This window comes from Pseudomonas sp. HMSC076A11, from assembly GCF_001810205.1.
Classification (GTDB): domain Bacteria; phylum Pseudomonadota; class Gammaproteobacteria; order Pseudomonadales; family Pseudomonadaceae; genus Pseudomonas; species Pseudomonas aeruginosa.
The window spans coordinates 1-44,787 of sequence record NZ_KV800302.1 but is presented as its reverse complement, the minus strand read 5'-3'; the positions used below and the strand labels follow the sequence as shown (position 1 = coordinate 44,787).

Below are 44,787 nucleotides of genomic sequence, written 5' to 3'. Positions count from 1 at the left end.
AGTGCGGCTCGGTCAGGCACATGGTGCCGGTCCAGGTGCCGGCGGTCATCCGCGCCAGGTAGAGGTCCTTCTGCGCCTGGCTGCCGTGGGCGTGGATCGCCGACATGGCGCCGCGGGTCAGGCCCGGGTACATGCCCCAGGAGACATTGCTGGCGCCGATCATCTCGCTGAGCAGCAGACCCAGCGAGTGCGGCAGGCCCTGGCCGCCGTACGCGGGATCGCTGGCGACACCGTTCCAGCCACCCTCGACGTACTGTGCATAGGCTTCCTTGAAACCCTTGGGCGTGGTCACCACGCCGTTGTCGAAGTGGCAGCCCTCTTCGTCGCCGGAGCGGTTCAGCGGCGCCAGAACCTGTTCGCAGAATTTCGACCCTTCATCGAGGATCGCCGCCACCATGTCCGGGGTCGCGTCGCTGGCGCCGAGCGCCTGGTAGCGCCCATGGAAGTCGAATACCTCATCGATCAGGAAGCGCATGTCGCGCAGCGGAGCCTTGTATTCCGGCATCTCTGTTCTCCTCGGCAGGGGCGCCCCACAGGCGCGAATCCCTCGAAGCTACTGCGCCGGGCGGGCGCCTACAATCACGCTGCGGACGCTGAATGCAACGCCATAACCCCGAGGTCGGAAGGCCAGGATGCAGCGGATCACAGGCATGAAAAAGCCCGCCGAAGGGCGGGCTCTTTCTCACCTGGGGAACGGGCCGCCAGCGGCCCGTGCCATCAGTAACCGAGGGCGAAATCTTCCTCGGCCATCTCCATCAGGTTGTTGGCGCCGGACAGCATGGCGGCGACGTGGGCGCGGGTACGCGGCAGGATGCGCTGGAAGTAGAAGCGCGCGGTCTGCAGCTTGGCCTTGTAGAAGGCTTCCTCGCCGGTGCCGGCGGCCAGCTTCTCGGCGGCCAGGCGCGCCATGTCGGCCCAGAAGTAGGCCAGGCAGGCGTAGCCGGAGTACATCAGGTAGTCCACCGAAGCGGCGCCGACTTCCTCGCGATCCTTCATGGCGGCCATGCCGACCTTCATGGTCAGGTCGCCCCACTCCTTGTTCAGCTGTGCCAGCGGAGCGACGAATTCCTTGACGGCTTCGTTGGCTTCGTTGGCCTGGCAGAACTTGTGCACGATCTTGGTGAAGCCCTTCAGCGCCTCGCCCTGGGTCATCAGCACCTTGCGACCCAGCAGGTCGAGGGCCTGAACGCCGGTAGTGCCTTCGTACAGCATCGAGATGCGGCTGTCGCGGACGTTCTGCTCCATGCCGTGCTCGGCGATGAAACCGTGGCCGCCGAAGATCTGCACGCCGTGGTTGGCGGACTCGAAGCCGACTTCGGTCATGAACGCCTTGGCGATCGGCGTGAGGAAGGCCAGCATCGAGTCGGCGGCTTTCTTCTGCTCTTCGTCCTGGCTGCGCTGGACGATGTCGACCTGCTTGGCGGCGAAATACAGCATCGCGCGGTTGCCTTCGGCGAAGGCCTTCATGGTCAACAGCATGCGGCGCACGTCAGGATGCACGATGATCGGGTCGGCGGGCTTCTCGGGCGCCTTCGGACCGGTCAGCGAGCGCATCTGCAGACGCTCGCGAGCATAGGCGATGCCGCCCTGGAAACCGACTTCGGCATGGGCCAGGCCTTGCAGCGCGGTACCCAGGCGAGCGGTGTTCATGAAGGTGAACATGCAGTTCAGGCCCTTGTTCGGCGGGCCGATCAGGAAGCCGGTGGCGGCGTCGAAGTTCATCACGCAGGTGGCGTTGCCGTGGATGCCCATCTTGTGCTCGATGGAACCGCAGGAAACCGCGTTGCGCTCGCCGGCGTTGCCTTCGGCGTTGGGCAGGAACTTCGGCACGATGAACAGCGAGATGCCCTTGGTGCCCTGCGGGGCGTCGGGCAGGCGGGCCAGGACGATATGGACGATGTTGTCGGCCATGTCGTGCTCGCCGGCGGAGATGAAGATCTTGGTGCCGGTGACCTTGTAGCTACCGTCGGCCTGCGGCTCGGCCTTGGTGCGCAGCATGCCCAGGTCGGTGCCGCAGTGCGGCTCGGTCAGGCACATGGTGCCGGTCCACTCGCCGGAGACCAGCTTGGTCAGGTAGGTTGCCTGCTGCTCGGCGGTGCCGTGGGCATGCAGGGTGTTCATGGCGCCGTGGGACAGGCCCGGGTACATGCCCCAGGACCAGTTGGCCTGGCCGACCATCTCGCTGATGGCCAGGCCGAGGGATTCCGGCAGACCCTGGCCGCCGTGCTCGACGTCATGGGCCAGGCTCGGCCAGCCGCCTTCGACGAACTGCTGGTAGGCCTCCTTGAAGCCGGTCGGGGTCTTCACGCCGTCGGCGCTCCAGGTGCAGCCTTCCAGGTCGCCGACGCGGTTCAGCGGAGCGATCACCTGTTCGCAGAACTTCGCACCTTCCTCGAGGATGGCGTTGACCATGTCGGGAGTCGCGTCTTCGGCGCCCGGCAGGCTCTGGTAGTGCGCTTCGTAGCCCAGCAGCTCGTCGCGAACGAAACGGATATCACGCAAGGGGGCCTTGTAATCAGGCATAGCAGTCAACCTCTACGAAGGGTTCTGGTTAATCGGCGACCGGACGGATGTCCAGAGTCTGCGGTCGCAGTGCGGGATCGCTCCCGGTCGCCTTGCCGGACGCACTCATGCGTCCCGACTCTCAAACAGGCGTTTGAAACATACGTTTACGCCAATCCCTTGTCAAGCATCCGAACCGACCGCTCGGTCATGCCCGAAATCACTGGCAGCCACGTCCTTCCAAAGCACTTTCGTCTCTCTCAGTAAAGCCCATGGCGAAGCGCCCGGCAGGCTTCAGGGGCCGCCGGGTGACAGTCGGAAAAGGAAGGGTCGGGGCGGCCGCTGCCGGCCGCCAGGAAGTCAGGCGTGGGTATCGATCAGGGTACCGAGGGTCTCGTCGGCTACCTCGATGACCCGGGCGCCGCTCTGCGCCTCGAGCTTGCCGCGGGTCAGTTCGACCATCTGCTCGGCCTGGGGCGAACGGGCCTCCACGGTATTGCGGGCGATCTCGCTGCCGGCCTGGGCGACGCGGGCGCTGCCCGACTGCACCGCGTTGAGGCCACTGACGAAAGCGTTGCCGGAAATTTCCACCCTCTACTCCTGGGGACGCGCACGCGCCACTGCGATAGCAAGTGGCTTCTATTCAAGCAGACTTGGCCGGCGCTGGGTACCGCCCGTTGGTTATGGACGGCCCGCTGTTTATAGCCCGATACCCAGGGGCCGCAGGTCGAGGTGCGCGGCCACGGCCGCGGGAGTGGCTTCCTCCAGGCGCGGTACCCGACCCAGGCAGGGCGCCGGCAGGCGTTCGGCGAGGGTCGCCAGGTTCTCTTCCAGGCGCGAGGTAGCCGGGTCGACGACGTTGGCCACCCAGCCGACCAGCGCCAGGCCGTCGCCCAGGATCGCCTCGGCGCTGAGCAGCGCATGGTTGATACAGCCCAGGCGCACGCCGACCACCAGCACCACCGGCAGCGCCAGCAGGCGCGCCAGGTCGGACAGGTTCTCGCGGCCCAGCAACGGCACGCGCCATCCGCCGGCGCCCTCCACCAGGGTGAAGTCGGCCTGTAGCGCCAGCACCTCGCGCACCGCCTCGTGCAAGCGTGCGGCGCTCAGTTCGACGCCAGCCTCGCGCGCCGCCAGGTGCGGGGCGATGGCCGGTGCGAAGGCCAGCGGGTTGACCTGCTCGTAGGCCAGCGCCAGCGAGCACTGGCCGAGCAACACCAACGCGTCGCCATTGCGCAGGCCTTGCGCCGTAGGCTCGCAGCCGGAGGCCACCGGCTTCGCCGCGGCGGTGCTCAGGCCGGCACTCCGGGCCGCGTGGAGCAGGCCGGCGGCGATGGTGGTCTTGCCGATCTCGGTGTCGGTACCGGTGACGAAGAACGCCGGCATGGTTCAGGAATCCTTGCGCAGCACGCCGAAGACGACGCGGTAGGTAGCGGGCAGCCCCTCGGGCTGGCGGAAACGCTCGTAGGCGGCGACCAGCGCGCGGATGCGCTGGCGCCCGGTCAGGCCGTCGGGCCGCCCGGGGTTGAGGTTGTGCGCGCCCAGCGCCTTGAGTTCGTGGGTCAGGCTGCGCAGGTCGGGGAAATGCAGGAGCCGGTCCTCGTGGCGCAGGGTCAGCGGCAGCAGGCCGCTGCCGGCCGCGTGTTGCAGGTAGTCGGCGAAGGCGCGGAAGCGATTGACGTGGACGAAGCCGTCCACCACCCGCCAACTGTCGCGCAACTCGCCCAGGGTACCGACGCACAGGCTGCTGAACGCCAGCACGCCGCCCGGCCGCAGGACCCGCCGCGCCTCGGCCAGGACCGCCGGGAGGTCGGCGCACCACTGGATGGCCAGGCTGGAGAACAGCAGGTCGCAACTGCCGTCGCGCAACGGCAGCCTCTCGGCGTCGCCGCCGATGAAATGGCTGGCGCCGCCGCGCGCGCGGGCATGCCGCAGCATGCCTTCGGCGATATCCACGGCCAGGCCCTCGGCCGCACCGAAGCGTCGTTCCAGGGCCCGGCTGAAATAACCGGTGCCGCAGCCGAGATCGACCCAGCGGCGCGGCGAGAAGCCTTCCGGCAATGCCGACAGCAGGCTCTCACCGACGCCGCGCTGGAGTTCGGCCACCGCGTCGTAGCTGGCCGCCGCGCGGGAAAACGACGCGGCGACCTGGCGCTTGTCGGGCAGCGCGGCAACGCCATGGGGCGCCAGCAGCGGCGAGGAATCGTCAGGCATCGTCACCCTCGCGAAGGAATCTCAGGATTGCGCCGGCCACCTCGTCCGGGCATTCCAGCGGCAGGCCGTGACTGGCCGCCAGGGTCGAGACCTCGACGTCCGGCAGCCACTCGAGCAGGGCCTCGGCGGCGGCCAGCGGCACCAGCGCATCGGCTTCGGCGAACAGGTGCAATTGCGGCCCGCGGAAGTTTTCCAGGGCGGCCCGGGTATCCAGTTGGCCGAGCAACTGCAGGCCGGCGACCAGCGCCTCGCGCTCCAGCTGCGGCAGCGCCACCTGCAGTTGCCGCGCCAGGGTCCGAGGGTCGCGCGCACCCTGGCTGACCAGCAGGGTGAAACGCTTGCGGGTCAGGTGCGGTTCGAGCAGGAAAGCCTCGAAGAAGTCCTCGAAGGTTTCCGCCGGCATCGCGTTCGGCCAGTCCTCGCGCACGCGGAAGCACGGATTGCTGGCCAGGGTCAGCAGTCCCCGGCAATCGTCGCCGCGGCGCGCCGCCAGTTCGCCGGCGAGCATGCCTCCCAGCGACCAGCCGGCCAGCCAGCTATCGCGCGGCAGGTTATCGTCGAGTTCGTCGAGCCAGTCGGCGGCGTCGTCCAGCGACGGCAGCGGCTCGATCAACACGTTCAGGTGCGGCTCGCGCTCGTGCAGCGCGTCGCGCAGCGGTTCCAGCGGTGCGCTACCCAGGCCCCAGCCCGGCAACAGGATCAAGTGGTCACGCATCGTCTCCCTCCTCGGCTTCGATCTCTGCCAGAAGGCTAGACGACAGCTGTCGCCAGCTTTCGCCGAGGGCTTCGAGCAAGCGGTCGACCTGCGCTTCGCTGTGCGCGGCGGACAGCGTGACGCGCAGCCGCGCGCTGTTGGCCGGCACGGTTGGCGGGCGGATCGCGCCGACCATGATGCCACGGGCTCGAAGCATGCCGGCCAGGGCCACGGCCTGGCGGCTGCCGCCGACCAGGATCGGCTGGATCGGCGTGAAGCTGTCCATCAGGGTCAGGCCAAGCGCCTCGGCGCCATGGCGGAAACGGGCGATCAGCGCCGCCAGGTGTTGCCGCCGCCAGCTTTCGCGGCGCAGCAGCTCCAGGCTCTTCAGGGTGGCGCAGGCCACCGCTGGCGGCTGGCTGGTGGTGTAGATGTAGGGGCGGGCGTACTGGATCAGGGTCTCGATCAGTTCCTCGCTGCCCGCTACGAAGGCGCCGGCGGTACCGAAACCCTTGCCGAGGGTGCCGATCAGCACCGGCACCTGCTCCTGGCCGAGGCCGAAGTGTTCGACGATCCCGCCGCCGCTGGCGCCCAGCGGGCCGAAGCCATGCGCGTCGTCGACCATCAGCCAGGCGCCGCGGGCCTGCGCGACGGCGGCCAGGGCCGGCAGGTCGGCGAGATTGCCGTCCATGCTGAAGACCCCGTCGGTGACCACCAGGGTATTGCCCTCGCCCTTGTCCAGGCGCGCGGCGAGGCTTGCCGGGTCGTTGTGCAGGTAGCGCGAGAAACGCGCGCCGGAGAGCAATCCGGCATCCAGCAGCGAAGCGTGGTTGAGGCGGTCCTCCAGCACCGTGTCGCCCTTGCCGACCAGCGCGGTCACCGCGCCGAGATTGGCCATGTAGCCGGTGGAGAACAGCAGCGCGCGGGGCCGCCCGGTGAATTCGGCGAGGGCCAGCTCCAGTTCGTGGTGCGGGCCGCTGTGGCCGACCACCAGGTGCGAGGCGCCACCGCCCACGCCCCAGCGCTCGGCGCCGGCGCGCAGCGCGGCGATCACCTCGGGATGGTTGGCCAGGCCGAGGTAGTCGTTGGAACAGAAGGCCAGCAGCGGCTGGCCGTCGACCACGACGTCCGGGCCCTGGGCCGACTCCAGCAGCGGCCGCTGGCGGTAGAGGTCTTCCGCGCGCCGGCTGGCGAGGCGGGAAGCGAGATCGAAGGACATGGCAGGTCGCTCGTGTTGCTGGACGGACGCAGGCGCACCCGTCCACGCAGGGCCGACATCAGCGGCTGCAACGAAGGGACGGCGGCACCCTCCCTTCCAGTATGGTCAGGCGGAAGCGGCGTTATAGAACAGCTTCGATTCGCGTTGTTCCACCAACGCCTGCTCGATGGCGGCCTGGTGCACTTCGTCGGCGTGCTCTTCGCGCTCTTCCGGCTTGATGCCGAGACGGGCGAACAACTGCATGTCCTTTTCGGCCTGCGGGTTCTTCGTGGTCAGCAGCTTTTCGCCGTAGAAGATCGAGTTGGCCCCGGCCATGAAGGCCAGCGCCTGCATCTGCTCGTTCATCTGCTCGCGGCCGGCGGACAGGCGCACGTGGGACTTCGGCATCATGATCCGGGCCACCGCCAGGGTGCGGATGAAGTCGAAGGGATCGACGTCCTTCTCTTCCGCCAGGGGCGTGCCCTTGACCTTCACCAGCATGTTGATCGGCACCGACTCCGGGTGCTCCGGCAGGTTCGCCAGTTGGATCAGCAGGCCGGCGCGGTCGTCCACCGACTCGCCCATGCCGAGGATGCCGCCGGAGCAGATCTTCATCCCCGCCTCGCGCACGTAGGCCAGGGTCTGCAGGCGCTCGCTGTAGGTGCGGGTGGTGATGATGTTGCCGTAGAACTCCGGCGAGGTATCCAGGTTGTGGTTGTAGTAGTCGAGGCCGGCGTCCGCCAGCGCCTGGGTCTGTTCCTGGGTCAGGCGGCCGAGGGTCATGCAGGTCTCCAGGCCGAGCTTCTTCACGCCCTTGACCATCTCCAGGACGTAGGGCATGTCCTTGGCCGACGGGTGCTTCCAGGCAGCGCCCATGCAGAAGCGGGTCGAACCGATGGCCTTGGCCTCGGCCGCCGCCTCGAGGACCTTCTGCACCTCCATCAGCTTCTCCTTGTCCAGTCCGGTGTTGTAGTGGCCGGACTGCGGGCAGTACTTGCAGTCCTCGGGACAGGCGCCGGTCTTGATCGACAGCAGCGTCGAGACCTGCACGCGGTTCGGGTCGAAGTGCGCGCGATGCACCGTCTGCGCCTGGAACAGCAGGTCGTTGAACGGCTGCTCGAACAGGGCACGGACGTCGGCGAGGGACCAGTCGTGACGGGTGACGACGGAAGCGGTTGCACTCATGGGGAAGATTCCTTCGACGCTTGTATGGCGCCTTTTGTCGGGGAGCCCCGGCACGCCGGGGGTCAGGCTCAAGGGCATCATAAGTGGCTGTATGACGCTGTCAACCCAACCCAGGACACAGGTCTACATCTGATCAATATTTGATCACCCATATAGAAGCCAGCAGTCATCGACTGCTCCAATCGGCCTCGTCCTCTATGTGGCATTCGGCTCCCTGGAAGAAACGGCGCAACTACCTCGGAAAACTACAAGTAATGCTTAGGATATTTCCTACAAGAAATAGGAAATATCTTATTTATATATTCCCTGGCAGGTTTCTAACATGGAGAAACATTGAATCTCTTGCCACCCTAGCGGTGCGCAACGAAAACAAGTTATCCAGACTTGAACCATGAACGCAACCAACCACCCTAAATATAGCCATTCAAAGCGCAGCGGAAGTATAACGAAAAATATATTCGATCCTTCCGACCAACCACTTTCCAAAACACGATACGGGTTTCATTCGGGCACATTCAGGAATATGAATGGAAAGCGCCTCTTCCAGGTCCGAAGTTGGCTTCGGATGGTTCTTGCATCGATATTCGCCTGGCTGTGCATGTCCGCCCATGCCGATCTCTCGTTCGACGGCCAGAACCGTTTCGTGATGAAAGGCAAGCGCCTGCCGATCACGCTGGTCAACGAGGGCAAGGAGCCGGCCCTGGCGGAAATCTCCCTGGATTGGGGTACCGACGGCAAGGGGCAGGCGCTGCCCTTCGCCGTGTCCAGGCCGCTGCTCCGCCTGGGCGCCGGCCAGCGGGCCAAGGTGGAGGTGCTCTACCAGGGCCAGGGCCTGCCCACCGACCGCGAGACCTACCTGCTGTTGAGCGTGCTGGACGTGCCGCACGCGACTGGCAAAGGCGATGCTCTGCAAATCGCTCTGCGCCATCGTTTCAAACTGTTCTACCGACCGTCCTTGAAAGCTACCGTCGAGCAAGCCATGGCTGGCTTAACCTGGTCCTACGATCCTGAGGGTAGTCCCAGGACGCGGAATCCCTCTCCCTATTACGTGACCCTCAGCCAGGTGGAGTTTCTCGATGCGCCCGGGCGGCTCTGCGCCCCACCCATCGATCACCTGATGCTGGCTCCTTATACCGAACACTCATTCGACAGCATCGATTGCCAGGCCATCAAGGCTCGATATGAGGTAGTCAGCGACGCCGGCAACCTACGACCCTTTCAGGTCATATTGCCAACGAATGGGAAAGCTACCGCCAATCCACTCTGACCTAGAAGAGACTCCCTATGAAGTTAACCATCCAACTCCTGTTCCTGGGACTGCTCCTGGCTCTATCCCCAAAAAGTCTCGCTTTGACTTGTCTGAAAAACGCGACGGACGTATCTGATCAAATCTCGATGGATACGACCGTCGCGGTACCCATTGTGCTTCCCAAGGACACCATTCTCTGGCGTTCCCCCAACTACAGCGTCAATATAAGTTGCTGGGCGAACCAGTTCTGGAACGCCGAAGAGGAGATCTATTTCTACCTCAGCCCCAAGGATCCTGGCTTGAGCATGATCGGACCCGACCTGGAGGTCGGACTGAACCTCGACGGGAAGGACATACGGTGTACGCAGGTCGATCGCTGCCGAATCAAGCTTCCCTATAAGACCCTGCCCTGCCGGAGCAATGCGCCTGGCGGCTGCCCACATCTGAAAACAAACTTCACGCTGCACTACAACTTCTTCATTTCCAAGCGAAGCCTTCCCGGCACCAGCAAGGAAGGGCCGATCGCTGGCCACGATAGCTACGTGATTTTCCAACTGGATGGTGTTGGAGGTCCTATCGCCAACAACTTCCGCATGGTGCTCAATGGCCTGAACCAACTACGCTATGTCGCATGCTCGTCTACCCTGAGCATTTCACCCAAGACACTCGACTTCGGCCTCCTTCAAGCGCTTCAAGCCGCCACCAACCAGACCATCAAGGAAAAGCCCTTCCAGATCACTGCAAGCAAGAACTGCAATAGCGCCTATGGCCTGGGAGCACTTCTGAGACCCGTGAATTCTTCCAGCACCGTAGGCGACACGTTGGTGCCGGGAGACAACAAGTCCGTAGGCATCACCGTGCTCAGGCAAGAAGACCGTAGCATCGTCCCCTTCAACAAAGAATTCCAATTGGTGGAACACAGCAAAGACCAGGTCGTGGTGAAGAACTTCCTGGCCCAACTGAAATGGATGACCAACGCACCTACGTTGGGTCGATTCAATGCCACCGCTGCGATAGATATCTACTACAAGTGAGCGGGAGGCCGCTTCGCAGACGGAAGCGGCCGGTATCGACGACTCAGCGCAGGAAGAAGTGCTGGAGTCGTTGCACTTGCCAGTTGTAACGGCGACGCGCCTCGAGACCTTCCTCCAGGCTGACGGCGACGAAACGCGCCTTCTGGTTCGGTTGCATCTGCGCCAGCCGGTTCAGGTCGGGGCTGATCACCGTGCCCAGCGTGGCATATCCCCCACCGGACACCGCATCACGATGCAGGACGATGGGTTCGAGCCCGCCCGGTACCTGGATCGAGCCGATGGGATAGCAGGCGTCGACGATGTTGGACGGGTCCGAGCCTGCGCCGAATGGCTGTTCGCGCGGCTCGAACCGGAGCGCCGTGCCGCCCTTGAAGCGGTAGCCGGTGCGGTCCGCCTCCGAGCCGACGGACCAGGTCTCGGCGAAGAAACGCTCGACCGCGTCGGGGGTCAGGCGATGGACGTAGAGTCCGGGAACCACCCGCAAGCTCACCTCGCCGCCGACCTCCACCTGCAACGAACGCGGCAGCGCCAAGCCCTCCACGGCAGAGGGCGAGGCAGGCCCCAGGGGCAGCAGGTCGCCCTCTGCCAGCCGTCGTCCCTGCAAGCCACCGATCGTCCCCAGACCGTAGGTCGAACGGCTGCCCAGCACCTCGGGTACCGCGATGCCGCCGTCGATGGCGAGATAGCCACGGGCGCCGGCACGGATGAAATCGAACCCCAGGACCTGGCCGGCGCGAACCCGGAAGGAAGTATCCAGCGGCATCTCCGCGCCCTCCAGGCGAGGCGTCATGCGCGCCCCGCACACGGCCACCAGGGCGTCGCGCTGGAACTCCAGCTGCGGACCCAGCAGCGCGCACTCCAGCACGGCGGCGGTCGGTGCGTTGCCCACCAGCAGGTTGGCAGCGCGCAGGGCATACTGGTCGAGCGCGCCGGACGGCGGGATGCCCAGGTGATAGTGGCCTTCGCGGCCGGCGTCCTGCACCGAGGTAGCGAGGCCGGGCTTGAGCACCTTAATCGACATACAGCACCTCCTGCAGATGTTGCGTGCAACCTCGCGGATCGGCGAGGAACGCGTCGAGATCGAAACTCACCGGGCGGATGCGCAGGTCGAATGTGCCCGCTTCGACTTCGGCCGCCATGCGCTCGTATTCGGTCCGCTCGATGGGGCGGAACTGGACGATGTCGCCAGCGCGGAAGAACACCATAGATTCCTCGAGATAGGGCAGGCCCTGGCGGGGATCGAAGATCGGCGCCGGAGTCACGCCGAACATCTGATAGCCGCCGGCACCGCGCACCGAATAGATGCAGCCGAAGCAACCGCCGTGGCCGAGGGTCAGCTTCGGCGTGTCGATGCGCGGACGCAGGTACTTGGGCACCTGCAACTGCCGCTCGCGCTCGACCATCTGGTACATGAACGGCAGGCCGGCGACGAAACCGACCATCGAGACGAACCACGGCGTGCCGCTGTGCGCCTGGATGAACGCCTGCACGTCGGCGTAGCCGTTGATCCGCGCAGCGTACTCGAGGTCGGTGGAGTCCGGGTCCTGGTGACGGTCGCGGAAGCGCATCAGGGTCTCGTGGGTCCAGGGATCGTTGTACAACACCGGCACTTCGACGATACGCGTCTCGATGCTGCGCGCGGCGACCGCCTCGACCTCCAGGCCGCGTACGGTCTCCAGCAGCGCCTGCGGGGCCAGCCGGTCGGGGTCGAAGCGGACCTGGAACGAGGCGTTGGCCAGGCATACGTCGAGCACCCCGGGCAATTGCAGGGTCTCGATGGCGCGGGTGATCGCCATGCCGCGGAAGAAGGCTTCCAGCGACATGGACTCGGCGACCTCGGCGAACAGGTGCTCGTCGCCGCCGAAGCTGTAGCGGATGTTGGCATGCATCTCAAACCTCCTGCGCGGCGGCGGTCCGCTCGGCGAGCCAGGTTTCCAGGGTAGCGGTATCGAACTGCGCGGCCTGTACCCGCGCATCGGCGAGCAGCCAGCGGTGCAGCGGCAGGGTAGTGGCCATGCCGGCCAGCACGGTGCGCTCCAGCGCCTGGCGCGCGCGGGCGAACGCTTCGTCGCGGTCGCGACCATGGACGATCAGCTTGGCCAGCAACGAATCGTAGTACGGCGGCACCCGGTAGCCGGGATACAGGTGGCTGTCCACTCGCACGCCCTCGCCCTGCGGCCATTCCAGGCGCTCCACGGTGCCGGGGCTGGGGAAGAAATTGCGCGTCGGGTCTTCGGCGTTGATCCGCATCTCCAGCGCCGCGCCGTTCAGGCGAATGTCCTCCTGGCGCCAGGGCAGCGCCTCGCCGGCGGCGATGCGCAGCATGGCCTGGACCAGGTCGATGCCGGTGACCATCTCGCTGACCGGATGCTCGACCTGGATACGGGTGTTCATCTCGATGAAGAAGAACTCGCCGCTGTGCGCGTCGAACAGGTATTCCAGGGTGCCCGCGCCACGATAGCCGAGACTCTGCGCCAGGCGCACCGCGCTCTCGCAGAGGGCCTGGCGCTGCGCGCCGTCCAGCGCCGCCGAAGGTGCCTCCTCGAAGACCTTCTGGCGCCGCCGCTGCAGCGAGCATTCGCGTTCGAACAGATGCACCGCGCGCTCGCCATCGCCGAGGATCTGCACTTCGATGTGCCGCGCCTGGCGGATGAAGCGCTCCAGGTACACCGCCGGCGAACCGAAGGCGGCCTGCGCCTCGCGCTGGGCGATGGGGAATTCCCGACGCAGTTCGTCGGCGTCGTGGGCGATACGGATGCCACGCCCGCCGCCGCCGGCGGAGGCCTTGACCAGCAGCGGATAGCCGACCTCTTCGGCGCAAGCCAGCGCCGCGTCGAGGTCGCCCAGTTCGCCGGGCGAGCCCGGCACCACCGGCACCCCGGCGGCCATCGCGGTACGCCGCGCCTCGGCCTTGTCGCCCATGCGGCGGATGGTCTGCGCCTCCGGACCGACGAAGACCAGGCCGGCCGCCTGCACCGCTTCGGCGAAGGCGGGGTTCTCGGAGAGGAAACCGTAGCCGGGATGGATCGAGTCGGCACCGGTTTCCCGCGCCGCCATGAGAATCGCCTCGATATCCAGGTAGCTCCGCTCGGCCCGCGCAGGGCCGATCAGGCGTACCTCATCGGCCAGCCGCGCGGCCAGCGAATCGCGATCCGCCTCGCTGCACACCGCTACCGTGGGAATGCCCAGTGCCTGCGCGGCGCGGATGATGCGCACGGCGATCTCGCCGCGATTGGCCACCAGCAGCTTGTTCAGTCGCTTGTGCATGGCGTCCTCCTCAGGTAGCGCTGGCGATCCCCGCCAGCACCTGTCCCGGCTCGATGGCCTCGCCATCTTCCACGTGGAACGCCTGGAGTATGCCGGCCTGCCCGGCCTGCACTTCGGAAAACTGCTTCATCACCTCGATCAGCCCGATCACGCTGCCGGCCTCGACCGCCTGCCCGACCTCCGCGTAGGGCGGCGCGTCGGGGCTGGCCTTGCGATAGAAGGTGCCGGGCAAGGGGGACTGCACGTTATGTTCGGCCATGACGAATCCTCATTATTCGAACGTTGTAGGAAATGGCAGAAAAGCTTGTCGCGAGGCTCGCCGAGGCGAGCGGCGCTCAACGCGGCGCCTTGATGCGGATGCCGGCGCCTTCCAGGCGCGCGCGGGTGCTGGCGACCAGCTCCAGGGCGCCGGGGGTGTCGCTGTGGATGCACACCGAGTCGAAGGCGATGTCGAGGTCCTCGCCCTCGACGGTGCGCACCTTGCCCTCGCGGCAGGCGCGCAGGACCTTGTCGGCGACCTGTTGCGGATCGAGGGCGGCGACCCGCCGGGTGAAGACGATGGAGCCGCTGCGGTCGTAGTCGCGGTCGGCGTAGAACTCGCGCACCAGCGGCTGGCCCAGTTCCCGACCGATGCGCCAGGTGGCCGAACCGGGCATGCAATAGAGCAGCAGTTCCGGTTCCAGGCGTTGCAGGGTCTCGACGAACAGGCGCGCGGCGGCCTCGTCGCGCGCCAGGTGCATGTAGAGCGCGCCGTGGGGCTTGACGTGTTGCAGCGACAGGCCCTGCAGCCGGGCGAATTCGCGCAGGGCGCCAAGCTGGTAGAGCATGTCGTTGACCAGCTCGATGGCCGGCGCGGCGATGTGCCGGCGACCGAAGCCGACCAGGTCGCGGAAGCCCGGATGGGCGCCGATGGCCACGCCATGCTCGGCGGCCATCTCCACGGTGCGGCGCATGCTGCTCGGGTCGCCGGCATGGAAACCGGTGGCGATGTTGGCGCTGCTGATCAGCGGCATGATCGCCGCATCCACGCCATCGCCGATGGTCCATGGGCCGAAGCCTTCGCCCATGTCGGAATTGAGGTCGACTTCAGTCATTGCCGGCTGGCCTCATCTGTCTTGTTGTTGGATGGAGCCACGGTAAAAGCCGGGAAAGGTATTGGGTAGATTTATTATTCGATAGACTGGTTTCTGAAAAACAGATACCTCTTCCGGATGCTGCCCATGGCCCTGACCCTCCGCCAGGTTCGCTACTTCATCGCCACCGCCGAGTTCGGCCAGATATCCCAGGCCGCCATCCACCTGAACATCTCGCAGTCGGCGGTGACCAGCGCGATCCAGGAACTGGAGGGCATGCTCGGCGTCGCCATGTTCACCCGCACGGCCCAGGGCATGAACCTGACCGACAGCGGCCGGCACTTCCTCAACCACGCCTATTCGATCCAGCGCAGCGTCGACGACGCGCTCAACAGCCCGCAACCGGACACCCGGGTCGAAGGCACCCTGAAGGTCGCCGCCAGCTATACCGTGATGGGCTATTTCCTCCCCCACCACCTGCAACGCCTGGCGCAGTGGTACCCGGAACTGGAGCTGCAATTGTTCGAGGACGAGCGCGCCAGCATCGAGCGCGGCCTCCTCGACGGTCGCTACGACATCGCCGTGCTGCTCACCGGCAATCTCACCGAGCCCGGGATCGCCGCCGAAACCCTGTTCAACTCCGAGCGCCGGTTGTGGCTGCCCAGCCGCCATCCGCTGGGCGAGAAGGCCGACCTGGGCCTGGCCGACGTGGCCGGCGAGCCCTACATCATGCTCACCGTCGACGAGGCCGGGCAGAGCGCGCTGCGCTACTGGCAACAGAGCGGCCACCGGCCGCAGGTGATCCTCCATACCAGTTCGGTGGAAGCGGTGCGCAGCATGGTCGCCAACGGCTCCGGCGTGGCCATCCTCTCCGATCTGGTGTACCGGCCCTGGTCGCTGGAAGGCAAACGCATCGAGACGCTATCGCTGGTCGACCCGGTGCCGTCGATGAGCGTCGGCCTGGCCTGGCGCCGCGACACCGAAGCGAGCGCCGGGATGCGCGCGTTCCGCGAATACTTCCGCCAGTCGTTCCTCGCTCCGCAGCAAAGCAGCAGCCGGCGCTGAACCCGGCGGCTAATCTCTGATCCAACGCTGGGAACACTCAGGACAGGACACTCATGGGTACAGAAGGCTTTTTCGACGGACTGGGCGAGATGCTGGGCAGGGCGATCCGCTTCGTGGTGGACCTGCTCTCCGGCCTGCTGGGCGGCATCTGGGACGCCATGGACGACTTCCTCCACGGCCTGGCCAGGGCCATCGGCATGGACGCATCGCTGTTCAGCTTCGTCTTCCTGGTGCTCGGCCTGTTGCTGCTCTACAGCGGCATACGCGCCTTCATGCGCCGCTCGATAGTCGGCGGGGTGATCTGGACGGTGCTCGGCCTGATCGTCATGAGCTGGCTCATCCACTGATCCACGCGTCGGCCGTTTCCGCAAGGAGCGAAGGAAGGTTTCGGTTATCCACAGGCGAGTTCCGAACCCGCTGGCAACGGCTGGTCGGCGGCGCGCGCCTGCGGTTGCATGGTGCGACATCCGCCAGGAAGTCCCGCCATGTCGTTCCCGCTTCGTCCTCTCACGCGCTGGCTTTTGCCGCCGCCGGCCTGCCTGCTCTGCGCCGCCCGCAGCGACCAGCCGCCCCGCCCGCTGTGCCGCGCCTGTGCCGCCGACCTGCCCTGGTCGCGCCAGCAGTGCCGGCGCTGCGCCCTGCCCCTGCCCCTGCCCCTGCCCCTGGACGGCCAGGTGTGCGGCGAGTGCCTGCGCCGCCCGCCGGCCTATGAACAGGCGATCGCGCCCTGGCGCTACGCCTTTCCGCTCGACAGCCTGATCAACCGCTTCAAGCACCAGGCGGCCTGGCCGCTGGGGCGGCTGCTCGGCGAGTTGCTGGCGGAACACCTGCGGCAACGCTACGCCGAAGGCCTGCCGCACCCGGCACGCCTGCTGCCGGTCCCGCTGGCGCCACGGCGCGAACGTCGTCGCGGCTTCAACCAGGCGCAACAGCTCGCCGAGCGACTGGCCGGCGAGCTGGACCTGCGCTGCGATCCGTACAGCCTGCGGCGAGTGCTGGATACTCCGGCCCAGCAGGGCCTGGACGCGACGGTGCGGCGGCGCAACCTGCGCCACGCCTTCGCCCTGGCGCCCGCCAGCGATGTTCGCGGGCTGCACCTGGCACTGGTGGACGACGTGCTCACCACCGGGGCCACCGCCGAGTGCCTTTCCCGCCTGTTGCGCCGGGCGGGCGCCGCGCGGGTCGACGTCTACTGCCTGGCGCGCACGCCGAAGCCCGGCTGAGCTGGGCTAAACTGCCGCGCAACCGATACGGGAGAGGATCCATGCGCGCACTGCTACTGCTGGTCGCGGCCTGCCTGTTGCTCGGCGGTTGCAGCCACTTCGCCGAAGACGACTGGCTGGGCGAAGACAAGGCCCTGCATTTCGCCAGTTCCGCGGCCCTTACCGCGGCGGGCATGCAGATGGCCCACGACCGCGGCCTGCACGGTGCTCGCCAGGCACGCTTCGGCCTGAGCTTCTCGCTCGCCTTCGGCGTCGGCAAGGAACTCTACGACAGCCGTTCCGCCGGCAGCGGCTGGAGCTGGAAGGACCTCGCCTGGGACCTGGCCGGCGCCGCCGCCGGCTACGGTCTCCACCAGGCCGCCGAGTGACGCCCTTGCGTTTTGCCCATGGCTGTTGGAGCCTTCGCCGTATACGTCCGCTCATAGCGAAGCCTCCATGTCCGCACTCTCCACTCTCGCCCAGCACGTCACCCGTCGCCCGCAACGCATCGCCCTGCTCGCGCAGATCGCCGAACTGGGCTCCATCACCCGTGCGGCGAAGGCCGTGGGCATCAGCTACAAGGGCGCCTGGGACGCCATCGACGAACTGAACAACCTGGCCGAGCGTCCGCTGGTCGAGCGTAGCGTCGGCGGCAAGGGCGGCGGCGGCGCCCGGCTGACCGCCGAGGGCGAACGCCTGCTGGCTCTCTACCGGCGCCTGGAAGCCTTGCAAGCGCAGGTGTTGCAGGCCGCGGAAGACGCCGAGGACCTCAACCTGATCGGCCGCCTGATGCTCCGCACCAGCGCACGCAACCAATTGCACGGGCGGGTCCTGTCGATCCATGGCGAAGGCTTCCACGACCGCATCGCCATCGAGCTGCCAGGCCAGCAACGCATCGAGGCGCTGATCACCCGCGCCAGCACCGAGCAACTCGAACTCGGTCGCGGCCGCCCGGTACTGGCGCTGATCAAGGCCGGCTGGCTGGACGTCGGGCTGGAACCGCGCGAGGACCAGCCGAACCAGTTGCACGGCACCCTGGAGGAAATCCTCGCGGCCAAGGCCGGTCCCAGCGAGGTGCGCATCGCCCTGGGCAGCGGTCTTACCCTCTGCGCGCTGCTGTCCGGCGAACGCCTGGCCAGCCTGGGGCTGAAGAAGGGCCAGAAGGTGATCGCCTCCTTCGATCCGGCCCAGGTCCTGCTCGGCACGCCGCTGTGAACCTGCCGGCCCGCGCCGGCTTGCGTACACTAGGGGTCTTTCGAGCCTTGGATGCCCCGTCATGTCCCATCCCTTCGACCAACTGACCCCCGACCTCGTCCTGGATGCCGTGGAAAGCCTCGGCTATCTCAGCGACGCACGGGTGCTGGCGCTCAACAGCTACGAAAACCGCGTGTACCAGGTCGGCATCGAGGACGGCGAGCCGCTGATCGCCAAGTTCTACCGACCGGACCGCTGGAGCGACGCGGCGATCCGCGAGGAGCACGCCTTCTCCGCCGAGCTGGCGGAATGCGAGGTGCCGGTGGTGGCGCCGCTGTCGCGCGACGGCGAAAGCCTGTTCGCATTCTCCGGCTTCCGCTTCGCCCTGTTCCCCCGGCGCGGCGGGCGCGCGCCCGAGCCGGGCAATCTCGACCAGCTCTACCGCCTCGGCCAGTTGCTCGGCCGCCTGCACGCGGTCGGCGCCACGCGGCCGTTCGAGCACCGCGAGGCGCTCGCTGTGGATAACTTCGGCCACGCCTCGCTGGCCACCCTGCTGGAAGGCAATTTCATCCCCAGGAGCCTGCTGCCGGCCTACGAGTCGGTCGCCCGCGACCTGCTGAAACGCCTCGACGCCCTGTTCGCCGAGGTGCCCTACCAGCCGATCCGCCTGCACGGCGACTGCCATCCGGGCAACCTGCTGTGCCGCGACGAGGCCTACCACATGGTCGATCTCGACGACTGCCGCATGGGCCCGGCCCTCCAGGACCTGTGGATGATGCTCGCCGGCGAGCGCCACGAACGCCTGGCGCAGATTGCCGAACTGGTCGACGGCTACAATGAGTTCCACGACTTCGACCCGCGCCAGCTACCGCTGCTCGAAGGCCTGCGCAGCCTCCGCCTGATGCACTACAGCGCCTGGCTCGCGCGGCGCTGGGACGACCCGGCGTTCCCACCGAGCTTCCCCTGGTTCGGCAGTGAACGTTACTGGGGCGAGCAGGTGCTGGTGCTGCGCGAACAACTGGCGGCGCTGGACGAGGAACCGCTGCGGCTGTTCTGAGCCTCCTGCGGACGGGACGAATGGCGCGCGGCGCTATCCGTCCCGCCGCGGGGCAGGCGAGGGAACGGCAAGTGTGCCGGTGCTTTTCCGCGGGAACTGTGCGCAGACAACCCCGTCACCCCCCTACTAGAATTCACAGGTCATCCGCTCGTGCATGCCGTGCACGGCCATTCTTACCTGCCTGACGTTTCAAGGATTCTCCATGGCGACCGCCAACCTCCGTCGGGGCTATGTCCTCGGCCTGACGGCTTATGTGATCTGGGGATTGTTCCCGCTCTACTTCAAACTGCTCGAACGCATTCCCGCGGTGGAAATCATCGTCCAGCGCGCGGTCTGGTCGGCCCTGTTCGGCGCCGTCCTGCTGCTGTTCTGGAAGCACCCGGGCTGGTGGCGCGAGCTGCGCCAGAATCCGCAGCGCTTCGTCGTGCTGGCCGCCAGCGGACTGCTGATCGCCAGCAACTGGATGACCTATGTCTGGGCGGTGAACAACGGCCACATGCTGGAAGCCAGCCTGGGCTACTACATCAATCCGCTGATCAACGTGATGCTCGGCATGTTGCTGCTCAAGGAACGCCTGCGTCCCCTGCAATGGCTGGCGGTGGCCCTGGCTTCGCTGGGCGTGGCGCAGCAGGTCTGGCAACTCGGCAGCCTGCCCTGGGTGTCGCTGGTGCTGGCCCTGACCTTCGGCTTCTACGGCCTGATCCGCAAAAAGGCGCCGGTCGCCGCGCTGCCCGGACTGGTGGTGGAAACCTGGCTGCTGCTGCCGCTGGCGCTGGTCTGGTTGCTGTTTTTCGCCGACGGGCCGACCAGCGAAACGGCTTTCTGGAGCACCCCGGAAGCCCTGTGGGTGGTCGCCGCGGGCCCGGTGACGCTGGTTCCGCTGGTCTGCTTCAACGCTGCGGCAAGGCACCTGCCCTACGCCACCCTGGGCTTCCTGCAATACCTGGCGCCGACGCTGGTCCTGCTACAGGCGATCCTGCTGTTCGGCGAGCATCTGGACTCCAGCCGCCTGACCGCCTTCGCTTTCATCTGGCTCGCCCTGGCCGTCTACAGCTTCGACGCCTGGCGCAGCCTGCGCCGCCTTCCCCAGCCGGGCTGACGTTATCCCCAGGCTTGCGGAACTCCGCAAGCCTGGCGAAAAAACACGCACTCCTTCCTATCCCCCGCCAATACTGACGCTCAGCGATCCACCCCAGGCTTTTCCACAGGTTCATGCACGTACTTTGTGCATAGACCTGCCTTCTCCTCCCCGCAGGCGCGTGGATAACTCGTCGGAAGAAGCCCTGCAAAGCGCCTGATCAGTCTTTGAGCACACCGCTGTATGCCAGTATTACCAAGGGTTACAACGATATACACAAGGCTTATCCACAAATCTGCCCAAGGCTTTTGTGAGCAACTGTGGATGAACCGGAAAGCCATCGATCAAAAAACGTACTGACACCTGGAGTACCGATGGATAAAGGCCTGCATGGATTCTTCCCCGGCTTACCCACAGACTGCTCCACGTTATTTGTGCACAGGGGCAACGATAGCGGCGAAGGTTAATCCACAAGCAAAAGCGCAAGAGAGGCTGCTCAGAAAACGATCAAACCCTTGTATTGCCCATGGATGAAGGCCTGCAAGGTTATCCACACAGAATACCCACAGGCTGGTCCACCTGGTTTGGGAATAACCGCAACGCAGCTGGTCAAAAAACGCGCTACGACCTCCAAGCCTAGCGGCGCCTGGGCTTCAGGGTTTCACCCAAGGCTTTTCCACAGGCCAGTCCCCGGCTTTCCTGAACAACTTCAGGACGCGTCCAGCACCAATTCCACCATCAGGTCGTCGGCCAGGTCTTCCAGTCGCTCGCGCAGGGTGTCCAGCGACAGGGTCAGCGGCACCGCCAGCAGCGCATCGGCATGGAACAGCGGTTCGCTGCTCATCGGCGCCGGGCGCACTTCGGTGGACAGGCTCTCCAGGTTCACCCCGTGCTCGGCCAGCAGCCGGGTGATGTCGCGCACGATACCGGGGCGGTCGTTGCCCACCAGGTCGAGGTGGATAGGCTTCCAGTTGCATACCGGCTCGATCCCGCTTTCCGCCAGGAGCACGCGGATACCGTGGCTGGACAGGCCCTGTAGCCCTTCCACCAGTTCGTCGTAGCCTTCCGCCGGCACGGCCACCCGCAGTATCCCGGCGAACTGCCCGGCCATCCGCGACATGCGGCTTTCCAGCCAGTTGCCGCCGTGGGAGGCGATGCATTGGGCGATGCGCTCGACCAGGCCGGGATGGTCGGTGGCGATCACGGTCAGGACCAGGTGATCCATGAGCTTGCCTCCTGCTGGGACGAATGGGAGTTCAGAGCTGCAGCCAGTAAGTGTAGAACTGTTCGTCACGGACATAGCCGAGGCGCTCGTAGAGCGACTGCCCGGCGTGGTTGGTCTTCGCCGTCTCCAGTTGCAGGCCGCAGGCGCCCATGCTTTCGGCGAAACCCCGGGCCTGGTTCATCAGGGCCTCGCCGACACCCCGGCGACGCGCCTCCGGGCGGACGTAGAGATCGCTGAGCAGCCACGAAGGTCGTAGCGCCAGGGAGGCGAACAGCGGATAGAGTTGGACGAAGCCCAGCGCCCGCGCCTCGGCATCCCTGGCCAGGAACAGGGTCGAATCGCCCTGGCGCAGGCGCTCGGCGAGGAATGCGCGAACCTGCTCTTCCGGCGCCGGCACTTCGTAGAAGTCGAGGTAGGCGGAAAACAGCGGAACCAGGTCGGCGAGATCGGCGAGGGATGCGGCATGGACGGGCATGGCGAGGCTCCTGGGGCGATTCCGGGAGTATAGGCAAGGCGCTCGCAGCGCAGTGAAACATCCTGCGACGCCGCGCCGCAGTTGGGCTCGCGATAAATCGTGTACTGTTTTTAGATTTATCTGGAACAAAGTACAGTTTTTTTGCGAACATTGAGCCTGGCCAACGTGACCGTGAAGCGTCATCCAGTCGTAACGCGACGCGTAACCACTGATTTTTCCCGCGGCATCATGTAGTATGCCGCGGCTCGGACTACAAGGCCGTGCGGCCCGGGTCCAGAGCTGGTCTAGAGCAGAGTGAGGCAAACAATGACTGAACGCGTTCAAGTCGGTGGCCTGCAGGTCGCCAAAGTCCTGTTCGACTTCGTGAACAACGAAGCCATCCCCGGAACCGGCGTCTCTGCCGACACGTTCTGGACCGGTGCGAAGGCCGTGATCAACGACCTGGCGCCGAAGAATAAAGCCCTGCTCGCCAAGCGCGACGAACTCCAGGCCAAGATCGACGGCTGGCACCAGGCTCGCGCCGGCCAGGCCCACGACGCAGTTGCCTACAAGGCCTTCCTCGAGGAAATCGGCTACCTGCTGCCCGAGGCGGAAGACTTCCAGGCCGGCACCCAGAACGTCGACGACGAGATCGCCCGCATGGCCGGCCCGCAGCTGGTGGTGCCGGTGATGAATGCGCGCTTCGCCCTCAACGCCTCCAACGCCCGCTGGGGCTCGCTGTACGACGCACTCTACGGCACCGACGTGATCAGCGAAGAAGGCGGCGCCGAGAAAGGCAAGGGCTACAACAAGGTTCGCGGCGACAAGGTCATCGCCTTCGCTCGCGCCTTCCTCGACGAGGCCGCGCCGCTGGAGTCCGGCTCCCATGTCGACGCCACTTCCTACAGCGTGAAGAACGGCGCGCTGGTCGTCGCGCTGAAGAACGGCAGCGAAACCGGCCTGAAGAATGCTGGCCAGTTCCTTGCCTTCCAGGGCGACGCCGCCAAGCCGCAAGCGGTACTGCTCAAGCACAACGGCCTGCACTTCGAAATCCAGATCGACCCGAGCAGCCCGGTCGGCCAGACCGATGCCGCAGGCGTGAAGGACGTGCTGATGGAAGCCGCCCTCACCACCATCATGGACTGCGAGGACTCGGTCGCCGCGGTCGACGCCGACGACAAGGTAGTGATCTACCGCAACTGGCTGGGCCTGATGAAAGGCGACCTGGCCGAGGAAGTCAGCAAGGGCGGCAGCACCTTCACCCGCACCATGAACCCGGACCGCGTCTACACCAGGGCCGACGGTTCCGAACTGACCCTGCACGGCCGCTCGCTGCTGTTCGTGCGCAACGTCGGCCACCTGATGACCAACGATGCGATCCTCGACAAGGACGGCAACGAAGTGCCGGAAGGCATCCAGGACGGTCTGTTCACCAGCCTGATCGCCATTCATGACCTGAACGGCAACACCAGCCGCAAGAACAGCCGCACCGGCAGCGTGTATATCGTCAAGCCGAAGATGCACGGTCCGGAAGAAGCCGCCTTCACCAACGAGCTGTTCGGCCGCGTCGAGGACGTCCTCGGCCTGCCGCGCAACACCCTGAAGGTCGGCATCATGGACGAGGAGCGCCGCACCACCGTGAACCTGAAGGCCTGCATCAAGGCGGCCAAGGATCGCGTGGTGTTCATCAACACCGGCTTCCTCGACCGCACCGGCGACGAGATCCACACCTCCATGGAAGCCGGCGCCGTGGTGCGCAAGGGCGCCATGAAGTCGGAGAAGTGGATCGGCGCCTACGAGAACAACAACGTCGACGTCGGCCTGGCCACCGGCCTGCAAGGCAAGGCGCAGATCGGCAAGGGCATGTGGGCCATGCCCGACCTGATGGCCGCCATGCTCGAGCAGAAGATCGGCCATCCGCTGGCCGGCGCCAACACCGCCTGGGTCCCGTCGCCGACCGCCGCGACCCTGCACGCCCTGCATTACCACAAGGTCGACGTGTTCGCCCGCCAGGCCGAGCTGGCCAAGCGCACCCCGGCCTCGGTGGACGACATCCTGACCATTCCGCTGGCGCCGAACACCAACTGGACCGCGGAAGAGATCAAGAACGAGGTGGACAACAACGCCCAGGGCATCCTCGGCTATGTCGTCCGCTGGATCGACCAGGGCGTCGGCTGCTCCAAGGTGCCGGACATCAACGACGTCGGTCTGATGGAAGACCGCGCCACCCTGCGCATCTCCAGCCAGCTGCTGGCCAACTGGCTGCGTCACGGCGTGATCAGCCAGGAGCAGGTGGTCGAGAGCCTCAAGCGCATGGCCGTGGTGGTCGACCGGCAGAACGCCAGCGACCCGTCCTACCGGCCGATGGCGCCGAACTTCGACGACAACGTCGCGTTCCAGGCCGCCCTGGAGCTGGTGGTGGAAGGCACCCGGCAGCCGAACGGCTATACCGAGCCGGTCCTGCATCGCCGCCGCCGCGAGTTCAAGGCGAAGAACGGGCTGTAGGCCGTTCGCCGCAGCGCAACGAAAAGCCGCCCCGAGGGGCGGCTTTTTCATTTCTTCGGGTAGCCATGCACACGCTCCCAACAGTCGTCGCGCAGCTCCTCGGCGTGGCTATGGATGCTGTCCCAACCGTTCTGCCGCAGCGCCTCCCGGGCCTCTCGACGTACCGCCTGCCATCCGGGGTGGGCATAGATGTCGAAGTCGAAGCAGCCCAGCGCTTCCTCGGGCAGCTCGTTGCACAGCGCCCAGACACGCCTCAAGGCATCGCGAAAACTCCCGGCCTGGTGACCCGGACAGCCTTCGAGCCACTCGTGCAGCGGCACGATCTTCTCCGACCAGGTAGAGCAGCCCGGGCAACTGCCGATGGTCTCTCTCTGCATGGCACCGTCAAGGGCCAGGAAATCGAGCGCCAGGAACGCCTCTGCGCTGAGCAGGACCCATCGATGCTCATCCTGCCCGTACCACGTCCAGATGAAACTGCCCGGCTCGTTCATGTCGGCTCCTGCGCCGAGGGAAAAGGCGCGACGATAGCGTAATCAGTCTGCGCCGAGAAAGCTCAGCACCGCGCCTTCGAACGCCTGCGGGAACTCGACGTTCGACAGATGCACCGCCGGCAGCGTAACCAGCCTGGCCCCGGCAATCGACGCGGCGATCAGCTCGCCGTGGCTGGCGGCGGTGACCGTGTCGTACGCCCCTGCGATCACCAGGGTCGGCCGCTCGATCCGCGCCAGTTGCGCGCGCAGGTCGGTATCGCGCACCGCCGCGAAGGAGCCGGCCAGGCCGTGCCGGTTGGTGGCCATGAGCATCGCCCGGAAGCGCTCGACGACGGGCTCGGCGCGCTCCAGCAGCGCCGGCGGAAACCAGTTGCCGAGGAAGCCCGCGGCGGTCTCGCTCATGTCCTCGGCCTGCAGCACCGCGGCGATGCGCTCGTCCCACTGCGCCGCCGGGCCGAGCCAGGCCGAGGTGTTGGCCAGCACCAGCCGCTCGATCCGCTGCGGCGCATGCAGCGCCAGCCACTGGCCGACGATCCCGCCCAGGGACAGGCCGAGGAAATGCGCGCGTCGTACCTCCAGCGCGTCGAGCAGCTCCAGTACGTCCTCGCCCAGCCGGGCCAAGGTGTAGGGCCCCGGCGGCACGCTGGAGGCGCCATGGCCACGGGCGTCGTAGCGCAGGACGCGGAAGTGCCGGGTCAGTGCCGGAAGTTGCGCATCCCACATGTGCAGGGTGGTACCGATGGAGTTGGAGAGCGCCAGCAGCGGTTTCTCCGCCGCACCGTCCAGGCGATAGGCGAGGCTGGCGCCGTCGCTGGTAGCGAGAAAAGACAGGTTGCCCATGGGAGCCTCCGGGGTCAGGGTGATTGCCATGCACGCCAGGCTAGTTGCGACGGCCCCTGGGAAAAACTACAAAGAATGGAACGACTCTGTCAGGGAAGCTGACATGCACGACTTCACCCTCCACGACCTCCAATGCTTCGACGCGGTGGTCGACGCCGGCGGCTTCCAGGCCGCCGCACAGCGCCTGCACCGCTCCCATCCGGCGGTGTTCGCCGCCGTTGCCCGGCTGGAGCGCCAGCTCGGCCTGGCGCTGCTGGAACGGGGCGGCTACCGGGTCGGCCTGACCGCCGCCGGTCGCTCCTTCCACCAGCGTGCCCAGGCCCTGCTCTACGAACTGGAAGGGCTGCGTGGCCACGCCGCGCACCTGGCCCAGGGCGAGGAAAGCGAGCTGCGCGTGGTACTGGGCGACCTCTGCCCGCCGCGCCCGGCCCTGGCGCTGCTCGCAGGGTTCTTCGGCAGCCAGCCGCAGACCCGCCTGCAATTGCTGTTCGAAACCGTCAGCGGCCCGCTGGAGCGCCTGCTGGACGGCGAGGCCGACCTGATCCTGCATCGCGTGGACAAGTCCGACCCACGCCTGGAATGGCTCGACCTGTGCAGGGTCGGGCTGGTCCCGGTCATCGCGCCGGGCCTGCTCGGCGATCCTCCGCCGCGACCGGTGCGCCCGGAACAACTGCGCCCCTTCGCCCAGTGCGTGATGCGCGACAGCGCCCGCCATTCTCCGCCGACGGACTATTTCATGCTCGCCGGCGCGCGACAGTGCAGCGTGCCGGACCAGCGAACGAAGAAAGAGGTGATCCTCCAGGGCCTCGGCTGGGGGCACCTGCCGGACTTCCTGGTCGACGAGGAATTGGCCGACGGCCGCCTGCTCGCTCTGGCCGGGCCGCATCTGCCAGGACGCAGCGAAGAGGTGGTGGCGGCGCGCCGGCGCGATCGCGCGCAGGGCCCGGTAGCGGAACGCCTGTGGGCGTTCCTGCGGGACAACGCTACAGCGCTACGGGAGAGCGGCATGGATACCGGTGGCGATGACTCGGCAGGCGCCAGGCGTCCTCGGTGAGAAACTGGCGGATATCGCCAGGCGCTATTCGCCCTACCCCCCCACACTCCCCCGGCATCAACGTCGGCTTGCCGCCAGCTATTCCGCCATCTTGCGCAACGCCTCGCCATCCAGGCGATAGCGCACCCACTCGTCCTGCGGCAGCGCGCCGATGGAGCGGTAGAAGTCGATGGCCGGCTGGTTCCAGTCCAGCACGCTCCACTCCAGGCGTCCGCAGTCGTTGGCCACGGCCTCGCGGGCCAACTCGCGGAGCAGCCGGCGACCGGCGCCGACGCCACGGTATTCCGGGGTGACGTAGAGGTCTTCGAGGTAGATGCCGTTGCGCCCCAGCCAGGTCGAGTAGCTGTAGAAATACACCGCATAGCCGATCGGCCGGCCCTCGCTCAGGCACATCAGCGCGCGGGTCGGCGAGCCTTCGGCGAACAGGCTGCGGCGGATGCCTTCGACATCGGTGACCACCTCGTGGCGGGCGCGCTCGTAGTCGGCCAGTTCGATGATGAAGGCAAGGATCTGTTCGGCGTCGGCCGGTACGGCGGGACGGATTTCGAGAGTCATGGGCAACCTTCCGGTGGGGGATCCGGCCATCCTAGTGCGACTGCTAAGATGCATGAAGTGCATTCTTCTCATCGGCAACTGAATAACATGCATCCCCTGCTGCGCCGCCTCGATCTCAACCTCCTGCTTGTCTTCGACGCCCTGTATCGCCACCGCAACGTCGGCACCGCAGCCAGCGAACTGGCGATCAGCGCCTCGGCCTTCAGCCATGCGCTGGGGCGCCTGCGCCAGGGGCTGGACGACGAGCTGTTCCTGCGCCAGGGCAACCGCATGCAGCCGACCCAGCGTGCCGAGCACCTGGCCGCTGCGGTGGCCGCCGCTCTGCGCGCCCTCGGCGAGGGGCTGGAAGAGTGGCGGCCGTTCGTACCGGGACAGAGCCAGCGCACCTTCGTCTTCGCCGCCACCGACTACACCGCTTTCGCCCTGCTTCCGCCGCTGATGAACCGCCTGCAGCACAGCGCGCCCGGAGTGCGCCTGCGCCTGGTCAATGCGGAACGCAAGCTGTCGGTGGAGGCCCTGGCCAGCGGGCGGATCGATTTCGCCCTCGGCTACGACGAGGAACACGAGCGCCTGCCCGAAGGCATCCAGGCCCATGACTGGTTCGCCGACCGCTACGTGGTGGTAGCGCGGCGCGACCACCCGCGCCTCGCCGGGGCACCGACGCTGGACGGCTACCTGGCCGAACGGCATGCGGTTGTGACGCCGTGGAACGAGGACAGCGGGGTGATCGACCGGCTGCTGGCCCGCTCCGGCCTGCGTCGCGAAGTGGCGGTGCAACTGCCGACGGTGCTGGCGGCGCTGTTCCTGGCAGGCTCCACCGATTTCCTGCTCACCGCTCCGCGACATGCCGCACAGGCCCTGGCGGAAGCCGCCGGCCTCGCCCTGTATCCCGCGCCGTTCGACATTCCGCCCTACGTGCTGCGGCTCTACAGCCACGCCCAGCATGTCGGGCGTGATGCCCATGCGTGGATGATCGGGCAGTTGAAGGGCCTGGATATTTCCCGGACGGGCTGAGCTTCGCGCCGCGCACCGTCGACGGGCGCGGCGGTAACACTGGGCACAATTATTGTGCACAATTTTCCCAATACGCTCTCCTGGCGCCACGCTTTTTTCCCCTCTCCCTCGTCCGTCCGCATAAGCCCATGAATCGGTTCGAAATTCTTACCTGATCGAGGCGACAGCTTTTTCCCAAGCGGTTTCAGGGGCTTGCCGGTGAAAGGCCGGTTTCCGCAGAACACGGAAAAGTCGGTCGAGGATCGGTTGGCACATAACTGGCTTAAATCTTCGAAATTCTTGTATACAAAAACAATAGACGAACCCGACCTCGCGCCGAGTTCTTCCGACTGCCGGAGGAGACCGCCATGTCCAGCACCCCGAAGCCGCCCGCCTCGCCCCGCGAGTTTTCTCCCTCGCTGCTCGACCTCGGCACCCTGGAAAGCCTCGACAGCCTGCCGCGCGCCGGTCAGCGGAGCGCGGAGTTCTCCGCCTCGCTGCTCGACCTGGGCACTCCGGCCAGTCTCGACTGCCTGCCACGCGCCGGGCTGCGCGCAGCGGAGTTCTCGGCGGCGCGCCTGGACCTGGGCACTCCCGCCAGTCTCGATTGCCTGCCCCGCGCCAGCCATCACGCCGGCCCCGAACTGCCGCCGCTGAGCCCGCGCCTGTACAGCGCCGATCTCGCCCCGACCAAGGCCGAAGGGCGCCGCTGGGGACGCTACAGCCTGTTCGCGCTGTGGACCAACGATGTGCACAACATCGCCAACTACTCCTTCGCCATCGGCCTCTTCGCCCTCGGCATGAGCGGTGCGCAGATCCTCGCCGCGCTGGCCCTGGGCGCGCTGATGGTCTACGGGCTGATGAACCTGTCCGGCTACATGGGCCAGAAGACCGGGCTGCCCTACCCGGTGATGTGCCGCATCGCCTTCGGCATCCACGGCGCGCAACTCCCCGCGCTGATCCGCGCGGCGATCGCCATCGCCTGGTTCGGCATCCAGACCTATCTCGCCTCCATCGTCCTGCGCGTGCTGCTGACGGCGATCTGGCCGGGGCTCGCAGCCTACGACCAGGACGCCATCCTCGGCCTGTCGAGCCTGGGCTGGGCGACCTTCGTCGCCATCTGGTGCGTGCAACTGCTGATCTTCGCCTACGGCATGGAGATGGTGCGTCGCTACGAATCCTTCGCCGGACCGGTGATCCTGCTCACCGTCGCCGCCCTCGCCGCCTGGATGTACCTGCGCGCCGGCGCCTCCATCGCCTGGTCAAGCGGCGAACCCATGAGCGGTTCGCAGATGTGGTTGAAGATCTTCGGCGGCGCGGCGTTCTGGGTGACCCTGTACGGCACCATGATCCTGAACTTCTGCGACTTCGCCCGCGGCTGCCCGGATCGGCGCACCATCAGCGTCGGCAACTTCTGGGGGCTGCCGGTGAACATCCTGCTGTTCGGCCTGTTCGCGGTGGTCCTCGCCGGCGCCCAGTTCAGGATCGACGGCCAGCTGATCCAGAGCCCCACCGACATCGTCGCCGCGATCCCCGACCCCCTCTTCCTGGTGCTGGCCAGCCTGGCGCTGCTGATCGTCACCGTGGCGGTGAACATTATGGCCAACTTCGTCGCCCCGGCCTACGTACTCACCAACCTGGCGCCGAACCTGCTGAACTTCCGCCGCGCCGGGCTGATCAGCGCGACCATCGCAGTGCTGATCCTGCCCTGGCACCTGTACAACAGCCCCGGGGTGATCCTCTACTTCCTCGGCGGCCTCGGCGCGCTGCTCGGCCCGCTGTACGGGATCATCATGGTCGACTACTACCTGGTGCGGAAAGGCCGGGTGAACCTGCCGGAGCTGTACACCGAAAGCCGCGCCGGCGCCTATCACTACGCGCGAGGGGTGAACCCGCGGGCCATCGCCGCGTTCGTCCCGGCGGCGATCATCTCCCCCCTGCTGGCATTGTTGCCGGCATTCGCCGAGCTATCGCCGTTCTCCTGGTTCTTCGGCGCCGGCCTGGCCGGACTGATCCACTACGCCCTGGCCAAGCGCCGCACGGCCTACCGCGAAGTTTCCGGCGAAGCGATCGCGGTGGACAGCGTGCAGCACTGACGGATACCTGGCCGGCCTGGGCGCGACACCCGCCTAGGCCGGCAGTAGCGCCTGCAATTCTTCCTCGATCGCATCCAGCGCCTGGAACGACCGCTCGACGCGGGCCACCGCGACCGCCCCCTCCAGCGCCGCGAGGATCAGCCAGGCGCGCGAGGCGGCGAGCTTTTCCGCCAGTCCGTCGGCGCGCAACGCACGCTCGATGCTGGCGTGCCAGGCGCGGAGCGCCCGGCGGCATTCAGCGTGCACCGGGGCCAGCTCGGCGTCGATGCTCAGGCTGGTGGAAAGCACCGGACAGGCCTCTTCGAAACGCGAATGCTCCAGCCAGCCACGCAGGGTCGCGGTGAACTGGCGGAGGACGTTGCGCGCATGGGGGGCCTGGGTCCCGGCGCGGTCGAGGAAGGACGCCACCTCGTCGGCGACGAAGCCGATCGCGGCGCTGGCGATCTGCGGCTTGCCCTCGGGGAAATAGTGATAGAGCGAGCCTTTCGGCGCCTCGGCGCGAGCGATGATGTCGCTCAGCCCGGTGCCGAAATACCCGCGGCTGGCCAGCAGCGAGGCGGTGGCATGGACGATCCGTTCGGCGGCATTGGACTTCTTCGGCAAACCTGACTCCCCAACTCACGGCAGACGACCGGGCAAGCATGCCCGAGCCTCAGGGCAGATGAAACACGCCGCTGGCGCTGGCCACCAGGCGCTCGCCGCTGTGCAGCCGGGCCGAGGCGAAGGCCATGCGCTGGCCGAGCTTGTCGACCCGGGTATGCACCTCCAGCCAGTCGCCGACCCGCGCGACCCCGCAGAAGTCCAGGCGCAGGCCGACGGTGACCATCGGCTGCGGCGGTTCGCGGGAGAACGCCATGGCGTAGCCGAGGCCAACGTCGGCCAGGGTCGAGAGCAGGCCGCCGTGGGCGGTGCCACCGTGGTTGCAGTGCTTTTCGTCGATGCGCAGCGCCACCACCAACTGGCGCTGGGCGTCGTGCCGGCAGAAGAAAGGACCGAGCAGGTCGAGCAACGGACTGCTGCGGAACAGCGGCTGGAACCCTTCGGGGACGTTCATCACGGTGCGGCCTCCGTTTTATATAGACTGGTCTATATAAAATATGCCCGGACGCTGGATCCACCAGCGCCGCGAAGGTCTTATCGAGGCGCTGAATGGCGCTTCATCAGGACGGCGCCCTGGGCGCCGCCCGCACTCCCTCTCAGCGGCTCATCGGACCGCGCACCGGCCGCTCGCGGGCGTGGCTGGTCGCGCTGAGCGGCGCGCCGGCCTCGCGCAGCGCCTGGCGCTGTTCGGCGACCGGGGTCTGCGCGGTGGCCTTCTCGAAACGCGCCAGATGCTGGAAGGCCGGCAGGGCGAAAGCGTCAGCCAACAGGCGCGCCAGGCGCGGCCAGCGCTCGCCGTCGACCTGGTAGCGCGCCAACTGGGCATTGCGGAACAGGCAGGCGACGGCGACATCGGCGATGGACAGCTCGCCGCACAGCCAGCCGCTCGGCGGGACCCGCCCTTCCAGGTAGTTGCAGATCGATGGCAGGTCTTCGTCGTAGGTGCGTTGCAGGATCGCCTGGTCGGGTTCGCGCTGCCAGATGCCGCGGTTGATCACCAACTGGTGGAACAACTGCCAGATGATCACCTGGCCCAGCCGCGAATCGGCGTACTCCTCCAGCCAGCGGGCCTGGGCGCGCTGGCCGATGTCGGCGGGATACAGGCTCGGCTGCGGGTAGCGCTCCTCCAGGTACTGGCAGATCACGCTGGAATCGTTGAGGACGAAGTCACCGTCCACCAGCACCGGAATCTGGCGCAACGGACTGAGGCGCTCGAAGGCCTCGTCGCCGAAGAACGGCACGATGGGGTCGATGCGGTAGGCGATGCCTTTCAGTTCCAGCAGCACCAGCACCTTGCGCACATAGGGGGACAGATAGGAACCGATGATCAGCAAAGGTTCGGCCACGGCGAGACTCCTGTTCTTGTTATGGGAACGCCGATCCTCCGGCAAACCGGTGGGACGACTCAAGTGGCTTCCCGACGGACGCCAATTGCAGGGATAGTCGCACTTTGCGATCATTTGCGAATAATTCTCGTTTTTCCATTCAATCCCGTTTCGGGATGGGGAGCGGCCGTGTCGGCGGGTGACGTCAGCAACAGCGAATTCGTGGGTAGCCTGTACCGGGACCACCGCGGCTGGCTGCTTGCCTGGCTGAACCGCAACCTCGGCTGCCGCCAGCGCGCCGAAGACCTCAGCCAGGACACCTTCGTTCGCCTCCTCGGCCGCCCGGAGCTGCCCGGCCTGCGCGAACCGCGCGCGTTCCTGGCGAAGGTGGCGCGCGGCCTGATGATCGACCACTTCCGCCGCGCCGCCCTTGAGCAGGCCTATCTCGCCGAACTGGCGCTGGTTCCGGAAGCGGAGCAGCCTTCGGCCGAAGAGCAGTACCTGATTCTCGAGGACCTCCGCGAGATCGATCGCCTGCTTGGCACGCTGTCGCTGAAGGCGCGCAGCGCGTTTCTCTATAGCCGCCTGGACGGCATGCCCCACGCGGAGATCGCCGAGCGTCTCGGAGTCTCGGTGCCGCGCGTGCGCCAATACCTGGCCCAGGGTCTGCGCCAGTGCTACATCGCCCTCTACGGAGAGCCCCGGTGAGCGCCGACGATCGTCATTCGCCGGTACGCGCGCGGGTGCTCGACGAAGCCATCGCCTGGCAATTGCTGCTCGACTCCGGCGAAGCCCATCCCGACGATCACCGCGCCTTCCACCGCTGGTACGCGGCGCATCCCGAACACGAACGCGCCTGGGAACAGCTCGGCGGCCTCGACCGGCACCTGGCGAGAGCCGCCAACGGGCCGGCACGCAACGCCCTGCTGTCCGGCAACGCACGCTTCAAGCGCCGCCTGCGCCGGCTCGGCAGCAGCGCCCTGGGGCTAGTGCTGGCGCTGGGCGTCGGGCTCGGCGTGGCCAACCGCTACGTCCCGGTCCGCTACCTGCTGGCCGACGCCTACAGCGCTACCGGCGAGCAGCGCGAGCTGACCCTCCCGGATGCCACCCATGTGCGCCTGAACAGCCGCAGCGCCATCGACGTCCGCTTCGACGGCGAACGCCGCCAGGTCGTGCTACTGGCCGGCGAGATCCTGGTGGAAACCGCCCATGGCGACCCGCGCCCCTTCGTGGTCAGCAGCGCCGATGGCGACATGCGCGCCCTCGGCACGCGCTTCCTGGTGCGCCGCGAGGAACCCGGCACGCGCCTCACCGTGTTGCAGTCGGCGGTGGCCGCGCGCGCGGAAACGCTCAGCGAAGAGCGTGTAATCAAGGAAGGCCAGCAGGTGCTGATCCTGCCGCAAGGCCTGCAGGCCAGCGAAGCGGCCCCGGCCCTGGCCGGCGCCTGGGCACAAGGCATGCTGGTGGTGGAGAACGCCCGGCTGGCCGACCTGGTGGCGGAACTGGGGCGCTATTCGCCGGCGCTGCTGCGGGTCGACCCGAGCATCGCCGACCTGCGCGTCACCGGCAGTTTCCCGCTGAAGGACACCCGCCTCGCCCTTCAGGCTTTGCAGCCGAGCCTGCCGGTGCGCAGCGTGAGGCACAACGCCTGGTGGTTCGAAGTGGTGCCACGCTGAACCGAACGGGCCGGCGAAAAATTTTTCCCGCCGGCCCTATCACTTTTTCCGACTCGTCCGGCAAGGAGGCATTGAGACTCGTTTCCATCCAGGAGCCCCGCACATGCCCCGCCCGACGTTCCGTCCCGGCCTGCTCGCCCTAGCCATCGCCCTCGCCGTTCCCGCACCGTTCCTCCACGCCGCCCCGGCCGAACAGGCCAGCGTGCGCGACTACCGCATCGCCGCCGGGCCGCTGGCAGGCACCCTGAACCGCATCGCGGCCCAGGCCGGCCTGGTCCTCACCCTGGACCCGGCGCTCGCCGAAGGACGCAGCGCCCACGCCGTACAAGGTCGCTTCGACGCGCCCGGCGCATTGCGCGAAGCGCTCAAGGGCAGCGGCCTGGAGCTGGTGGAAAATGCCGGCGGCACCTACAGCCTGCGCAAGGTGCCGGAAGACACCCTGTCGTTGCAGGCGATGACGGTCAGCGGCGCCGAGGAAGACCCACTGGGGCCGACCAGCGGCTACGTGGCCAAGCGCAGCATGACCGGGACCAAGACCGATACGCCGATCCTCGAGACCCCGCGCTCGATCTCGGTGGCGACCCGCCAGCAGATGACCGACCGCGCCGTGCACAACCTCGACGACGCGGTGCGCTACATGCCCGGCGTCGTCGCCAGCAGCTTCGGCAGCGACACCCGCTCCGACTGGTTGAAGGTGCGCGGCTTCAAGCCGACCCAGTTCCTCGACGGCCTGCCGATGGCGGTCGGCGTCTACAACAACCCGAAGCTGGAAACCTGGAACCTGGAGCGTGTCGCCCTGTTGCGCGGCCCGGCCTCCTCGGTCTACGGCCAGACCCCGCCCGGCGGCATGCTCGACATGGTCAGCCTGCGTCCGCAGAACGTCGCCAGTCACGAGGTGAAGGCCGAGGTCGGCAACTACAACCACAAGCAGGTCAGCTTCGACAGCACCGGCCCGCTCGACGACGAGGGACGCTTTCTCTATCGCGTCTCCGGCGTGGTGCGCGACAGCAACACCCAGGTCGACCATATCGACGACAAGCGCTACAACATCGCCCCGAGCCTGACCTGGAACATCGACGACGACACCAGGCTGACCTTCCTCGGCCAGTTCAACCGCGACGATACCGGCATCACCAGCCAGTTCCTGCCGCTGCGCGGAACCAAGTACGACGCGCCGTTCGGCAAGGTTTCCCACCACAAGAACCTCGGCGATCCGGACTGGGAATACTACGACCGCACCTACTACTGGCTGGGCTACGCCTTCGAGCGGCGGATCAACGATGTCTGGCAGTTCCGCCAGAACCTGCGCTACCTGCGCAACGACCTGTCGTTCCAGGGGATTACAGCGGGCACAGCTCATGCCGACGGCACACTGGAACGCAGCACCACCTCGGTGGATGAAGACGTCAGTCAGTTCGTAGTAGATAACAACTTCCAGGCCGACTTCGAAACAGGCGCCCTGCGCCACACCCTGCTGCTAGGCCTGGATCACAACCGCACCGACAACCAATACACATCGATCTTTGGCAGCGCGCCGCCGAGCAACGTCAACAACCCGATCTACGGCCAGCCGATTCCCAAGCCGCCGCGTTCCGACGCGTACTACGACTACAAGCAGCAGACCTACCAGACCGGCCTCTACGTCCAGGACCAGATCGCCCTCGACAACTGGCGCCTGACCCTCGGCGGTCGCGAGGACTGGGTGCACACAGGCGCCACCTTCTACAACAAGGGCGACGCCACCAATACCAGCCGCGACAAGAAGTTCAGCGGCAACGCGGCGCTCAGCTACATCTTCGACAATGGCGTGGCGCCCTATATCTCCTATGCGGAGTCGTTCCAGCCCACCACTGGCGCCGATATGAACAGCACCAGTTCGCTGAAGCCGACCGAAGGCAAGCAATGGGAAATCGGCGTGAAGTACCAGCCGGTAGGCTCCGACTCGCTGTTCACCGCCGCGGTCTATGACCTGCGCCAGGAGAACGTCAGCGTGTCGCAGAACATAGGCGGCACGCCGGTCACTTCGCAGACGGGCGAAGTGAAGGTCTCCGGGATAGAACTGGAAGCCACCAGCAACGTCACCGACAACCTGAAGATGATCGGCGCCTATAGCTACGCCGACACCGAAGTGAAAAAAGGCCAGTACGCAGGCAACCGCCTGCAACAGGCGCCGCGCAACCAGGCCTCGCTATGGGCCGACTACACCTGGCACGAGGGTACGCTGAACGGTTTCAGCGTGGGTGCCGGCGCCCGCTACGTAGGCTCGACCTACGGCGACCAGGCCAACACCTACGACGGCTACGCCGGCTCGTACACCCTGTACGACGCCGCCGTGCGCTACGACCTGGGCCAATTGAACGGCAGCCTGAAAGGCGTCAGCGTGGCGGTCAATGCCAACAATCTGTTCAACAAGGACTACCTGGCGTCCTGCGACGGCTACTACTGCTACTACGGCGACCAGCGCAGCGTGGTGGGCAGCGTCAGCTACAAGTGGTGAGCGACGCGTCACAGGTGCGTAACGGCGGATAACCGCTTCGCGGTTATTCGCCCTACCGCAGAACGTACCTTCCGGGCACCGGATGCCCTCCTCCCGCCTGAGGGAGAGGGCCGGGATATCGGCAGCCGGCGCAATGGGGAGGACCTGCATTCCGGGCGCCGGAGATCATCGTTCACCCCGCGATCCGACCCCACAGCGCGCTGGCGTCGTCGTGGATCTTGAAACGCGGGAAAGCCAGGGCCTGGTCGTCGCCCTGTTCGATCTCGCGCAACTCGTCGAGCATGGCGCTCACTCCGACGTCCTCGAGGCGCCGCAGCAACTGTTCGTCGGTATAGCGGCGGAAAGGCTCGACCAGCCGGTCGAAGCCGTCGGTCATCAGCACGAAGGAACGCAACGCGGCGAGCGGCAAGGTCTCGCGCTGCACCTGGCCGAGCCAGCGGTCGCTGATGTCCAGCGCCCAGTAGCCCTCGGGCTTGTTCATCAGCAGGCGGTTCTGCCGCACGCGCGGGCGGCTGGCCTTGAACAGTTCGGCGTGATCCCACTGCGGATGTTCCTCGCGCATCCGGCAGAAATGCGCCAGGGATTGCCGATCCAGTTCGTGTAGGGCCGAATCGCCGAAGCTGCGTACCTGGCCGTCGGCGCCTTCGACGAGAATCCGGCTGTCGCCGATGTTGAGCAGTTCGATTTCTCCGCCGCGAATCCGCAGCAGGCTCAGGCAGGCCGCCGGCATGTCTTCGAGGTCGTGCCAGTCGCGGCCGCTCTGGGCGCGGAAGTCGCCCTGGATATCGTTGAGCAGGCGCCGCAGCAGGGTCTCGCTGGATTGCTCGGGCTCGACTTCCAGCAGCAACCGCAGGTGCCGGTCCACCGCCTGGGCCAGCCAGCGCGCGTCGCTTTCCACGCCCAGCACGCTGCGACCGATGCTGGTGGCACCGTCGATCACCCAGGCGGCCTGCGCCGTGCAGCCCAGCGCATCGTCGTTCACCGCGCCCCCCGCGCGGCATTCCGCCCCGAGTATTTCCACTGTGGCCATTCGCAGTTCCTCCTATGCTCAATGCGCTGCCAGAATAGCAAGACAGAGCCTTTCCACGTTCCGCTCGTCGTTCCGGGAGAACCGTATGCGTCACCTGCCCTACCCGCTGCTGGGCCTGTTCCTGGCCCTGTCGTCGACCGGCGCCGCCCTGGCCGGCGAACAGTACTACCCGCTGGACAAGGGCTCCGCGCCCTACGCGGTCGCGCCCAGTGCACAGGGTGCGGTCTGGTACGGCGCGGACGGCGGGCATTCGCTGGGGCGCCTCGACCCGACCAGTGGCGAGAGCGTGCAGGTGCCGCTCGGCGAAGGCGCGCGGCCGCGAGCCATCGTCAGCGACGAGAGCGGCAACGCCTGGGTGCTCGACAGCGGCCTCAACGCCATCCTTCGCATCGGCGGCGAGCGCCTGGGCAGCGAACGTTTCCCGCTACCGGCCAAGGCCGCGCCGGCCGGGCTCGAGTCCGCGGTATTCGACGACGACGGGCGCCTCTGGTTCACCGGCAGCCGCGGCTTCCACGGTCGCCTCGACCCAGCCAGGCGCCTGGTGGAGGTCTGGCCCTCGCCCCAGGGCAAGGCGGCGAACGGCATCTGCGTCACCCCGGACGGCGAGGTCTGGTACGCGCAGGACGACGCGCTGGTGCATGTCGATCCGCTCGACGGCAGCGCCGAGCAGTTGCCCGCGCCTGAAGGCACGAAGGCCTTGCGCGGGATCGGCGCCGACTCCATCGGCAGGCTCTGGGCCAGCGACAGCGGTGGCGCCCGGCTGTACCGCTACGATCCCAGCGATGCCTCGTGGCAGAGCTGGCCGCTGCCGGACAGCCAGGCCCGCCCGGACAGCCTGCGGGTCGACGCCATGGACCGTGTCTGGCTGCACGACGCCGCCAGCGGGGCGCTCTTGCGTTTCGACAGTGAGCAGGCGACATTCCGCGTCCTGCCCAGCGACCGGCCGGCGCCCGGCAACGCCCTGCTCGGCGGTCGCCCCGGAGAAACCTGGAGCGCCGAGCCTGCCGCCGATCGTCTGCGCGTCGTCCGCGACTGATCCTTCCAAGGAGCCCGCATGAGCGCTACCCATACGCTGTTCTACGCCGCCGCCTCGCCCTTCGTGCGCAAGGTCCTGGTCCTGCTCCACGAAACCGGCCAACGCGAGCGCGTGGCGCTCGAGGAAGTCACGCCGACGCCGGTCGCGCCCATCCGGCAGCTCAACGCCAGCAACCCGGCCGGCAAGATTCCCGCCCTGCGCCTGCCGGACGGCCAGGTGCTGCACGACAGCCGGGTGATCTGCGACTACTTCGACCAGCAGCACGTCGGCGAACCGCTGATCCCCCGCGAAGGCAGCGCCCGCTGGCGACGCCTGACCATCGCCTCGCTGGCGGACGCCGTCCTCGACGCCGCGGTGCTGTCCCGCTACGAAACCTTCGTCCGCCCCGAGGAGAAGCGCTGGGACACCTGGCTCGAAGCACAGCGGGAAAAGATCGGGCGGTCCCTGGCGTGGCTGGAGGGCGACTGCATCGCCGAACTGCAGGCGCGCTTCGACATCGCCGCCATCGGCGTCGCCTGCGCCCTGGGCTATCTCGACCTGCGCCAGCCGGAGTGGGACTGGCGCGGCCGCTACCCGCGACTCGCCGCCTGGTTCGCCGAAGTCAGCCAGCGCCCGTCGATGCAGGCCACCCGCGCCTGACCCCGAGGCCCGCCGACGCCTGCTGCCGCCGCAGGCGCTCGGCGCGTTGCAGCCAGGCCGCCGAGGGGCCGGGGAACAGCAGGCCGATCCGCGCCGCCAGGCGCTCGCCGTCGCGACGGTCGTCGCGCAGGCCGACATAGCCATTCATTTCCAGCACACCAGGCGGAACAGCAGCAGGCCCAGCAACAGCGCGCTCTGTCCGAGCCCCATGCAAAGCTCCAGGAAGGAGCGCACGTGCGGATTGCCGGCGGCGCCCTCGATGCCGCTGAGGCCTTCCCAGAATCCGTCCGGCATCAGCACCAGCATGGCGTGGGCCAGGGGCTTGCCGCTGGCGATCCAGTACTCGATCAGGCCGAACTTGCCGAAGAACAGCAGAAAGATCAGGATCACGCCGCTGACCAGCAGGCCGAGGGCGGCACAAAGGGTGAACTCGAAGAATAGGCGCATGCTTTTCCTCCTTGGAAATCGGCGGCGGCCGGCGCCGCCGCCTTCGTCGTCAGGCCCTGGCGGGTACCGCCGGGAAGTCCTTGCGGCCGACCCCGTACCAGTCCAGGCGGCGGGTCAGCACCATCACCGCGGCAAGCACCGCGAACAGCAGCAGCGAGCCCATCAGCAAGGCGTAGTCCTCCGCGCTCAGCAAGCCGTAGAGCAGGCCGTACAGCCCTGCCAGGCCGACGCTGAAGCCCAGCCCTCGGGCCACGCTGCGCAGGACGAAGCACAGGTAGAAGCCGATCAGGCCGACGCAGGCTCCGGCGGAGACCAGGTAGGCCAGCTCGAAGCCGACGTGCTCGGCCAGCGACAGCAGCAGCAGGTAGAAGAACGCCAGCGCCAGGCCGACCAGCGCGTACTGGACCGGGTGTACCGCCAGGCGCTTGAGCACCTCGAAGAGGAAGAAGCCGGCGAAGGTCAGGGTGATGAACAGCAGCGCGTACTTGATCGCGCGGTCGGCCTTCAGGTACTGGTCCACCGGATCGACCAGGCCGACGCCGAAGGCGCGCGCCTGGAAGCCGTCGCAACGCTGCTCCTCCACGCAACTGCGCAGCGCCTCTTCCATGTTGGTGGCGAAGAAGCTGGTCTGCCAGCGCGCGGTGAAGCCCTGGGCGGTGATCTCCCGCTCGCTGGGCAGGAACTCGCCGCCGAAGCTCGGGTGCGGCCAGTCGGCCTTCAGGATGACCTGGCTGTCGCGGCCCACCGGCACGATGTCCAGCCGCTCGCTGCCGAGCAACGACAGGTCGAAGGCGTACTCCAGGCGCTGCGCCTGGCGCCCGTCGACGCCTTGCAGCGGTGCGTGCACACCGCTGCCGAGCAGGCCGACCCGGCTACCCGGCTCGAAGTCGACGCTGGCACCGTTGAGGGACAGGCGCAGGGCATTCTCGATGCCGCGGATGTCGCTGATGCCCATCGCCAGGAACGGCGTTTCGAACTGGTAGTCCTCCAGGTCTTCTTCGATGCCATAGTGCGCAGGCACCTGGAAGTAGCCGGCAACCTTGTTGTCGACGTGGTACAGGCGCGCCTGGTAGATGCCGCGGTAGCGCAGCTCGGTGCGCATCTGCCCGTCGAGGGCGAAGCGGTCGGGCAGGAAGTACAGCTCGCCGCGCTGCTCTCGCTCCTGCAACACGCGCTTCTCGGTCTTCTCCTCGGTGACCCACTCGCGCACCGTCCTGCGGTACGGCACCACCAGCAGCGGGCCGGTGAGGCGCTGGCTGTAGCTGGAGCTGCGGGCGATATCCTGCAGCACGCCGTCACGAACCTCCTGGCGATCGCGGATCAGGCCGTCGATCATCAACAGGGGAATCAGCAATAGCAGGATGAGTAGGGCGATGGCGCCGAGCTTGTAGGCCAGCGTGCGGTTCATGGGGGGACTCTCCGTCGGGGTGATGGCGGAAAGTCTGCGGCGCCGCGATGGCGGGCTTCGGGTCGCCGTGTGGAGAGTCGATGGAGTTTCCGTGGAGGCGCCTCAGCCGCGCGGCAGCCAGAGCAGCGCCTCGACGCCGTCGTCGCGGTTGCCGACCTGCAACCGGCCGCCATGCAGTTGCGCCACCTCGGCGACGAAGTTCAGTCCCAGCCCGGTGCTCTTGCGCCCGCTGGCCGGGCGCGGCAGCGAGTAGAAGCGTTCGGTGAGGCGCGCCAGGGCGTAGTCGGGAATCGCCGGCCCCTGGTTGAACAGGCGCAAGGCGATACCCTCGCCGTCGACCTCGGCGAGCAGGCGAAGGATGCCGCCGGGCGGGGTGAAGTCGAGGGCGTTGTCGAGCAGGTTGGCCAGCGCCTGGCGCAGCAGGAACTGCTCGCCGCGAACCTCGCAGGGACCTTCCAGGCGGTTCTCCACCCGCAATCGCTGGCGCTGGATACGCGCCGCCTGGCCTTCCAGCAGGGACGCGGCGATCTCCCGCAGGTCGACCTTGCCGACCTCCTCCAGGCCTTGCCGTTGCTCCACCTGGGCCAGGCTCAGCAGGCGCTCGATCAGTTGTTGCAGGCGCTCGCTCTCGCCGGCGATGTTGCCGACGAAGCGCGCCCGCTGCTCGGCCGGCATCTCGCCGTCGAGCAACTCGGCGGCGCCACGGATCGCCGCCAATGGGCTCTTCAGTTCGTGGGTCAGGGTATGCACGTAGCGCTCGACGTAGTCCTTGCCTTCCAGTTGCGTGCGCATGCGTTCCACCGCGTCGGCCAGTTGCGCCATCTCGCCGCCGCGATAGCGCGGCAGCTCGGCGCGGCGCCCCTCGCTGACCGCCTGGGCGTACTGGGTGAGGCGCCGCAGCGCGCCGCTGAGCCACCAGGAGAGCAGGCCGCCGACCAGCAGCCCGAGGGCGATCAGCCCGGCACCGAGCCAGGCCAGGCGCCGCTGCGAGCGGTCGATGTAGGGTTGCAGGCTGCTGTTCGGCTTGGCCACCGAAACCACCCCGATGATCTTCCCACCATCCTTGATCGGCGCCGCCACGTACATCACCGAGGAATCCGGGTCGTCCGGGTCTTCGCGGCTGGAGCGCGCGCCGTACTGGCCCCGGAGAGTCAGGTAGACGTCGTTCCAGCGCGAATAGTCCTGGCCGACAGCCACCCCGGCGGAGTCCAGCAGCACCTTGCCGCTGGCGTCGGTGACGTAGATGCGGTGGTTCACAGCCTCCTTGCGCAAGCCCCAGATATCCGCCTGCGGCACGCGCTTGCCGTAGTCCTCGAGCATCTCCGGCAGGTCGCTCTGTGCCAGGGTGCCGTTCTTCACGTCCTGGCGGAGGATCTCGGCGAGCAGGTTGGCGGTGTCCACCAGGGTTTCCTCGGTGGACTGGCGCACGCCGGGCCGCACTTCGTCCATCACCGTGCTCAGCACGAAGTAGCCGGTGAGACCGACGAACAGGAAGTAGACCAGGAAGATCCGAACGCCGAGCGGCATCAGGCGTGGTCCGGGCTGTAGCTGTAGCCCAGGCCGCGATGGGTCTGGATCGCTTCGCCGCGTTCGTTCACCTGGCGCAGCTTGGCGCGCAGGCTCTTGATGTGGCTGTCGATGTTGCGCTCGTAGCCGGCCTCGCTGGCGACGCCGAGGGCGTCGAGCAACTGCTCGCGGCTGAATACCCGCTCGGGCTGCCCGAGCAGCGTCTGCAGCAGGCGGAACTCGTGGCGGGTGAGGTTGAGCGGGGTGTCGCGGTAGTGGATCCGCACGCGCTCCTCGTCGACCTGGAACGGCCCGCTCGGCGCGGCCCCTTCCAGCGCCGCCGGGCGCGGCGCCATGCGCTTGAGGATGGCCTTGACCCGAGCCGCCACCTCGCGCGGGCTGAACGGCTTGACCACGTAGTCGTCGGCGCCGATCTCCAGGCCGACCACACGGTCGATCTCGGCATCGCGCGCGGTGAGGAAGATCACCGGCACCTCGGAGAACCGCCGCAGGCGCTTGCAGGCCTCGAAACCGCTGATGTCCGGCAGACCGACGTCGAGGATCAGCAGATCCGCCGGCTGGCGCTCCTGTAACGCCAGCGCCTCGCCGGCGAGGGTCACCCAGGTGGTGGCGAAGCCTTCGGCCTGCAGGGCGTAGAGCAGGGTGTCGGCAATCGCGGCTTCATCTTCGACGATCAGGATATGCGGCATGGCGTGACGGCGGCTGACGGGAATGCCGGAACGGTGCCGCAAGCCGGCGCGCGCGTCAATCGCGCCGCCGGTGGCGTAGGACGCTTACTTGCAGGTGGGCTTGTCGGCGACGAAGCGCTCGGAGGGATCGACCGCGACGTGGAATTTGCGCAAGCCCTTGGTGCCCATCAGGAACGGATAGTTGAAGGCGCTGCGGTCGGTGAGGTTGACCTCGATGGTCTTCATCGCTCCGCCCAGGCAGACCTGCAGGTCGATCACCGGGCGTTCGCTCAGGCGGTCCTCATCCTCGTCCTCGCCGCTGCGGTTGTCGGCGCGGTTCTTGATCTTGCCGATGCGCGCCAGCTTGTGCTCGAACACCGAGCCGTCGGCCTCCTTGGTGGCCAGCCGGAAGCGCACCCACTCCTCGCCGTCGCGCTGGAACAACTCGATGTCCTTGGCCGACAGCGAGGAGGTGTAGGCGCCGGTGTCCATCTTCGCCTGCAGGGTGCGGTCCAGCTCCGGCAGGGAGACCCATTCGTAGCGGCCGTAGAGGTTGGGTTCGGCGGCGAGGACCGGCAGGGCGAACAGCGAGAGCAAGGCAAGGGCACGCTTCACGCGGGCATCTCCTGAAGTGATACGAGGTCCACATAGGACTAGCACGGCGCGGTTTCGTTCGCCACGCCGGCGGCTTGGGCGGCGCGGCGCGGATGCGTATGATGGGCCGCGTCGACCCACACCCAGGACAGGGAAACCAACCATGCGGGAACTGTTGACCGGCCTGACCAGCAGCCTTCTGCTGCTTCTCAACACGCTGATCCTGATCGGCCCGATGATGCTGATCGCACTGCTCAAGCTGGTGCTCCCCGGCCAGCGCCTGAAGGACCTCTGCTCCAGGGGCGTGATGTGGATCGCCGAGACCTGGGCGGAGATCGACAAGTGGATCTTCGCCACCTGCACGCCGACGGTCTGGGACGTGCGCGGCGCCGGCGACCTGCGCCAGGACACCTCGTACCTGGTGGTGAGCAACCACCAGTCCTGGGTCGACATCCCCGCGTTGATCCAGGTGTTCAACCGGCGCACCCCGTACTTCAAGTTCTTCCTCAAGAAGGAGCTGATCTGGGTGCCCTTCCTCGGCCTGGCCTGGTGGGCGCTGGAGTATCCGTTCATGAAGCGCTATTCCAAGGCCTTCCTGGAGAAGCACCCGGAACTCAAGGGCAAGGACCTGGAGATCACCAAGGCCGCCTGCGAGAAGTTCAAGCGCATCCCGGTGACCGTGGTGAACTACCTGGAAGGCACGCGTTTCAGCGAGCAGAAGAAGGCCCGGCAACAGTCGCCCTATCGCCACCTGCTCAAGCCCAAGGCCGGCGGGGTGGCCTTCGTCCTCGCCGCGCTGGGCGAGCAACTGGACGCCCTGCTCGACGTCACCGTGGTCTACCCGAGCGACAAGGTGCCGGGATTCTGGGACCTGCTCTGCGGACGGGTGCCGAAGGTGATCGTCGACATCCAGACCCGGCCGATCGATCCCGCCCTGTGGCAGGGCGACTACGAGAACGACCCGGTGTTCCGCCAGTACGTGCAGGAATGGGTCTCGCGCATGTGGGAAGAAAAGGACGAACGCATCGCCCGCTTGCGGCAACTGCGCTGAAGTACCGGCCGAAGCACACCCATCTCGTAGGGCGGATAACGCCGGGGGCGTTATTCGCCCTACC

General features: G+C 66.9%; 47 protein-coding genes. 19 read left to right on the top strand and 28 right to left on the bottom strand.

Annotation, left to right across the window (positions count from 1 at the left end):
- From HMPREF2716_RS13710 to bioB, 8 genes are all read right to left on the bottom strand, one after another.
- The coding region (locus tag HMPREF2716_RS13710) for an acyl-CoA dehydrogenase family protein (protein WP_049263470.1) at positions 1-505 on the bottom strand (505 nt) is incomplete at its 3' end.
- 212 nt (positions 506-717) lie between these two features.
- Positions 718-2,523, bottom strand: a complete 1,806-nt coding sequence (locus tag HMPREF2716_RS13705) for a phenylacyl-CoA dehydrogenase (RefSeq protein ID WP_003084842.1) — start codon at positions 2,521-2,523, stop codon at positions 718-720.
- Positions 2,524-2,862: 339 nt separating this feature from the next.
- Positions 2,863-3,093, bottom strand: a complete 231-nt coding sequence (locus tag HMPREF2716_RS13700) for a hypothetical protein (protein ID WP_003103338.1) — start codon at positions 3,091-3,093, stop codon at positions 2,863-2,865.
- A gap of 108 nt (positions 3,094-3,201) precedes the next feature.
- The gene (bioD, locus tag HMPREF2716_RS13695) at positions 3,202-3,888 is read right to left on the bottom strand and encodes a dethiobiotin synthase (RefSeq protein WP_003160873.1); all 687 of its coding nucleotides are present in this window, start codon (positions 3,886-3,888) and stop codon (positions 3,202-3,204) included.
- Positions 3,889-3,891: 3 nt separating this feature from the next.
- A complete protein-coding gene (gene bioC / locus HMPREF2716_RS13690) occupies positions 3,892-4,716 on the bottom strand; it encodes a malonyl-ACP O-methyltransferase BioC (protein ID WP_003113247.1) in 825 nt (274 codons plus the stop codon).
- Entirely contained in the window at positions 4,709-5,431 is a 723-nt protein-coding gene (locus HMPREF2716_RS13685; protein ID WP_003103332.1) for an alpha/beta fold hydrolase, read from the bottom strand. Before HMPREF2716_RS13685 ends, bioC begins: the two co-directional genes overlap by 8 nt.
- The gene (gene bioF, locus HMPREF2716_RS13680) at positions 5,424-6,629 is read right to left on the bottom strand and encodes an 8-amino-7-oxononanoate synthase (RefSeq protein ID WP_023132743.1); all 1,206 of its coding nucleotides are present in this window, start codon (positions 6,627-6,629) and stop codon (positions 5,424-5,426) included. The genes HMPREF2716_RS13685 and bioF overlap by 8 nt, the downstream gene beginning before the upstream one ends.
- 105 nt (positions 6,630-6,734) lie before the next feature.
- Complete coding sequence (gene bioB, locus HMPREF2716_RS13675) at positions 6,735-7,793, bottom strand: biotin synthase BioB (RefSeq protein WP_070621922.1); 1,059 nt, start codon at positions 7,791-7,793, stop codon at positions 6,735-6,737.
- Positions 7,794-8,358: 565 nt separating this feature from the next.
- Here bioB and HMPREF2716_RS13670 point away from each other — a divergent pair.
- A complete protein-coding gene (locus HMPREF2716_RS13670; RefSeq protein WP_017001557.1) occupies positions 8,359-9,060 on the top strand; it encodes a fimbrial biogenesis chaperone in 702 nt (233 codons plus the stop codon).
- Positions 9,061-9,077: 17 nt separating this feature from the next.
- Entirely contained in the window at positions 9,078-10,076 is a 999-nt protein-coding gene (locus HMPREF2716_RS13665; RefSeq protein WP_070621921.1) for a fimbrial protein, read from the top strand.
- Positions 10,077-10,119: 43 nt separating this feature from the next.
- Here HMPREF2716_RS13665 and HMPREF2716_RS13660 read toward each other — a convergent pair whose 3' ends face one another.
- The 5 genes from HMPREF2716_RS13660 to HMPREF2716_RS13640 form a co-directional block, all read right to left on the bottom strand.
- The gene (locus tag HMPREF2716_RS13660; protein WP_003163217.1) at positions 10,120-11,097 is read right to left on the bottom strand and encodes a 5-oxoprolinase subunit C family protein; all 978 of its coding nucleotides are present in this window, start codon (positions 11,095-11,097) and stop codon (positions 10,120-10,122) included.
- Entirely contained in the window at positions 11,087-11,965 is an 879-nt protein-coding gene (locus HMPREF2716_RS13655; protein WP_003103323.1) for a 5-oxoprolinase subunit B family protein, read from the bottom strand. Before HMPREF2716_RS13655 ends, HMPREF2716_RS13660 begins: the two co-directional genes overlap by 11 nt.
- Before the next feature lies 1 nt (position 11,966).
- Positions 11,967-13,343, bottom strand: a complete 1,377-nt coding sequence (locus tag HMPREF2716_RS13650) for an acetyl-CoA carboxylase biotin carboxylase subunit (RefSeq protein WP_070621920.1) — start codon at positions 13,341-13,343, stop codon at positions 11,967-11,969.
- A 10-nt stretch (positions 13,344-13,353) separates the two neighbouring features.
- Complete coding sequence (locus HMPREF2716_RS13645; RefSeq protein ID WP_070621919.1) at positions 13,354-13,602, bottom strand: acetyl-CoA carboxylase; 249 nt, start codon at positions 13,600-13,602, stop codon at positions 13,354-13,356.
- Between the two features lie 76 nt (positions 13,603-13,678).
- Entirely contained in the window at positions 13,679-14,437 is a 759-nt protein-coding gene (locus HMPREF2716_RS13640; RefSeq protein WP_003111232.1) for a 5-oxoprolinase subunit PxpA, read from the bottom strand.
- Positions 14,438-14,554: 117 nt separating this feature from the next.
- Between HMPREF2716_RS13640 and HMPREF2716_RS13635 the strand changes: the two genes are divergently transcribed.
- The 7 genes from HMPREF2716_RS13635 (at position 14,555) to rarD (ending at position 20,033) form a co-directional block, all read left to right on the top strand.
- Positions 14,555-15,481, top strand: coding sequence for a LysR family transcriptional regulator (locus tag HMPREF2716_RS13635; RefSeq protein WP_073650812.1), 927 nt, complete (start codon positions 14,555-14,557; stop codon positions 15,479-15,481).
- A gap of 53 nt (positions 15,482-15,534) precedes the next feature.
- On the top strand, positions 15,535-15,828 hold the full coding sequence (locus HMPREF2716_RS13630; RefSeq protein ID WP_003113255.1) for a hypothetical protein: 294 nt from the start codon (positions 15,535-15,537) through the stop codon (positions 15,826-15,828).
- Positions 15,829-15,966: 138 nt separating this feature from the next.
- Complete coding sequence (locus tag HMPREF2716_RS13625) at positions 15,967-16,704, top strand: ComF family protein (protein ID WP_070621917.1); 738 nt, start codon at positions 15,967-15,969, stop codon at positions 16,702-16,704.
- A 41-nt stretch (positions 16,705-16,745) separates the two neighbouring features.
- Positions 16,746-17,072 carry a YfiM family lipoprotein gene (locus HMPREF2716_RS13620; protein ID WP_058134584.1) on the top strand — a complete coding sequence of 109 codons (327 nt, stop codon included), beginning with the start codon at positions 16,746-16,748 and terminating at the stop codon, positions 17,070-17,072.
- A 67-nt stretch (positions 17,073-17,139) separates the two neighbouring features.
- The gene (locus HMPREF2716_RS13615; protein WP_003084796.1) at positions 17,140-17,898 is read left to right on the top strand and encodes a TOBE domain-containing protein; all 759 of its coding nucleotides are present in this window, start codon (positions 17,140-17,142) and stop codon (positions 17,896-17,898) included.
- Between the two features lie 61 nt (positions 17,899-17,959).
- The gene (locus HMPREF2716_RS13610; protein WP_033968952.1) at positions 17,960-18,934 is read left to right on the top strand and encodes a serine/threonine protein kinase; all 975 of its coding nucleotides are present in this window, start codon (positions 17,960-17,962) and stop codon (positions 18,932-18,934) included.
- A gap of 202 nt (positions 18,935-19,136) precedes the next feature.
- Positions 19,137-20,033, top strand: coding sequence for an EamA family transporter RarD (gene rarD, locus HMPREF2716_RS13605; RefSeq protein WP_003103301.1), 897 nt, complete (start codon positions 19,137-19,139; stop codon positions 20,031-20,033).
- Between the two features lie 688 nt (positions 20,034-20,721).
- Here the strand turns inward: rarD and HMPREF2716_RS13600 are convergent.
- The gene (locus tag HMPREF2716_RS13600; protein ID WP_003084789.1) at positions 20,722-21,237 is read right to left on the bottom strand and encodes a glycine cleavage system transcriptional repressor; all 516 of its coding nucleotides are present in this window, start codon (positions 21,235-21,237) and stop codon (positions 20,722-20,724) included.
- 31 nt (positions 21,238-21,268) lie between these two features.
- Positions 21,269-21,712, bottom strand: coding sequence for a GNAT family N-acetyltransferase (locus HMPREF2716_RS13595; RefSeq protein WP_003105215.1), 444 nt, complete (start codon positions 21,710-21,712; stop codon positions 21,269-21,271).
- A gap of 306 nt (positions 21,713-22,018) precedes the next feature.
- On the opposite strand from HMPREF2716_RS13595, the gene HMPREF2716_RS13590 reads away from it, so the two are divergent.
- A complete protein-coding gene (locus HMPREF2716_RS13590; protein WP_070621916.1) occupies positions 22,019-24,196 on the top strand; it encodes a malate synthase G in 2,178 nt (725 codons plus the stop codon).
- 47 nt (positions 24,197-24,243) lie between these two features.
- Here HMPREF2716_RS13590 and HMPREF2716_RS13585 read toward each other — a convergent pair whose 3' ends face one another.
- Positions 24,244-24,687, bottom strand: coding sequence for a hypothetical protein (locus HMPREF2716_RS13585; protein ID WP_070621915.1), 444 nt, complete (start codon positions 24,685-24,687; stop codon positions 24,244-24,246).
- A 42-nt stretch (positions 24,688-24,729) separates the two neighbouring features.
- Complete coding sequence (pcaD, locus tag HMPREF2716_RS13580) at positions 24,730-25,527, bottom strand: 3-oxoadipate enol-lactonase (RefSeq protein ID WP_003105224.1); 798 nt, start codon at positions 25,525-25,527, stop codon at positions 24,730-24,732.
- Between the two features lie 103 nt (positions 25,528-25,630).
- Between pcaD and HMPREF2716_RS13575 the strand changes: the two genes are divergently transcribed.
- The gene (locus tag HMPREF2716_RS13575) at positions 25,631-26,581 is read left to right on the top strand and encodes a LysR family transcriptional regulator (protein WP_003105225.1); all 951 of its coding nucleotides are present in this window, start codon (positions 25,631-25,633) and stop codon (positions 26,579-26,581) included.
- A gap of 78 nt (positions 26,582-26,659) precedes the next feature.
- Here HMPREF2716_RS13575 and HMPREF2716_RS13570 read toward each other — a convergent pair whose 3' ends face one another.
- On the bottom strand, positions 26,660-27,136 hold the full coding sequence (locus tag HMPREF2716_RS13570) for a GNAT family N-acetyltransferase (protein ID WP_003084777.1): 477 nt from the start codon (positions 27,134-27,136) through the stop codon (positions 26,660-26,662).
- Between the two features lie 87 nt (positions 27,137-27,223).
- On the opposite strand from HMPREF2716_RS13570, the gene HMPREF2716_RS13565 reads away from it, so the two are divergent.
- On the top strand, positions 27,224-28,150 hold the full coding sequence (locus tag HMPREF2716_RS13565) for a LysR substrate-binding domain-containing protein (RefSeq protein WP_009315083.1): 927 nt from the start codon (positions 27,224-27,226) through the stop codon (positions 28,148-28,150).
- Between the two features lie 347 nt (positions 28,151-28,497).
- Positions 28,498-30,225 (top strand): NCS1 family nucleobase:cation symporter-1, encoded by a 1,728-nt coding sequence (locus HMPREF2716_RS13560; RefSeq protein WP_083318190.1) that lies wholly within the window; start codon positions 28,498-28,500, stop codon positions 30,223-30,225.
- A gap of 33 nt (positions 30,226-30,258) precedes the next feature.
- Here the strand turns inward: HMPREF2716_RS13560 and HMPREF2716_RS13555 are convergent, their stop codons facing one another.
- The 3 genes from HMPREF2716_RS13555 to HMPREF2716_RS13545 form a co-directional block, all read right to left on the bottom strand.
- On the bottom strand, positions 30,259-30,828 hold the full coding sequence (locus HMPREF2716_RS13555) for a TetR/AcrR family transcriptional regulator (protein ID WP_003084771.1): 570 nt from the start codon (positions 30,826-30,828) through the stop codon (positions 30,259-30,261).
- Positions 30,829-30,877: 49 nt separating this feature from the next.
- Positions 30,878-31,282: a PaaI family thioesterase gene (locus HMPREF2716_RS13550; RefSeq protein ID WP_003084769.1), complete on the bottom strand. Its 405-nt coding sequence runs from the start codon at positions 31,280-31,282 to the stop codon at positions 30,878-30,880.
- Between the two features lie 139 nt (positions 31,283-31,421).
- A complete protein-coding gene (locus HMPREF2716_RS13545; RefSeq protein ID WP_003084765.1) occupies positions 31,422-32,171 on the bottom strand; it encodes a glutathione S-transferase family protein in 750 nt (249 codons plus the stop codon).
- 168 nt (positions 32,172-32,339) lie between these two features.
- Between HMPREF2716_RS13545 and HMPREF2716_RS13540 the strand changes: the two genes are divergently transcribed.
- The 3 genes from HMPREF2716_RS13540 (at position 32,340) to fiuA (ending at position 36,323) form a co-directional block, all read left to right on the top strand.
- Positions 32,340-32,858, top strand: a complete 519-nt coding sequence (locus HMPREF2716_RS13540; RefSeq protein ID WP_003084762.1) for an RNA polymerase sigma factor — start codon at positions 32,340-32,342, stop codon at positions 32,856-32,858.
- Positions 32,855-33,826, top strand: coding sequence for a FecR domain-containing protein (locus tag HMPREF2716_RS13535; RefSeq protein WP_021204849.1), 972 nt, complete (start codon positions 32,855-32,857; stop codon positions 33,824-33,826). The genes HMPREF2716_RS13540 and HMPREF2716_RS13535 overlap by 4 nt, the downstream gene beginning before the upstream one ends.
- A gap of 103 nt (positions 33,827-33,929) precedes the next feature.
- Entirely contained in the window at positions 33,930-36,323 is a 2,394-nt protein-coding gene (fiuA, locus tag HMPREF2716_RS13530) for a TonB-dependent ferrichrome receptor FiuA (RefSeq protein WP_021204850.1), read from the top strand.
- A 172-nt stretch (positions 36,324-36,495) separates the two neighbouring features.
- Here fiuA and HMPREF2716_RS13525 read toward each other — a convergent pair whose 3' ends face one another.
- Positions 36,496-37,353: a PP2C family serine/threonine-protein phosphatase gene (locus HMPREF2716_RS13525; protein WP_003099950.1), complete on the bottom strand. Its 858-nt coding sequence runs from the start codon at positions 37,351-37,353 to the stop codon at positions 36,496-36,498.
- A gap of 85 nt (positions 37,354-37,438) precedes the next feature.
- Here HMPREF2716_RS13525 and HMPREF2716_RS13520 point away from each other — a divergent pair, with 85 nt between their 5' ends.
- Positions 37,439-38,389, top strand: a complete 951-nt coding sequence (locus HMPREF2716_RS13520; RefSeq protein WP_003117919.1) for a Vgb family protein — start codon at positions 37,439-37,441, stop codon at positions 38,387-38,389.
- Between the two features lie 18 nt (positions 38,390-38,407).
- The gene (locus HMPREF2716_RS13515; protein WP_003113265.1) at positions 38,408-39,028 is read left to right on the top strand and encodes a glutathione S-transferase; all 621 of its coding nucleotides are present in this window, start codon (positions 38,408-38,410) and stop codon (positions 39,026-39,028) included.
- Here HMPREF2716_RS13515 and HMPREF2716_RS13510 read toward each other — a convergent pair.
- The 6 genes from HMPREF2716_RS13510 to HMPREF2716_RS13485 form a co-directional block, all read right to left on the bottom strand.
- Positions 38,991-39,176: a hypothetical protein gene (locus HMPREF2716_RS13510; protein WP_003084739.1), complete on the bottom strand. Its 186-nt coding sequence runs from the start codon at positions 39,174-39,176 to the stop codon at positions 38,991-38,993. The genes HMPREF2716_RS13515 and HMPREF2716_RS13510 overlap by 38 nt on opposite strands.
- A complete protein-coding gene (locus tag HMPREF2716_RS13505) occupies positions 39,173-39,475 on the bottom strand; it encodes a hypothetical protein (RefSeq protein WP_003084737.1) in 303 nt (100 codons plus the stop codon). The genes HMPREF2716_RS13510 and HMPREF2716_RS13505 overlap by 4 nt, the downstream gene beginning before the upstream one ends.
- A gap of 49 nt (positions 39,476-39,524) precedes the next feature.
- A complete protein-coding gene (gene creD / locus HMPREF2716_RS13500; RefSeq protein WP_003113266.1) occupies positions 39,525-40,883 on the bottom strand; it encodes a cell envelope integrity protein CreD in 1,359 nt (452 codons plus the stop codon).
- Positions 40,884-40,985: 102 nt separating this feature from the next.
- A complete protein-coding gene (gene creC / locus HMPREF2716_RS13495) occupies positions 40,986-42,410 on the bottom strand; it encodes a two-component system sensor histidine kinase CreC (RefSeq protein ID WP_003123892.1) in 1,425 nt (474 codons plus the stop codon).
- A complete protein-coding gene (gene creB / locus HMPREF2716_RS13490; protein ID WP_003084734.1) occupies positions 42,410-43,099 on the bottom strand; it encodes a two-component system response regulator CreB in 690 nt (229 codons plus the stop codon). Before creB ends, creC begins: the two co-directional genes overlap by 1 nt.
- An 84-nt stretch (positions 43,100-43,183) precedes the next feature.
- Positions 43,184-43,693: a retropepsin-like aspartic peptidase RloA2 gene (locus HMPREF2716_RS13485; RefSeq protein ID WP_003113269.1), complete on the bottom strand. Its 510-nt coding sequence runs from the start codon at positions 43,691-43,693 to the stop codon at positions 43,184-43,186.
- A gap of 142 nt (positions 43,694-43,835) precedes the next feature.
- On the opposite strand from HMPREF2716_RS13485, the gene HMPREF2716_RS13480 reads away from it, so the two are divergent.
- Positions 43,836-44,723 (top strand): acyltransferase, encoded by an 888-nt coding sequence (locus HMPREF2716_RS13480; protein WP_003099939.1) that lies wholly within the window; start codon positions 43,836-43,838, stop codon positions 44,721-44,723.
- Positions 44,724-44,787 lie beyond the last annotated feature (64 nt).

Excerpts from the sequence above, each read along its gene's own strand:
- HMPREF2716_RS13650 (WP_070621920.1), bottom strand. The coding sequence starts at position 13,343 with ATGCACAAGCGACTGAACAAGCTGCTGGTGGCCAATCGCGGCGAGATC.
- HMPREF2716_RS13640 (WP_003111232.1), bottom strand. The coding sequence starts at position 14,437 with ATGACTGAAGTCGACCTCAATTCCGACATGGGCGAAGGCTTCGGCCCA.
- HMPREF2716_RS13520 (WP_003117919.1), top strand. The coding sequence starts at position 37,439 with ATGCGTCACCTGCCCTACCCGCTGCTGGGCCTGTTCCTGGCCCTGTCG.
- HMPREF2716_RS13705 (WP_003084842.1), bottom strand. The coding sequence starts at position 2,523 with ATGCCTGATTACAAGGCCCCCTTGCGTGATATCCGTTTCGTTCGCGAC.
- HMPREF2716_RS13655 (WP_003103323.1), bottom strand. The coding sequence starts at position 11,965 with ATGCATGCCAACATCCGCTACAGCTTCGGCGGCGACGAGCACCTGTTC.
- HMPREF2716_RS13625 (WP_070621917.1), top strand. The coding sequence starts at position 15,967 with ATGTCGTTCCCGCTTCGTCCTCTCACGCGCTGGCTTTTGCCGCCGCCG.
- HMPREF2716_RS13685 (WP_003103332.1), bottom strand. The coding sequence starts at position 5,431 with ATGCGTGACCACTTGATCCTGTTGCCGGGCTGGGGCCTGGGTAGCGCA.
- bioD (WP_003160873.1), bottom strand. The coding sequence starts at position 3,888 with ATGCCGGCGTTCTTCGTCACCGGTACCGACACCGAGATCGGCAAGACC.
- HMPREF2716_RS13635 (WP_073650812.1), top strand. The coding sequence starts at position 14,555 with ATGCTGCCCATGGCCCTGACCCTCCGCCAGGTTCGCTACTTCATCGCC.
- creD (WP_003113266.1), bottom strand. The coding sequence starts at position 40,883 with ATGAACCGCACGCTGGCCTACAAGCTCGGCGCCATCGCCCTACTCATC.
- HMPREF2716_RS13600 (WP_003084789.1), bottom strand. The coding sequence starts at position 21,237 with ATGGATCACCTGGTCCTGACCGTGATCGCCACCGACCATCCCGGCCTG.
- pcaD (WP_003105224.1), bottom strand. The coding sequence starts at position 25,527 with ATGGGCAACCTGTCTTTTCTCGCTACCAGCGACGGCGCCAGCCTCGCC.
- HMPREF2716_RS13660 (WP_003163217.1), bottom strand. The coding sequence starts at position 11,097 with ATGTCGATTAAGGTGCTCAAGCCCGGCCTCGCTACCTCGGTGCAGGAC.
- HMPREF2716_RS13595 (WP_003105215.1), bottom strand. The coding sequence starts at position 21,712 with ATGCCCGTCCATGCCGCATCCCTCGCCGATCTCGCCGACCTGGTTCCG.
- HMPREF2716_RS13585 (WP_070621915.1), bottom strand. The coding sequence starts at position 24,687 with ATGAACGAGCCGGGCAGTTTCATCTGGACGTGGTACGGGCAGGATGAG.
- creC (WP_003123892.1), bottom strand. The coding sequence starts at position 42,410 with ATGCCGCTCGGCGTTCGGATCTTCCTGGTCTACTTCCTGTTCGTCGGT.
- HMPREF2716_RS13480 (WP_003099939.1), top strand. The coding sequence starts at position 43,836 with ATGCGGGAACTGTTGACCGGCCTGACCAGCAGCCTTCTGCTGCTTCTC.
- HMPREF2716_RS13510 (WP_003084739.1), bottom strand. The coding sequence starts at position 39,176 with ATGAATGGCTATGTCGGCCTGCGCGACGACCGTCGCGACGGCGAGCGC.
- HMPREF2716_RS13515 (WP_003113265.1), top strand. The coding sequence starts at position 38,408 with ATGAGCGCTACCCATACGCTGTTCTACGCCGCCGCCTCGCCCTTCGTG.
- HMPREF2716_RS13560 (WP_083318190.1), top strand. The coding sequence starts at position 28,498 with ATGTCCAGCACCCCGAAGCCGCCCGCCTCGCCCCGCGAGTTTTCTCCC.
- HMPREF2716_RS13505 (WP_003084737.1), bottom strand. The coding sequence starts at position 39,475 with ATGCGCCTATTCTTCGAGTTCACCCTTTGTGCCGCCCTCGGCCTGCTG.
- fiuA (WP_021204850.1), top strand. The coding sequence starts at position 33,930 with ATGCCCCGCCCGACGTTCCGTCCCGGCCTGCTCGCCCTAGCCATCGCC.
- rarD (WP_003103301.1), top strand. The coding sequence starts at position 19,137 with ATGGCGACCGCCAACCTCCGTCGGGGCTATGTCCTCGGCCTGACGGCT.
- bioC (WP_003113247.1), bottom strand. The coding sequence starts at position 4,716 with ATGCCTGACGATTCCTCGCCGCTGCTGGCGCCCCATGGCGTTGCCGCG.
- HMPREF2716_RS13670 (WP_017001557.1), top strand. The coding sequence starts at position 8,359 with ATGGTTCTTGCATCGATATTCGCCTGGCTGTGCATGTCCGCCCATGCC.
- bioF (WP_023132743.1), bottom strand. The coding sequence starts at position 6,629 with ATGTCCTTCGATCTCGCTTCCCGCCTCGCCAGCCGGCGCGCGGAAGAC.
- HMPREF2716_RS13570 (WP_003084777.1), bottom strand. The coding sequence starts at position 27,136 with ATGACTCTCGAAATCCGTCCCGCCGTACCGGCCGACGCCGAACAGATC.
- HMPREF2716_RS13525 (WP_003099950.1), bottom strand. The coding sequence starts at position 37,353 with ATGGCCACAGTGGAAATACTCGGGGCGGAATGCCGCGCGGGGGGCGCG.
- HMPREF2716_RS13610 (WP_033968952.1), top strand. The coding sequence starts at position 17,960 with ATGTCCCATCCCTTCGACCAACTGACCCCCGACCTCGTCCTGGATGCC.
- HMPREF2716_RS13630 (WP_003113255.1), top strand. The coding sequence starts at position 15,535 with ATGGGTACAGAAGGCTTTTTCGACGGACTGGGCGAGATGCTGGGCAGG.
- HMPREF2716_RS13590 (WP_070621916.1), top strand. The coding sequence starts at position 22,019 with ATGACTGAACGCGTTCAAGTCGGTGGCCTGCAGGTCGCCAAAGTCCTG.
- HMPREF2716_RS13615 (WP_003084796.1), top strand. The coding sequence starts at position 17,140 with ATGTCCGCACTCTCCACTCTCGCCCAGCACGTCACCCGTCGCCCGCAA.
- HMPREF2716_RS13575 (WP_003105225.1), top strand. The coding sequence starts at position 25,631 with ATGCACGACTTCACCCTCCACGACCTCCAATGCTTCGACGCGGTGGTC.
- HMPREF2716_RS13565 (WP_009315083.1), top strand. The coding sequence starts at position 27,224 with ATGCATCCCCTGCTGCGCCGCCTCGATCTCAACCTCCTGCTTGTCTTC.
- HMPREF2716_RS13665 (WP_070621921.1), top strand. The coding sequence starts at position 9,078 with ATGAAGTTAACCATCCAACTCCTGTTCCTGGGACTGCTCCTGGCTCTA.
- bioB (WP_070621922.1), bottom strand. The coding sequence starts at position 7,793 with ATGAGTGCAACCGCTTCCGTCGTCACCCGTCACGACTGGTCCCTCGCC.
- creB (WP_003084734.1), bottom strand. The coding sequence starts at position 43,099 with ATGCCGCATATCCTGATCGTCGAAGATGAAGCCGCGATTGCCGACACC.
- HMPREF2716_RS13645 (WP_070621919.1), bottom strand. The coding sequence starts at position 13,602 with ATGGCCGAACATAACGTGCAGTCCCCCTTGCCCGGCACCTTCTATCGC.
- HMPREF2716_RS13620 (WP_058134584.1), top strand. The coding sequence starts at position 16,746 with ATGCGCGCACTGCTACTGCTGGTCGCGGCCTGCCTGTTGCTCGGCGGT.